The following is a 46,711-nucleotide window of genomic DNA, read 5'->3' as shown; positions in this document are numbered from 1 at the left end:
GGCAACTTCAGGCTGACGGTTTCAAGACCTCCATCGACTTCGCGGGTCACGTTTATCGTGTCGCCAGAGACCTCCACCTTGTTCGCAAAGGTTCCCTGGCCCCAGCCGAGCAGCGCAGCGAGCATCTGGCCGGTCTGGTTGCTGTCGTCGTCGATTGCCTGCTTGCCGAGAATGATCAGTCCCGGCTGCTCTTCGCCGGCGACGCCCTTGAGAATCTTGGCGACCGCGAGCGGCTCGACGACGCCGTCGACCTTGACCAGGATGCCGCGATCGGCGCCCATCGCCAGACCGGTACGCAGCGTTTCGGACGCCTGCGCAGGCCCGATCGAGACGACGACGACTTCGGTCGCCTTGCCGGCTTCCTTCAGCCGCAGCGCTTCCTCGACCGCGATCTCGTCGAACGGATTCATCGACATTTTGACGTTGGCGAGTTCAACGCCCGATCCGTCACTTTTGACCCTGATCTTGACGTTGTAGTCGACCACCCGCTTGACCGGCACCAGAACCTTCATCGATCCTCTTTCGTTTTCGCTGGGTTTATCTTGTCGTGGCGGCGGAACCTAAAGCCCCGGATATCGGCGGTCAACGCAGCAGAGCCAAAAACGACCCAAAGCTAGCGGTTCTGACCGGGAACCCAAAGCACGTCCCCGGCGCCGTCGTTATTGACCGCTCGGCTGGCGACGAACAGGAAGTCCGACAGCCGGTTGACGTAGTGGACGCCGGCCGGATTGACCCGTTCCTCCGGCCGCGCGGCAAGTTCCACCATCACGCGTTCTGCGCGGCGGCATATTGTCCGCGCCAGATGCAGGTACGCGGCGCCGGGCTTGCCGCCGGGAAGCACGAATGACGTCAACGGCGCGAGACGCTCGTTGAGCTGATCGATTTCGCGCTCGAGCCGTTCCACCTGCGTCTCCAGGACGCGCAGCCGCTCGGCCTTGCCGTCGCGGTCCGGGACCGCCAGATCGGCGCCGAGGTCGAACAGGTCGTTCTGGATCCGGCCCAGCATCGCGTCGATCTCGGGCTCATCCGCCATGTGAACCCGCGCGACGCCCACCGCCGCGTTGGTCTCGTCGACCGTGCCGTAGGCGGCGATGCGCAGATCGTGCTTGGGCCGGCGCTCGCCGGTGCCGAGCGCGGTCGAGCCGTCGTCGCCGGTCCTGGTGTAAATTCGATTGAGAACGACCATGGCGCAGGACCTCGGCGGCAGAACGGCTTGTTTGTCGGAAGATTGACGAGTGGCGCCCGTGGCTAGCGGCCCAGCGCCCAGATCGCAAGCATGGTCACCACGATGGCGGCGAATTGCAGCAAAACCCGCAATCGCATCAGCTTCTGGGACCTGTTGGGAGACCCGCCCCGCATCATATTGATCAGGCCGAGCAGCAGAACAAGCGCAACCGCGCAAAGCGCAATCGGCAGGAGAAGCGTGCTGAGGAAGGTGGCCATTCTGGTCTCATAGCACCGGTATTCTAGCCGCGCCACCCGCCGCCGCCGCAACGAAGTTGGTTTGAGCGGGTTAGTAGCCGATGCTAGTGTCCCGCGCCGCAACCTTCCGTCAGGTGACCTGTGAGGCAGATCCGCTACGTCTACGCGGTCGTAATGGACGCTTTTTATACGTTTCTGGCGGATGACGGGTGGGCGATCGCCAGCCACATCGCGCTGTCGTCGCTGATGGCGCTGTTTCCGTTTCTGATCGTGCTGACCTCGCTGGCCGGCTTCGTCGGGTCCAAGGACCTGGCCGATCAGGCCGCCGAACTCATGCTGGACATCTGGCCGGCCCAGGTCGCCAGCACGCTGTCGGGCGAGATCCACGACGTGCTGACCACCACGAGAGGCGGCGCACTGACAATCGGCCTGCTACTGGCGCTGTACTTCGCCTCCAACGGCGTCGAGAGCCTGCGGGTGGCGCTGAACCGCGCCTATGCGGTGATCGAGGTGCGGCCGTGGTACATGCTGCGCCTGGAGTCGATCGGCTACACGCTGGTAGCGGCATTCACCGCGCTGGCGATGGCGTTCCTGATCGTGCTCGGCCCTCTGATCCTGGCAACCGCCCGGCACTACGTGCCGCTGCTGGTCGAGGACAACCAGACGCTGCTGACCGTGGTGCGCTATGGCATCGCGATCGGGGCGCTGACCGTCGCGCTGTTCATCCTGCACGCGCGGCTCCCCGCCGGGCGCCGGACCATCAAGCAGATCGTCCCTGGCATCGTCTTCACCATGGTGGCGTCGCTGATGTCAGGGATGGGTTTCGGCCTGTATCTGGCGCGCTTCGCCAACAACTACGTGACGATGTATGCGGGTCTCGCCTCCGCCATCATCGCCTTGGTGTTTTTGTATTTTATCGCGGCGATCTTTGTTTATGGCGGCGAACTCAACGCCGCCATCATCAAGTCGCGGCTGCCGGACGGCGTGACGCTTCAAGCAGCGCAGTTGCGAGCGCACGAGGAGACACCGGCTTGAGCAGGAAGGCGTCTGCCCCGGCTTCGCGGGCCGCAGCCTCGTCCTGATCGCGACCGGACACACCGATAATCGGAATGGCGCGAAGCGGCGCGGCGAGCCCACGAATCCGGCGGATCGCCTCGGGTCCGCTGATGCCGGGCAGCACCATGTCCATCAGCACCGCGTCGAAACCGCCCTGCGCCAGCCGCTCCGGCGCCGCCTCGCCGCTGCCGATGAACTCGGTGTGATGGCCGAGTTCGGTCAGGATCGCGTTGAGCACGACACGGCCGAACGGATTGTCCTCGACGCTGAGCAGGCGTAGCGGGCGGCTCAGCTCCATGACCGAACTATGCGGTCCCGGGGTGGTCGGCTGTGGCGGCTTCGCCCGCGTCAGCTTCACGGTGAGGGTGAACACCGCGCCGCCCTTCGGCCGCGACGTCACGGCGACGTCGCCGTGCATCGCCCGTGCAATCTGCCGCACCGACGACAGCCCAAGGCCCGCGCCACCGAAGCGCGACGCGATGCTGACATTGGCCTGCGAGAACGGCCGGAACAGCCGCTTGATTTCCGCGAGCGTCAGGCCGATGCCGCTGTCGGAGACAGCGAAGCTGACCTGCGCGGCGTTCTTGCCGGCGCTGGTCGAGCTGACCTTCAGCGCGACGTCGCCCTGCTCGGTGAACTTGACGGCGTTGTCGATCAGATTTTCCAGCGCCGCCCGCAGCCGCACCGCGTCGCCGACCACGAAGGCCGGCAGCCGCGGCGAGATCGTCACTACGGCACTCAATCCCTTGGCGGCGGCGCGGCCGGCCAGCGAGTCTCCGGCGTGGCGGGCGAGGGCGCGCAGATCGAAGAAGTCGTTGCGGGCGCCGAGACTCGCGCCGCCATCCACCGCGCCTAGCCGCGCGGCGTCGACGAAAAGCGTTGCGAGCCCAGCAAGATGTTCGGCGCCGGCCTTGATGGTCTCGACCCAGCGGCGCTCGCGCTCGCCAAGGTCGGAGGTGGCGAGCAGATCGCTGACCGCGAGGATGCCGGTGAGCGGCGTGCGGACTTCATGGGCGAAGGTCGCGAGCGCGGTCTCGACCATGCCGGACGCATTCGCCCTCTTGCGCACGCGCTTGACCGGCGCCCGCTTGAGCGCCGTTCGCCCGCTCCGCAGGGCGCGCGACTTCACTGTCATAACTCCCCCACCCCAACGCCCGGCACCATGCCATGACGCCGTTAACGGAGTCATTGGGAAAACGACATTCCGCGGCGCGGACCATGTGGCAAACCTGGGGCAAGCTCAGGCGGCCGGCGCAAGCCCGACCATGTTGCGAATCTGTTGCGGTGTGACGCCAGCCGCTCGCAACTCGCGCAGCCCGGTCGCCGCGGACGACTTCGACAGCTTGCGCCCTTCGGCATCGCGCAGCAGCAAGTGGTGCCGATATACCGGAGCCGGCAATCCGAGCAGAGCCTGCAGCAGGCGGTGCACGCTGGTCGACCAGAACAGGTCGGCGCCGCGGACCACCTCGGTGATGCCCTGCAGCGCATCGTCGATCACGACCGAGAGGTGATAGCTGGTCGGCGTCTCCTTGCGAGCGATGACGACGTCGCCCCAGGCCTCGGGCCGCGCCATGACCGATCCGCCGCCCGGGCCCTCGCCCAGTTCGGACCACGTCAGGTCGCCGACGAGCGCGCGCGCGGCATTCATGTCGAGGCGCAGCGCATAGGGGGCGCCGGATTCGATCAGTTGCGTCCGTTCGGTCGCGCCCAGCTCTTTGCCGATGCCGGGATACAGCGGCGCGCCGTCGGGGTCGCGCGGCCATGGCGCAACCGCATCCTTGGCGGCAACCAGGCGGGCGATCTCGGCGCGGCTTTCGAACGCCGGATAGATCAGCCCGCGCGCGGTGAGCTGCGCGACGGCGTCCCGATAAAGGTCGAGGTGATCGGACTGCCGCCGCACCTCGGGCTCCCAGACGAGTCCGAGCCAGGCCAGATCCTCGTAGATCGCCGCCTCGTACTCCGGCCGGCAGCGTGTCGCGTCGATGTCCTCGATGCGCAACAGCAAGCGTCCGCCGCCGGCCCGCGCCAGCTCGGCATTGAGCAGCGCCGAGTAAGCGTGGCCGAGATGCAGATAACCGTTCGGGCTCGGGGCAAATCGGAAAACGGGTGGCGGCATCGAAACCCCGGCGTCATTGCCGGACTTGATCAGGCAATCCATCGCGTAGACGATCCCTCTTACGATAGCGGATGGATGCCCGGGTCAAGCCCCGGCATGACGGTCTCGGCGCATGCAGCCGCCCCGAACGACAAGGCGACGATGAGCCAATGACCATCCACCTCGACACCCAGGCCGACCTCGAAGCCGCCATCACCACGTTGGTGAAGCAGGACCCGCGGCTACGCCCGGTGCTGAAGACGGCCGGCATGCCGGCGCTGCGGCGGCGCGATCCCGGCTTCAAGGGGCTGGCGGCGATCGTCTGCGGCCAGCAATTGTCGGTGGCGAGCGCGGCGGCGATCTGGGCGCGCGTGAGCGAGGCGTATGATCCGTTCGACCACGCGGCGATCAAGCGCGCCCGCACCGACCGGCTCGGCCGGCTCGGCCTGTCTGCCGCCAAGATCAAGACGCTGAAGGCCCTCGCCCAGGAACTGCACCACGAACGCCTCAACCTCGACGTCCTCGCCAACGAAGACGCCGACGTCGCCCACACCACGCTGACCGCGCTGCACGGCATCGGGCCGTGGACCGCCGACATCTATCTGTTGTTCTGCCTCGGCCATGGCGACGCCTGGCCGGCCGGCGATCTCGCCGTGCAGGAGGCGATGCGGATCGGGCTCGGCCTGAAGGCACGGCCGACCGTCAAGCAGATGGCGCCGCTCGCCGAACCCTGGCGCCCGCTCCGCGGCGCCGCGGCGCATCTGTGGTGGGCCTATTATCACGCAGTGAAGAAGCGCGAAGGCGTGATCGGGGAGAAGACGCAATCGTCGCCGTAGCCCGCATGTAGCGCAGTGGAATGCGGGAAGTCAGCGCGTGCTGCGCTCCTGAGCCTTGCCAGAATTCGAACGACAAATCGCCACACAAACCCATAGCTTCAAACGGCGATCACAGCGTGTAGAACGCGAAACACGCCATAACCGAAGAAGAATACAGATCCGACGGCAAACGCAATGGCTATGCGGCGCGCGGCTTCTGTTTTATTTCCCGGCGACTGTCGTGGCTCTGGCCATGCCTTTGAAGATGGATCAGCAAAATTATGAAGCGACTCCGGCGAAGGCAATCGCACTTCGCCATAAGAGAAATTGAAAAAACCAGCAGCACCAGCCGACACCACCATCATGCAGCCGACAACAAAGGGCCAAAGCGCCTTCAACGTTGGGATGAATCCCACAATTTGCGACGATCCAACACCAGATGATTTTCCAACGGATGCACTCACATAGGCGAGTATTACAGCGATGGCACCAGCGTTGAGTAAAAATAGCCACTTAAGCGTTTGAAGCCCATATTCTCGGATGCCCGTTAGAGCAACTATCCTTAATTCTGCGACTTGCTTTACGTACTCTTGTTGGGATTCGAAATGGTTACGCGCCTCCTGCCGTTGCAAAGCGTTTAGGTCTGCAAGCGACTGCTTGATGAGGTCCGGCGCATCACCGCATTCGGCCTTCAATTTCTCGATAGCTGCGGAAAGCAACCCGGGTTGACTATCGCGAGACCCCGTGTCTGCGCGGTCGCTCTGACCATTCATGACACACCTAACCTACCGAAATTTCGAATCGAACAATAATACCAGTAAAGGTTGCCCGCCAAACTCTCTATCTTTCGGAGAGAAGCGTATGGCCCGAGTTGCAGCGACAGGGCCGAGGGCGATGTCGAGATAGTACGCCTACTCCTTCTCCCTTTGCTCCAATTCTTCACCACGAAGCTATAGTGGCTACAGAGCGCGACGTTCCCAAGCCTCCTCCGTGCCTGAACGCAAGCTCAAGCTGCCTTCACGATTCACAAACAACAAGGCGCACCGACGGTGTCCGCCGGTGCGCCCCTCGTTACTCGCTGGTTCCCAGGCGCCGGGGCGCCCAGGCTGAAGCGGCTCAATCAGGAGCCTACCTCAGCGGGCGTCCCCAGCGAGGTGACAGCGTTTCGAGTGAGACACTGGATCACCTCCTTTCGTTGTTTCAGGAAGCTTCAAGATAGGAATGATTCTGCGGTTTGCAAAGCCCCGACCGCGACCGATCGCACGGGTGCGGAACGGGCCTGTCGTCTCGTGGTTGTTCCCGCTCACAGGGAGACCCCAAGATGACAGTAGAAGACGAGACCGTCAGCCTCATCGGCAGCGACAAGGTGCAGGGCACTGCGGTGTACGGCCCGGATGGCGAGAAGATCGGCAGCATCGAACGGGTGATGATCGAGAAGGTCAGCGGCAAGGTGTCGTACGCCGTGCTCAGCTTCGGCGGCTTTCTCGGCATCGGCGACGATCACTATCCGCTGCCCTGGCCGTCGCTGAAGTACAATGTCGAACTCGGCGGCTACCAGACCATGATCACCAACGATCAGCTGCAGAACGCGCCGCACTATGCCCGCGACGACGAGTACGACTGGAAGGGCGCCCGCAAGGTCGACGATTATTACGGCGTTGCACTGACCTGAGACGAGCTCCGCAGGGTGGGCATAGGCGCACGGCGCCTTGCCCTCTCTGCGGCGCGGCCTTCCCGTGGGCACGCTTCGCTGTGCCCGCCCTTCCGATTTCCTCTCACCTTGCGCGCCTCCATGATCGACGATCTCTGGTACAAGAACGGCGTGATCTACTGCCTGTCGGTCGCGACCTATATGGACGCCAATGGCGATGGGGTCGGCGATTTCCGCGGTCTGCTGCGGCGGCTGGATTATCTGTCCGGCCTTGGCGTCACGGCGATCTGGCTGATGCCGTTTCAGCCCTCGCCGGGCCGGGATGACGGCTACGACATCTCGGATTACTACAGCGTCGACCCGCGCTACGGCACCCTCGGTGACTTCGTCGAATTCACCCATGGCTGCAAGCAGCGCGGCATCCGGGTGATCATCGACCTCGTGGTCAATCACACCTCCGATCAGCACCCGTGGTTCAAAGAAGCGCGTTCCGACAAGAACTCGCGATATCGCGACTGGTACGTGTGGTCCGACAAGAAGCCCCCGCACGCCGACCAAGGCATGGTGTTTCCCGGCGTGCAGAAGACCACCTGGACGCACGACAAGCAGGCCAAGGCCTGGTACTTCCACCGCTTCTACGACTTCCAGCCCGACCTCAACACCGCCAATCCGCATGTGCGGGCGGAGATCCTGAAGATCATGGGGTTCTGGATCCAGCTCGGCGTCTCCGGCTTCCGGATGGACGCGGTGCCGTTCGTCATCGCCACCAAGGGACCGAAGGTGCGCAAGCCAGTCGAGCAGTTCGACATGCTGCGGATGTTTCGGGAATTTCTGCAATGGCGCAAGGGCGACTCGATCATCCTGGCCGAGGCCAACGTCCTACCGGAGGACGACTTCGAGTATTTCGGCGACGACGGCGACCGGATGCAGATGATGTTCAACTTCCACGTCAATCAGCATCTATTCTATGCGCTCGCCTCCGCCGACACCCGGCCGCTCGCCAAGGCCATGGCCGAGACCAAGCCACGGCCGGCGACCGCGCAATGGGGCCTGTTCCTGCGCAACCACGACGAACTCGATCTCGGCCGCCTGACCAAGGCGCAGCGCAAGACGGTGTTCGACAAGTTCGGCCCCGACAAATCGATGCAGCTTTACGACCGCGGCATCCGGCGGCGGCTGGCGCCGATGCTCGGCGGCGATGCCCGGCGGCTGCGGCTCGCCTACAGCCTGATGTTCACGCTGCCCGGCACGCCCGTGCTGCGCTATGGCGACGAGATCGCGATGGGGGACGACCTGGCGTTGCCGGAGCGCGGCTGTGCCCGCACGCCGATGCAATGGTCGACCGAGCCGCATGGCGGCTTCACCAAAAGCGACCGGCCTGACGTGCCGGTGATCGACCACGGCCCCTATGGTTATCAGCACGTCAACGTCGCGCAGCAGCGCCGCGATCCGGAATCGATGCTGAACTGGACCGAGCGGATCATCCGGATGCGCAAGGAAGTCCCGGAAATCGGCTGGGGCGACTTCAAGGTGATCTCGGCGCGCAATCCCGCGGTGCTGATCGTCCGCTACGACTGGCGCGGCAATTCGGTGCTGTTCATCCACAATCTCGACGAGAAGCCGCACGAGGTGACGTTCGCGACCGGCCTGCCGGGCGAAGCCGGCACCCGGCTGATCGACCTCCTGGGGGACGACCACAGCACCGCGAACGAATCCGGGCGCCATACGGTGATGCTGGACGCCTATGGTTATCGCTGGTACCGCGCCGGCGGACTGGATTACTTGCTGAGGCGCAGCGATATCGACCAGGTCCAGGACGGCCACCCGGGCTGAGCGGCGTTGACGGACTGTTAGGACAGCGCGGCGGGCCGCTGGAATTGATTCACCTCGGTGCTGATTGCCCGGTAGTTTCTTCACCGACCTTTACAGTGCTTTAGTTCCATCCTGCCAAAACTCGGCTTCGACGCGCGCGGGGCGCGAGATCGGGGCTGCACATGCAGAGGTTGTTCGCTGATTTTCGCGCAACTGACTTGCTTCGTCGCTTTGCGGGCGACCGGTCCGGCAATATCGGGGTGATCTTCGCGATCTCGCTGCTCCCGCTGCTGGGATTTGTCGGCGCCGCGATCGACTACTCGACCGCCAACCGGATCCGCACCAAGCTCGAATCCGCCCAGGACGCGGCCGTGCTGCTGGCAGTGAGCAACGCCGAGATCAACAAATCGGCGACCGACGCGCAGTCGGATGCGATCAAGTTTTTCAACGCCACCGTCGGCGCCTACGGGCTCAGCGCGACGATCAATCTCAACGTCACCGACGGCAACGGCAAGCGAAGCGCCAGCTCGAACTTCTCGACCACGGTCACGACCAGCTTTCTCAACCTGATCGGCTTTCCGACCCTGACGGTCGGCGACAAATCGACCTCCACGGTGTCGATGCCCGTGTACCAGGACTTCTATCTGCTGCTCGACAACTCGCCCTCGATGGGCGTCGCCGCCACTACCGCCGACATCTCCACCATGGTGGCCAACACTTCGGACAAGTGCGCCTTCGCGTGCCACGACCTGTCGAATTCGAACAACTACTACAACCTCGCCAAGAAGCTCGGTGTCACCATGCGGATCGACGTGGTCCGCCAGGCGGTTCAGCAGCTGACCAGCACGGCGACCGCGATCTCGGCGGTGAGCAACCAGTTCCGCATGGCGGTGTACACCTTCGGCAGCTCCTGTTCGTCGCTGGGCCTGACGACGATTTCGAGCCTCACCTCGAGCATGTCGAGCGTGCAGTCCGCCGCCAGCGCGATCGACCTGATGACGATCCCGAAGCAGAACTACAACAACGACCAGTGCACCGACTTCGACGCCACGATGGCGGCGATGAACGGCACGATTCCGACGCCCGGCTCGGGCACTTCCGACAATCCGCAGAAATGGCTGTTCTTCGTCTCCGACGGCGTCGCCGACGCGAACTATCCGTCGACCTGCAGCCGCACGCCGCTGGGCAACGGCCGCTGCCAGGAGCCGCTGACCGTCACGCAATGCACCGCGATGAAGAACCGCGGCGTCCAGATCGCGGTGCTGTACACCACCTATTTGGCGCTGCCGACCAACCAGTGGTACATGGACTACATCGCGCCGTTCAATCCGGGCCCCTACGGCCCGTCGACCAACAGCCAGATCGCCGCCAACATGCAGAGCTGCGCGTCACCGGGCTTCTATTTCGAAGTGAGCCCGACCCAGGGCATCTCGCAGGCCATGGACGCGCTGTTCAAGAAGGCCGTGGCGAAGGCGCGGCTGAGCAGCTGATCGGCAAGCGTCAGCGCAACGCTGCGTCTCGTCACTCTTCAGCCCCACCCACCGGCATTCCGGGGCGCGCGCGCTCGCGCGCCCCGGAATGACGGAGTTGGGGCGGGCGAAATAACTTGCGACAACGGCCGCACCTCTGAGCGTCGGCACGTTTCGCTTTGGCCAACTATCGGCGGCCAATCCTCGCTACACCACCGGCTCGGGCGCCGGGCCGATAACGACGCCTTCATTGCCGCGCAGGTCGAGGGTGGCGCCGATGCGTTCGCCGGCGCGGTCCATCAGGGTCGACAGCAGCACCTCGCCGTCGAGTCCGAACGCATCCGAGGCGGCCGACACCGGTTCGTCGCCAAGATTGAGCGCGACCAGTAGCGACCGGCCGTCATGGTGCCGGCGATACAGCAGCAGTTCGCCTTCCGCCGCGAGCGGCTGATAGTCGCCCTGGGTGAGTTGCGGATGCGCGCGGCGCAGCCGCAGCAGCGCGCGATAGAGGTTGAGGATCGACTGGCCGTCGGCGCGCAGATTGGCGACGTTGTCCTGCGCGGCGTCCGCGGCCAGCGGCAGCCAGGGTTTGCCGTCGGTGAAACCGGCGTTCGGCGATGCGTCCCACTGCATCGGCGTGCGGCAGCCGTCGCGACCGACGCCGATGCCGGGCACGTTCTTCTCGAACGGGTCCTGCACGTCCTGGGGCGCGATCGGCACCTGCGGCATGCCGATCTCGTCGCCGTAATACATCGTCGGCGTGCCGCGCAGCGTCAGCAGCAGCATCGCGGCGACGCGCGCCTGCGCCTCGCCGACCCGGCTCGCCACCCGCGGCCGGTCGTGATTGCCCAGCACCCAGTTCGGCCACGCCCCGACCGGCAGCGCCCGCTCGTAGCGGTCGATCAGCACGGCGATCTCGCGGGCATTCCACGGCGTCGACAGCAGCGCGAAATTGAACGGCAGCTGCGCGCCTTTCAGCTCCTTGCCGTAATAGGCGACCAGCCGCTCGATCGGCAGATAGATCTCGCCGATCAGCAGGCGGTTCTCGAACTCCTCCAGCACCGCACGCATCTCGGCGACGACGTCGAGCGTCTCGAGCTGGTCGGTCGAATACATCGGCTGCAGCGCCGCATGCGGCGGCATGCCGGGCACGAAATCCGGATTGGGCGGATTGTCGCGAAACTGGTCGTCCTTGATCAGGTGCCAGATCACGTCGACCCGGAAGCCGTCGACGCCCTTGCGCAGCCAGAACCGCATCGCCTCGTAGATCGCGGCGCGCACCTCCGGGTTGCGCCAGTTGAGGTCGGGCTGCTGCTTCAGGAAGGCGTGATAATAATATTGGCCGGTCGTCTCATCGAACTCCCAGGCGCTGCCGCCGAATTCCGACAGCCAGTTGTTGGGCCGGCCGCCGTCCGGCGCCGGATCGCGCCACAGATACCAGTCGCGCTTCGGATTGTGGCGCGACGACCGGCTCTCGACGAACCACGGATGCTGCTCGGAGGAATGGTTCGGCACCAGGTCGAGGATCACCTTGAGGCCGCGGGCATGGGCGGTCAGCACCAGCGCGTCGAAATCCGCCATGCTCCCGAAGATCGGATCGATCCCGACGTAATCGGCCACGTCGTAGCCGAAATCGGCCATCGGCGACGGGAAGACCGGCGACAGCCACAACGCGTCGACGCCGAGGTCGGACAAATGGTCGAGCCGGTCGATGATGCCGCCGAGGTCGCCGATGCCGTCGCCGTTGCTATCCTGAAACGAGCGCGGATAGATCTGGTAAAGCACCCCGCTGGCCCACCAGGACGGACTCGACACGCTCTCCATCGGCTTTCCTTTTCTTGTTGTGCGTCACACAAAGCCCGGCTGGCCACCTTGTTCCGGCGGCGGCCGATTTCGCCTCATGGCATAGCGATGCGTCGGAGGGATGAACCCGTGTCCGGGTGACGCCGGACAGAATTGCGCGCCGCGATCGGCTAGGCGTCTTCGCGAACGACTTTCATCAGCAGAAGGACGAAGACGGTGGCGCGGATCGACTCATCCAGCATCGCGATACCGGCAAGCGAGGGCCTCGGTAATTAAATCCGGCAGGCGATTGATCCTGAGCAAGCGCATTCACACGGCGCTTACTTAGTCTTGTGCGACGCGTTGTCACCGGTACGCCAATGCCTAAATTAGCTTGCCGCAACGCGAAAATGTGCGAGATTGGGAACTGGGTCGCGGGCCGTCGAATTGTCGGTGAATACTGAGATTCCTTTGCCCACCCACCACGATCGAGGAAGGTAAGCATGACGCAGATTGTAAAAGCATATGACGACGCGAAGAAGGCTCAGGCGGCCGTCGCCGAGCTCAAGGCAGCCTCGTTCGACAATGCCGAACTGATCACCAATGGTGCGAGCGGCACGCTAGTAAGCGTCGATCCGCCGTTCGGTAAGGGCGCGCAGGCCGAAGCCATCCTCAAGCGCCACGGCCCCTCGCAGGCGACGCCGAGCTACGCCAGCGGCTCGCTGAGCTCCTCCGCCAACCTCACCGGCGCACCGCGCCTGACCGACTCGCGCACTACGCTGGGCGGCATCTTCCCCGAGCTGACCAGCTCGAACTTCTTCCTGTCGTCGATGTTCGGCCCGCTGCTCTCGGCCTCGCAGAAGCCGTTCTCGTCGCTGGCGTCGAGCCAGAAGCCGTGGTCGTCGCTGTCCTCGAATCAGAAGCCGTTCTCGCAGCTCGCTGCTAATCAGAATGGTTCGGCCAAGCTGATCAACGATCCGGCGCCGTTCTCGTCGATGCTTGGCCTGCCTGTGCTACTCGGCCGCTGAACGCGCCGCTGAAATTCCGAACTGATACCGAGCGCCGGGCCCCTGCCCGGCGCTTTCGTTTGTGCGCCACTTAACCGTGCGCCAGAAACAGCTTGCACGCCGTGCCCGGTTCCGGAATCAATTAGTTCCCGAGGGGCGAGGATGCGACTTAGTTGTAGTCAAAGCAGCGAGCGGAAGAGCCGGCGGCCAGATTTGGCAGCCGGGCGACGGGCGTCGCATCGGCGAACCCGGCCGGCCGAGGCGACCGCCGATGTTTGAGATCGTCATTCTCGGCATCATTGCGCTGGCAGCGGCGTACTGGGCGGCGATGTGGCTGATCGGGCGGCACGATGATGTGCTGTATGGCTCGTTCGTAACGCCCGCTCCGGGGATGCCTGGCAGCGATGCGCCCTTCCCGGACTTCCCCGACACCCATTCGCCGCAGCAGGCCGCGCGACCGCTACCGCCCGAACTGCCGCGGCGCCCGCGCGCAGCGCCGTCCGCCGTTCTGCGAGAAGAAGCCCTGGCAATGCCGGAATGGGACGCGCAGGGGACATCGGAGCCGCCGCCGGGAGCCGCAGCGCCGCAACGCAGTGCACCGCCCGCGCGCGCTTCAGCTCCGCAGCAGGCGGACCTGCTGGCCTCGCTCCTGGAGACGATCAAGCGCGATCTCGGCGAGGGCGCCCGGCGCTAGCGGTCTATGGTCTGCGTCTGGGATCGCTTCGGGCTGTCCGCCCGGTCGATCCAGAGACTTCGATTAGTCGAGATGCCGCGGCGGCAGCATCGCCTTGGCGTGCTGATGTTCGGCCTCGTGGTCGCTCATGATCACCACACCGAACAGGATCACAACGGTCGACAGCGCCCCGGCTGCGATCAGCAGCATGTCGAAGTTCATCATGGTTACATCCCCCTGCATGAGCTGCAGTGGCGAAAGCATCGCGCCGCTCCGCGGGGCCGGCGTTGACGCCGATCAACTCCCGGCTTGGTCTTTGGCGTGCGGCAGCGTCAGCGCGCGCGGACGTGGAGGCGCAACAGCGCGGCCACTGCGTGCAGCGTCGGCATCGGATGGCCGACCAGATCGGCCAGCTCCAGCGGCGCCTGTGCGATCGCGCCGAGTTCGGGCTCGCGGCCTTGCCGCACGTCCTGCAGCATCGAGGTCGCGAACGGGCCGGCGCCGCGCAGCACGGTGATCAGTTCGTCGATCTCCGGATCGACCGCGCGGCCGACATGGGCCGCCAGCCCGGCCACCTCGCGGGCGATATCGCTGACGATCCGGATTGCCTCGGCGTCATGACCGAGTTGCTCGAGCGTCGCGCCGGTCAGCGCGGTGACCACATTGGTGGCGGCGTTGCGGATCAGCTTGCGCCACACCGCGCGGCGAATGTCCGGCTCGACCCGGACCGCGATGCCGGCTTCGGCAAACTGCGCGGCGATCGCCGCGAGCGGCGGCGCCCCGCCGACGGCGCCCAGTTGCAGATCCTGCCGGCCGCTGACGATGACATGGCCGCTGCCCAGCATGGTAACGCGGCTATAGACCACGCAGCCGATCAGCCGCTCCGGCGCAAACAGCGGCAGCAGGCTGCCGTCGGGATCGACCGCCGCCAGCGGCCGGCCGGCGCGCGGCGCCGGCTCGCCGAGGCCGTACCACCACGGCAGGCCGTTGATGGCCGGCATCAGCAGCGCGTCGGGCCGCATCGCCGGCGCGAGCCGCGGCAGCAAGGCCGGCAATGCACCAGCCTTGACGGCAACGATCACCAGGTCGTGGGCGGACAGATCGGAGAGGTCGGCCAACGCCGGCCGGAACGCCAGGTCGCGGTCGCCATCGCGCAGCGTCAAGCCGTGAGTGGCGATGAAGGTCTGCCGCGCGCCGCGCGCCAGTACGGACACCTCATGGCCTCCGGCCGCGAGCCGCACCGCCAGCGCGGTGCCGATCGCACCGGCGCCGACCACGCAAAGCTTCAGGCGAGCGGGCGCCACCGATGCCCCGGTGACGCCCGCGCCTGGCGTGCTGTCGCTCATGGCGTTCAAAACGCTCGCGTTCGGAACGCCGGGGTCAGAACGCCGGCCCCTGCGCCTTGGTCATGCGACGCACCGCGGCGTCGAAGAACAGCCGCGCGAAGGCGCTCTCGGCGATCAGATCGCGCGAGCTGTCGACGCATTGCTGTTTGACCTGATCCGGCAGCGGCGTGTCCGGACCCGGGATGCCACCCGCGGCGCACTGGATCTCGCAGGCGCGTTGCACCGTCCACAGCAGCATGAAGGCGCGCGGAATGTCCGGCGCGCCGACCGCGACGCCGTGGTTGCGCAGGATCAGCACGTCGCCCTGGCCGAGGCTGGCAAGCATGCGCTCGCGCTCGTCGTCATACAGCGTGATGCCCTCGAAGGTGTGATAGCCGACGCGGCCGGTGAGCTGCGCGCCGTAGAAGCTGTCGTGGCTGAGACCGCCGGCCTTCTGCGCCACCGCCGACATCGGCGTGGTGTGGGCGTGCAGCACGCAGTGCAGATCCTCGCGCGCCGAATGAATCGCGCCGTGCAGCGCGAAGCCGGCCGGGTTCGGCCTGTAGTTGGAGGTGCCGATCAGCTCGCCGGAGACGTCGACGGTGAGCAGATTGTCGGGCGTCACCTCGTTGTAGTTGAGGCCGAACGGATTGACGAGGTAGCGCTTCTCGGCGCCGGGCAGCCGCACCGAGACGTGGTTGAAGATCATCTCGGTCCAGCCGAAGAAATCGATCAGCCGGTAGCACAGCGCCAGCTCGGTGCGGAGCTGGGCTTCGGTCATGTGGTCCATCTTGGCATGCGCGTTCATGAGCGATCGCTCCTGGTTGCTGCGAAACTCTGTCCCCGCCGGAGCGAACGCTTCGGCGGGCCGCGTGTCAGTGAGCGTCGGCCGCCGCGGCGGTGCGCACGCCCAGATAGGAGGCGATGACGTCCGGATTGGCCGAGATCTCGGCGGCCCGGCCATCCACCAAGACGGCGCCGGATTCCATCACCTAGGCGTAGTCGGCGATGCGCAGCGCCGCCTTGGCGTTCTGCTCGACGAGCAGACACGACATGCCGAGGTCGCGCAGGCTCGCCACCGTCCTGAGAATGTCGCGGGTGATCAGCGGCGCGAGGCCGAGACTCGGTTCGTCGAGCAGCAGCAGTTGCGGCTTCGACATCAGCGCCCGGCCCATCGCCAGCATCTGCCGTTCGCCGCCCGACAGCGTCTTGGCGGCCTGCGCCTTGCGCTCGCGCAGCCGCGGCATCAGCGCGTAGACCTCTTCGAGCCCGGCCTCGAGATCGCGGTGGCCCTGCTGATAGCGGGCGAAGCCACCGAGCCGCAGATTGTCCTCGACGCTCATCGGCCCGAACAATTCGCGCGTCTCGGGGATCAGCGTCACGCCGCGCCCGACCAGCGCCTCGACCGAGGGCTGTTCGGCGGCCGTCTCGCCGAAGAAGCTCAGCGCGCCCTTGACCGGCAGCAGGCCCATCAGGCCGCTGAGCAGTGTGGTCTTGCCGGCGCCGTTGGGGCCGATGATGGCGATGATCTGGCCGCGGCGCACGGTCAGGCTGATGCCGTGCACCACATCGACGCGGCCGTAGCCGATATTGATCTTGTCGGCCTGCAGCAGAACATCGCCGGTCGTCGCGGTCATTCGGCGCCTCCGAGATAGGCCTCGATCACGGCCGGATTGCGCTGGATCTCGCAGGGCGTGCCTTCGGCAAGCTTCTGGCCGAACTGCATGACGACGATGCGATCGGCGAGGTTCATGACGAAATCCATGTCGTGCTCGACCACGATCACCGCGATGCCTTCCGCCTTGAGCTGCTTCAGCAGCCGCGCCAGTGCCTGCTTCTCGAGATGGCGCAGGCCGGCGGCGGGTTCATCCAGCAGCAACAGACAGGGATCGGAGGCGAGCGCGCGGGCGATCTCCAGCACGCGCTGCTGGCCGAGCGACAGGCTGCCCGCGGTCTGTGTGGCGCTCCCCTCCAGCCCGACGCGGCCGAGCTGGCGCAGCGCCTCGCCGATCAGCCGCGCCTCGGTCGGCCGGTCGAGCCGCAGCGCCGCGGCGGCGAACGAGGTGTCGACGCGGGCATGGGTGCCGAGCGCGGTGTTCTCCAGCACGGTCATTTCGGGAATGATGCGGACGTGCTGGAAGGTGCGGCCCATGCCGTCCCGCGACAGCGTGCGCGGGAAGTAGCTGCTCTCGCGGCCGAGGAAGTGCACGGTGCCGCTCGACGGCCGCTGCACGCCGGAGATCAGGTCGAACAGCGTGCTCTTGCCGGCGCCGTTCGGGCCGATCAGCGCCAGGATCTCGCCGGCCCTGGCGTCGAGGCTGATGTCGCGGTTGGCGGCGATCGCGCCGAAATTCTTGGAGACGCCGCGCACCGCCAGCACGGTCTCGCCGGGCTGCGGCTTGGCGCGCGCCGGCAGCGGCGCGGTGTCGGTCGACATCGACCACGCCTTCGGCAGCCGCATCCCGGTGAGATCGAGCAGCGCCGGCCAGATGCCGCGCGGCAGCAGCTGCAACATCGCCATCGCGACGACGCCGAAGATGATCACCTGGAAATCGCCCTGCATGCCGAGCAGCAGCGGCAGATTAATCTGCAGCCACTGATTGGCCAGCACCACGATGCCCGAGCCGACCAGCGCGCCGCCGATCGAGCCGGCGCCGCCGATCACCGCCATGAACAGATATTCGATGCCCTGATTGAACGAGAACGGCGACGGATTGAGGAAGCGCTGATAGTGCGCGTAGATCCAGCCGGCCAGCGCCGCCAGCAGACAGGCGATGACGAAGGCGGCGATCTTGGCTTTCCAGGTATCGACGCCGAGGCTCTCGGCCATGATGGTGCCGGACTTCAGCGCCCGGATGGCGCGACCGGGGCGGGAGTCGAGCAGATTGGTCATCGCCAGTTGCAGCAGCAGCAGCGCGCCCCAGATGCCGATGTACCAGGCCTTCGGGCTGTGAACGGCATAGCCCGCGATGGTCAGCGGCGGGATGTTGGTCATGCCGGCCTGGCCGCCGGTCTGCGGCAGCGCGGCAAATAGGTAGTAGGCGACGACCGCGAGCGACAGCGTCGCCAGCGGCAGATAGTGGCCCGACAACCGCGCGGTGATCAGCGAGCCGAACAGCGCCAGCACGAAGGCGACGGCGAGCGCTAGCGGCAGCGTCAGCCAAGGCGACAGGCCGTAAGTCGAGGAGACGTAGCCGGTGATGTAGGCGCCGATGCCCACATAGGCGGCCTGCGCGAACGAGGTGAGCCCCGCGACGCCGGTGAGCAGCACCAAGCCCAGCACCACAATGGCGGCGAGGCCGACATAGTTCAGCAGGGCGATCTCGTAGTCCGAGATCAAGACGGGCGCGGCCGCGACGGCAAGCACGAAGGCGATGCCGAGGCCGGTCTTGATGCGACGGCGGAGCTGCAGCGCCCGCGGCGATAGGTTCGCCTGCGCCGGCAGCGCCTCGGCGCCGTGATCGTCATCCTCCTTGATGCGGTGCTGACGCAGCGTCTGCACCAAGAGGATCGGGATGATCAGGCTGAAGACGATGACTTCCTTGTAGGTCGAGGCGAAGAACGACGAGTAGCTCTCGAGCAGGCCAATCAGCAGCGCGCCGAGCGCCGAGATCGGGTAGCTCGCGAGGCCGCCGAGGATGGCGCCGACAAAGCCCTTGAGGCCGAGCAGGAAGCCGGTGTCGTACAGGATGGTGGTGGTCGGGGAGATCAGCACGCCGGCCAGCGCGCCGATGAAGGCGGCGACCAGGAACGAAGCGCGGCCGGCCAGCGAGGTCGAGATGCCCATCAGCCGCGCGCCGGTGCGGTTCAGCGCCACCGCCTGCATGGCCTTGCCGTACAAGGTGTGCTGCGAGGCGAAATACAGCGCGGCGATCACCACCACGGTGACGCCAAGGATCAGCAGCGTCTGGCCGGCAATCGGCACGCCCATCACCGGGAACGTGATGTCGAGCAGCGGCGCCGAGCGCTGGCCGCTCGGGCCGAAGATATACAGCGCCAGCCCGGTCATGACGAAGTGGAGCGCCACCGAGACGATCAGCAGCACCAGCACGGAAGCGTCGGCAAGCGGCTGATAGACGATGCGATACAGCAGCGGCCCAGCCGCGGTGACCACCGCGATCGCGATGACCGCCTTCAGCAGCAGCGGCAGGTCGAAGCTGGTGGCCGCATAGGCCAGCGCCAATACGATCAGCGCCGCGGCGACACTGCGCAGGCTCGCCAGCAGCAGAGTCATCGGCCGCTGTTTGCGCCAGCCGCCGACGAGATCGAGCACGACATGCAGCGCGATCAGCAGCCCGAGCAGCGGGATCGTGCCGGGCCGCTGGCCGTCCTGCATGGTGACGAAGGTCAGCGCCCCGTAGGAGACGAACTCGCCCTGCGGCACAAAGGTGATGCGGGTGACCGAGAACAGCACCACGATCGCCACCGCCAGCAGCGCGTACACCACGCCATTGGCGATGCCGTCCTGAGCCAGAAACAGAGCGACGACGAGATTCACGAAGATCCTTTCGGCGACGCGAGCGGCGCGTCGTCTGCCGTGCGATGGTCGAGCGAGGTGTCGGTCGGAACTAACTCGCCGCGGATCGCGCCAGGCGATCCGCGGCGGGCGTGGCTGTTACTTCAGCAACTGCCAGGCACCGTCCTTCACCGTGATGGTGACGATGCTGCGGGCGTCGAAGCCGGAGTGATCGGCGGGGGTCATGTTGTAGACACCCTGCGCGCCGGTCAGGTCCTTGACGTTCTCCAGCGCGTCGCGCAGCGCGGCGCGGAATTCCGGTGTGCCCGGCTTGGCCTTGGCGGCGGCGATCGGCACGGTGCGCTCCAGCAGCAGGCCGGCATCCCAGACGTTGGCGCCAAAGGTGCCGGGCGCAACGTTGTACACCTTGGTGTAGGCGTCGATATAGGCCTGCCCCGATGCCTTGGACGGGACGTCGTCGCCGACCTGCGACTGCACCAGCATCGGGCTCGCGGCCAGGATGGTGCCCTCGACCTTCTTGCCGCCGAGCTTGAGGAATTCCGGCGTCGCGGCGCCGTGGGTCTGGTAGATCTTGCCCTTGTAGCCCTGATCGACCAGCGTCACTTCCGGCAGCACCGTCGTGGCGCCGGCGGCGCCGACCAGCACGGCGTCGGGCGAGGCCGACAGGATCTTCAGCGCCTGCCCGGCCACCGACGTATCGGAGCGGCCGAAGGTTTCCTCGGCGACAAGCTTGATGCCTTCCTTGTCGATCACCGACTTGAACGCCTTGGCGAAGTTGGCGCCGAGCGGATCGTTGGTGCCGATGAAGGCGACCGTCTTGACGCCGTTCTTCTTCATGTGCGCGACCAGCGCGTCCATGACCAGGTTGTCGTTCTGGGTGGTCTTGAACACCCACTTCTTCTTGGCGCCCATCGCCAGCACCCCCGGGGTGGTGCCGACCGGGGCCAGCATCACGGTCTGCGCATCGGCGATGAACGGCAGCACCGCGACCGCGTTGGGCGAGCCGGACGGGCCGATGATGGCGTCGACCTTGTCCTCGATCAGGAACTTCTGGACGTTCTTGGTCGCCTGGGTCGGATCGCTGTTGTCGTCCATGTAGATGTAGTCGACCGTGACGTCGCCGATCTTCTTCGGCAGCAGCGCCACCGTATTCTTCTGCTGCAGGCCGACCACCGAGATCGGCCCGGTCGACGACGCGATGACGCCGACCTTGACCTGGGCCATCGCCGGGCCGGCAAGCGCCGTCAGGATCGCCGCGGCCGCGAACGCCTTGAATGTCTGCATGAGTCCCTCTTCCGATCCGTCGTTGCGGGCCGCTGCCGGCTTCGCGGCTGCGGCCGCTCGGGTCAGGCGCGGGGGTGGTGCAGAGGGCTTTGAACGCGACTAATTCCCGTCTGCATGGCGGGTCCAATTAGTGAAATATTCCAGCGAACAATCAAGCAACTTATAACGGCGGCCTGCACAATATCTCGCGAAGGTTTGCTGCTTTCGCAGTCAAATCGCCCGCGATCGGCGCAGCAACGGAGCACCGTCCAGCGCCGCCTGATCCGCTGAAATGATCGCGATTCCCGTAGCTTGCAGGCTACGGCGACAGGTTGTCGTAGATCTTGACCGACAGTGTATTGAGAAGTTGCACCTCGGCCTTGGTCAGCCCGCGCAGCGCTTCCTTGAACAGATAAGCGACCTTGTCCCGCACCACGTCGAGCACCTGCTCGCCCGCCTCGGTGATGAACACTTCGGTCGAACGGGCGTCGGTGCTGGAGGTCCGAACCGTCACCAGGCCGTCGTCGGTCATGCGGTTGATGATCTTGGCCATCGTGGAGATATTGACCACCGCCTCGTCGGCAATCTGCGACACGGTGATCGGCCGGCCTTCGACCAGCAGCATCAATACCCGCCATTTCGGCACGTCGAGACCGGCGGGTTTCAGGATCGCGTTCATGCGCGCCGAATAGCGCGCCAGCATCCGCACATTATGGAAGAACGGCGAGCGGTTGGAGAGAAACCGGCTGTCGTCGGCTCGGATTCTCCGCTTCATGCCGTCGTTCTTGCTCTGCATCTGTCGGTCCTGGCTGGTCGCGCGGTGTCGTCACGGCGGCGCATCGTCGTTCGCTGCACCGCCGTGACACTTCCCGAGATTGTGGAAAATGACAATATCTCACCGAGCCGATCGACAATTATTCCAGACGGATCGGCATGTCATCGCACGAAAAAACGCGATCAGTTCCCGCGACTCTCGAGCTACGCGCACGGACGAGTGCGGACCGCGAACCCTGCATCGCACGACGCGTAGCGTGCGTCGCAACATCGTCCGATTGCCTGTCCGGTTCGCACGATGAGCAGATCGCGTGCAGGCAAACGCCCGAAATTGATGCGCGGACGCTCGATAATTCACTGGAATGTTCGAGTAGTTCATGATTGTCTTTTGCAGGTAGCGAGGTCGTCGATGCGAGGTTCGCAGCATCGAAGGTCCTCACAGCGCGGACGCCAGCGCCAACCGCAAAGAGGACACCATGACCGACGTCGCCAGCGTGATCCACCTGAAGCCGGCCGCGCCGATCGAGGATTTCGATGCGCTGGTCGCCGACATCCGCGCCCGCCGCGCCGAATTCAGCGCGCAGCAGCACGTCTCGCAGGACATCATCGAACGGCTGCGCAAAGCCGGCATTTACCGGGCAATGGTCGCGCGGATTTTCGGCGGCGACGAGAAGAGCCCGGCGGAATTCTGCCGGATGATCGAAAAAATTGCCCAGGCCGACGGCTCAACCGGCTGGGTCGCGAGCTTCGGCGCTGCCGCCACCTATCTCGCGGCGCTGCCCGAGCCGACGCTGCGCAGGCTCTATGCGAACGGTCCCGACGTGGTGTTCGCCGGCGGCCTGTTTCCGCTGCAGCCGGCCAAGCGCACGGCCGATGGTTTCCTGGTCAACGGCACCTGGAAGTTCGGCAGCGGCTCGACCGGCGCCTCGCTGATCGGCGTCGGCATCCAGGTGGAAGGTGATAGTTCCGGCGGCCTGCCGCGGGTGGCGGTGATGCCGGCCGACAAGGTCGAGATCCGCCCGAACTGGAACGTGATCGGCCTCGAAGGCACCGGCAGCCACGACCTCGTCGTCAAGGACGTGGTCGTCCCCGAGGAATGGACGCTGATCCGCGGCGGCGCCGCCTCGGTCAATGCCGACATCTATCGCTATCCGTCGCTCGGCCTTGCCGCGCAGGTGCTGGCGGTGGTCGGCCTCGGCGTCGCCCGCGCCGCGCTCGACGACGTCATCGAGATGGCCGGCGGCCGGGTGTCGATCACAGGCGCGCCGAAGCTCGCCGATCGCGGCTATGTGCAGGTCGCCGTCGCCAAGGCCGAAGCCGAGCTGCGCTCCGCCCGCGCCTTCTTCTACGAAGCGACCGACGAGGTCTGGGACATCGTCCGCGCCGGCGACAAGCCGTCGGTCGAGACCACCACGGTGCTGCGGCTCGCCGCCAGCCACGCGGCCAAGACCGGCGCCACCGTCGCCCGGATGGCGACCGAACTCACCGGCACCACCTCGATCTATCAGGGCCACCCGCTGGCCCGGGCGGTGACCGACAGCTTCGTGGTGGCGCAGCACGCCTTCCTCAACGAAGGCACAATGCAGAGCGCCGGCCGCGTGCTGCTCGGCCTGCCGAGCGTCCCCGGCTTCCCATGATCCCGCGCCTCCATCCGCTTCCGCCGATTTCCCAGCGACAAGGACCTGACCGATGACCAGCCTCGCGGAGCTCACCAGCAAGCCGGACGACCTGATCCGCAAGGATCGGGTCCGCACGCCGCTCTACACCGACCCGGCGATCTTCGAAGCCGAGATGACCAAGATCTTCCACAACACCTGGGTCTGGGTTGCGCATGTCAGCGAGATCCCGAACAACGGCGATTTCAAGATGGCGCAGGTCGGCCTCGAGCCGGTGATCGTGGTGCGGGACCGCAAGGGTCAGGTCCACGTCCACCTCAACCGCTGCCGGCACCGCGGCGCGACGCTGTGCGAAGTGCGCAAGGGCAAGACCTCCAGCCTGGTCTGCCCGTATCACGGCTGGGGCTACTCGCTCGACGGCAAGCTGCGCGGCGTGCCTTATGAAAACGGCTACGACGAAACCTCGCTCGACCGCAGTCAACTGTCTTTGAAGTCGCTGCGCGTCGAGGAATACAACGGCCTGATCTTCGCGACCTTCCGCGACGACATCGAGCCGCTCGCCGACTTCCTCGGCCCGGCGAAGAAGTGGATCGACCTGTTCATGAAACAGGGCGGCGGCTATCCGGTGAAGACGCTCGGCGAGCACAAATTCCGCTTCCCCGGCAACTGGAAGATCCAGCTCGAAAACACTACCGACGCCTATCACTTCCCGCTGGTGCACAAATCCTTCCTCACCGCGGTCGACAAGGAAACCGAGCAGCAGCTCGACATGCTGAACAATGGCGGCTTCGTCGAGGATCTCGGCAACGGCCACAGCGTCATGGTGATGATCCCCGAACTGATCGACCTCGACGACAATCTCGAAGCGCCGATCCCGGAGAAATTCGCCGAACTCGCCAAGGAGCTGGCGGCCGAAGGCTACTCCGACACGGAAGTCCGCCGCATCGTCCGCGCCGTCGGCGGCTCCGGCTTCAACATCAACCTGTTCCCCAACCTCGCATGCTCGATGGCGTTCTTCCGCGTCCTGCAGCCGGTGTCGGTGAACGAGACCGAGATCCGCCACATCGCGATCGGCATGGACGGCGGCCCGGCGGCGGCGAACCGCGCCCGCATCCGACTGCACGAATTCTTCCAGGGCCCGATGGGCTTCGGCAGCCCCGACGACGCCGAAGTGTGGGACCGCGTCCAGCACGGCACCCAGGGCGGTGAGGACATGTGGATCATGCTGAACCGCGGCTTTCCGAAAGAAGAGAGCCTGCCGGACGGACGGCATCGCAGCGACGTCAGCGCCGAAACCGGCATGCGCGCCGCTTATGATCAATGGAAGCGGATGATGACGGTCTGACCATGAATATCGCCATGACAATTCCCACCACCACCGCCGCTGCGACCATCACGCTCGCCGAGGCGATGGAATTCGCCTGGACTGAAGCTGATCTGCTCGACCACGCCGTCTACGAGGAATGGCTGTCGCTGTGGACCGACGACGCCCGCTACATCGTGCCGATCGAACCCGGCGTCACCGACTTCGAGAACGCCGTGAACTACGCCTATGACGATCACGAGATGCGCAAGAAGCGCGTCGACCGGCTGCTCAGCGGCCAGTCGGTCTCGGCATCGCCGGTCGCCCGCACCGTGCGTTCGCTGTCGCGCTTCCGGATGCTGAAGACCAGCGAGACCGCGTGCGAACTGCGCTGCGCGCAGATCATCACCGAATTCCGCCGCGGCCGCGAGCGGACCTACACCGGCGACGTGGTGTTCGAGCTGGTGCGCAGCGAGGCCGGCCTGAAGATCCGCCGCAAGGTGATCTGGCTGATCAACTCGACCGAAGCGCTCGGCGGCATCGGCTACATCCTATGAGCGCTGCGCCGACCAACAGCGGGCGCGTCGCGCTGGTCACCGGCGGTGGCTGCGGCCTTGGCGCCATAATCGCCGCGGCGCTGCACGGCGCCGGCTATCGCGTAGCGATCGGCGACATCGACGAGGCGGCCGCCAGGGCCGTCGCAGCGCGGCTGGATGCCGGCGGCGCAACGGCGTTCGGGCTCAAGCTCGACGTCCGCCGCAAGAGCGATTTCGACGCCGCGCTGGCGGCGGTGCTGGCGCGCTTGAACGCGGCGCATGTGCTGGTCAACAACGCCGCCGTCACGGTGGCGCGGCCGGTGATGGAGATCTCGCCCGAAGAGTTCGACGAGGTGATCGCCGTCAATCTCCGTGGCACCTTTCTCGGCTGCCAGGTGTTCGGCGCTTACTTCCGCGACGCCGGTCATGGCCGCATCGTCAACATGGCGTCGCTGGCCGGCCAGAACGGCGGCACCGCCACCGGCGCGCACTACGCCGCCTCCAAGGGCGGCATCGTCACGCTGACCAAAGTCTTCGCGCGCGACCTAGGCAAGTCCGGCGTCACCGTCAACGCGATCGCCCCCGGCCCGCTCGATCTGCCGATCGTGCACAAGACAGTGCCGGCCGAGCGCTTCGCCGAGTTCAAGGCGAACATCCCGGTCGGCGACATCGGCGAGCCGGCTTTCGTGGCGCAGATCGTGCTGCAGCTCGCCTCTGCCGAATCCGGTTTCGTCTCCGGCGCGACCTGGGACGTCAACGGCGGCCTGTTCATGCGATGAGGGCGGCGATGATGACCACGGTCGAACGCAGCGAATTTCGCGAGGCGATGAGCCGGCTGGGCGCAGCCGTGAACATCATCACCACCGACGGGCCGGTCGGACTGCATGGCCTCACCGCCTCGGCGGTGTGCAGCGTCACAGACGAACCGCCGACCCTGCTGGTCTGCGTCAACCGCGCCTCCAACGTCCACGCCGCGCTGTCCGCCAATGGCGTGCTGTGCGTCAACGTGCTGGCGAGCCGGCACCAAGAACTATCCAATCTGTTCGGCCGCGGCGGCATCCCGGTCCACGAACGGTTTGCCGGCGCCGAATGGCGCGTGCTGCATACCGGCGCGCTGGCGCTCGCCGATGCCGTCGTCAGCCTCGACTGCAGCATCGCGCAGGTGACGGACGTCGGCACCCATAGCGTGTTCTTCTGCCGCGTCCAGGCGATCGCGCTCGGCGCACATCCTGAAGGGCTGATCTATTTCAACCGCGCTTATCACGACATCGCGCCGCCGCGCGAAGTCTGCCACTCGTAACGAGGCCCGCATCATGACCATCGACCAACTCGCCGCCACCGTGCAGGCGCTCCAGGACCAGGTGGCGACGCTGACCGCCGAGGCGGAGATCCGCCGCATCCAGGCGCGCTACATGTTCCTGTGCGATACGCCCTGCCCGGAATTCGGCGTCGAGGACGACGCCGAACGGATCGAGCGCATCGTCGATCTGTACGCCGAGGACGCGATCTGGGAGGGCGTCGGCGCTTACTACGACAATCAGTTCGGCCGTAGCGTCGGCAAGGACGCGATCCGCAAGCACTTCCAGGGCTTCTGGGGCCAGAAGCGCGATCCGGCGCTGGTGCTCAACGTGCACTATCTCACCTCGGAGCAGATCCATGTTCGCGGCGACGAGGCCGACGGCCAGTGGGTGCATTGCCAGCCCTGGATCTTCAGCGATGGCAGTTCACTGCTACGTTCGAGCCGGCTGAACAATCTGTTCCGCAAGGAGGCCGGCGTCTGGAAAATCGCCCGCACCCGCACCGAAAACCTGTTCGTGGCGCCGCTGACCGCGGGCTGGGCCGAAAGCGTGCCGGAGAAATCCGTGCTGATGCGGCCCTGAGCGACTACGCCTCATTCGACGATTGAAGGACTTCTGATGACCACCACGCCCGCTCTGTCATTCGCCGACGCCGTCCCGCTCGAAGCCGACGCGCTGCACCGCCTGCTGCAGGCCTGGTTTCGCGCCGAAGGCAGCGACGATCCGGCCGCGATCCGCGCCCGCTTCGACGACGGCTTCAACATGGTGACGCCGGCCGGCAAGGTGCTGCCGTTCGCGCAATTCTCCGCCGGCCTGCCGACGATGCGCGGCTCGCGCCCGACGTTGATCATGGAGATCAGCGAAGTCGTGGTGCGCTATCAGGACGAGAAGACGGCCGTCGTCACCTATTGCGAGCGGCAGATCCAGGACAGCGGCACCACCGACCGCCTCTCCACCGCGCTCCTGATCAAGCGCGACGACCGACCGACGCCGGTGTGGCGGCATCTGCAGGAGACCTGGATCACCCCGTGACCGCCGTCACGCATCAGACGACCAAGCTGCCGCAGGGATACAAGATGGCCGAGGCCGAGATGTGGAAGACCTATCGCTATAACGGCTTCCGGGTGATGGTCATCCAGCAATGGGACGACCCCTTCGGCCGCCGCATGGTCCGCATCGAAAGCCTCGACGACGGCGGCGAACACGCCACCGGGATGTTCGAGGCGGATTTCCTGAGGGATGCGGAGGCGGAATAGAGGCTGGTCGGGAGCAGTTGGAGCGGGCGAAGGGAATCGAACCCTCGTATGCAGCTTGGGAAGCTGCCGTTCTACCATTGAACTACGCCCGCGCACTGGTCGCGAAGCCAAACCGCGAAGCGGCCGGTCCCTCTGATTAGCCGAGACGGCGGCCTTCGCCAAGGGGCTGAGGCGCGATCCGCCGACCGCGGCTGCGCCACCTACCCGCCGATTTGCACAGCACAAACGGCGCCGGCAAATTCTGAAATTAACAATTCGGTAAGATTTCGGATGCGCGCCGGAAGGCCGTTGCTATAGTCGCGCCCATGGGTGGGGCTGCGTACACGATCTTCGATACACTGATGGGCCGATGCGGCATCGCCTGGGGCGACGACGGCGTTCTCGCCGTACAGCTTGCCGACAGCCGCGAAATCGAAACCCGGCGCCGCCTGCAGCGGCAATGTCCCGACGCGCGCGAAAGCCGTCCCTCGGTCCAGATCGCGGGCGTGATCGACGGCATCGCCGCCGCGTTGCGCGGCGCGCCGCACGAATTCTCCGATGTGACGCTCGACCTCGGCGGCCTGCCGGCGTTCGATTGCCGGGTCTATGAGGCGATCCGCGCCATCCCGCGCGGCGAGACGGCGACCCATGCCGAACTCGCCAAGCGGGTCGGCTCGGCCGGGGCGCTCTACGCCGTGGGCCACGCCATCCGGCGCAATCCGTTCGCGCTGATCGTGCCGTGCCATCGTGCGCTGGCGACCGTCGGCGACACCAGCGGGATTTGCGCCAATGGCGGCGTCATCACCCGGCGGCGGTTGCTGGCGATGGAAGGCGCAATTGCCGCCGGCGGACCGAGCCTGTTCGACGTGCTGCTCACCGCAGCGCCGCGGCTGCCGGAACGCTGACCGGCGCCTCTCCGCAATCGACTCAGTCGACCATCGGCGGCGTCAGCACCGCCACCTTCTTGGGCTCCCAGCGCGTCACCAGCACGGCCAACGCGCAGCCCAGCCCGAGCAGTACCATCGAGGCGGCGGCCAGCGCGAAGAAATTGCCGGCGGTGCCGCGGTTCGCCATCAGCAGCCAGCCGCCGATCACCACGAAGACCAGCCGCGCGGTCTGCGCCAGCACCGGGCCCAGCACCTTCGCGGCGCCCTGCGCCGAGAAGTACATCGAGATCGACAGCCCGATGAACGCGTAGAACGGCGCCGCCACCTGCAGATAGTGCTCGCCGGCGAGCTTCACCCCCGGATCGTTGCTGAACAGATCGACCCACAGATGCGGGAAGAACGCGATCGCGGTGCCGAACACGCCCACCGACAGGAACGACACCAGCGCGGCCGTCCAGGCGATCCGGCGTGCGCGCGCGATCCGGCCGGCGCCGATCGCCATGCCGATCATCGGCACCGAGGCGATGCCAACCGCAAAGGCGATCGAGGTCAGCATGAATTCGAGCCGCGCGCCGATGCCGTAACCGGCCAGCACCGCAGTGCCGAAATGCGCCAGCATGTGGGTGAAGATGGTGATGGTCAGCACCGACTGCAGCGGCGTGAAGCACGCCACCGCGCCGACCTTGAGGATGTCGAAGAACATGGCGCGCTGAATCCGCAGCCCGCTGAAGCTCGGCTGCACCCGGGCGCGGCCGGAGAATATGTACCAGGCCATCACCGCGACGCTGGTCGAAAACGCCGTCAGCGTGCCGGCGGCGACGCCCGGCATGCCGAAGCTCGGGATCGGGCCGAGGCCGAGACCGAGCGTGCCGCCGAGCACGATCTGCAGCATCGCCGAGATCAGGATCATCAGCGACGGCAGCTTCATGTTGCCGGTGCCGCGCAGGATCGCCGCCAGCGTGTTCATCAGCCACGGCACCACCGCGCCGGCGAAGAAGATGTGGACGTAGCCGATCGCCTGCGCCAGCACGTTGCCGCGGCCGCCGAGCAGCTCCAGCGCCTTGGCGCCGAAGATCAGCATGCCGAGCGTGAACACGACGCCGAAGCCGAGCCCGATCAGCAGCGCGTGCATCGCCAGCAGCGCGGCGCGATCCTGATCGCCGGAGCCGAGCGCGCGGGCGATCGCCGAGGCGACGCCGCCGCCCATCGCGCCGCCCGACATCGTCATGGTCAGGATCACGAACGGGAACACCAGTGCCATCGCGGCCAGTGCCTCGGTGCCGAGCCGGCCGATATAGGACGTCTCCGCCACCACCACGCAGGTGCCGGCGGTGAGCGCCAGCATGTTGGGCCAGGACAGCCGCAGCAGCGTCGGCAGGATGGCGTCGTCGAGCAGCGGATTGTGGGGCGGAGGCGGAGGCTCGGCGCCGGGCCGCAGCAGCGGCTCGGCCGCGACGGGCGGCATTTCGGCGACGGCAACGTCGGACATCGTTTCCTCCGGGGCCCGATCTCTGTGCCGTGCCTCGATCCGTTCCTAGCATCGATCCGCCGCAAAGCGAGCGCGCCGGACGCATAGGTGAAAGCCGCGAAGCTCAGGGCGGCTCAACGCACCGACCAGACCAGCGACGATGAGCCTTCCGGCTGCGCCAGCCCGACCGTGATCCGCCGCCCGCAGGCCGCCGCCAGCCCCTCGATCAGCCCCTCCAGCATCCGCACGCAGACCGGATGGGCGTCGGCGACGCCGTCCATCAGCTTCCAGCCGCTTTGCCGCAGCTCGAAACCGTCGCCCGCGCCTTGCAAGTCGACGGCATCGTCCTGCGCGGCGAGCAGCGCCTGCAGCAGCCGGGCGAAGCCGGCGGCATCCCGGCCGGTCTCGCCGAGGCCGGGCGCGAGCTCGTCGTACGACTGCATGCCGATCAGCTTGCCGGTGAGGTGCAGCAGATAGGAGGCATCGACCGGGCCGAACAATTGCACGGCGACCGGCGCGGCGGTGCGGACATATTCCATCGCGTAGTTGCGATAGGCCTTCTCCAGCCGCGGTCGCGGCCAGCTCTCGACCGGCAGCGCCGGCGCCTGCGCCGGATCGAACAGCGGCGCTTCGAGATGCCGCGCGAACACCACGCGCTGGTCGAGTTCGAGCGGGTGATCGTAGTCGTAATAATAACCCTCGAGTCCGTCCTGACCGTCGACGCTCTGCTTGGTGCAGACGAAGCCGAGGCTGGGATGGCCGAGCGCGACGCCGTTGTTGCCGTGCCAGCCGCGCAGCATCGCCTTGGAGACCTCGCCCGGCACGCCGCAGATCGCGGTGCCGCGCCAGATCCAGCGCGGCGGCGGATAGCGGATCCACGCCTTGCGGTCGCTCTCGTACATATACTCGACATGCACGCCGCCGATCCAGTTCGACAGATAGTGATACTGCGCGGCCGCAACTGCCGGCGGCTGATGCGCGAGGCCGAGCTTGGCGAGGCCGGCGGCGAACCGCTCCTGCTGCTGGCGGCGAAACACCCTGAAGACGAATTCCGCCGCGTCAGGCGTGCCGCGCCGGCTGACCAGCGTCAGCACCAGTCCGGTGAAGCACGCGTGATACAGATCGGCCACGCTGCGCCAGCGGCGCCACTGCGCCTCGCGTTCGGCATCGGACATTTCATCTCCCGTTCCCCGCGGCCGAGGTTGTCATTTTGTCGCTGCGTCATCGCAGAAGGCCGCCTCACAGATTTTTCATGGCCTTTAGGCGAACGCAACCCGGCCTGCGCTATTGGCGTGGCGTGTTCCTGAGTGGAGAGACGTGATGCGCCGACCCTTGACGATCCGCCGACTCGCCCTGTGCTGCGCCGTGACGCTGCCGCTTGCCGCCTGTCGCGACCAGACCCAGATCGCGCAGGGCGAGGATTACGGCCCGTCGCCGAAGCTGCCGGAGCCCAAAAGCCAGCTGCTGCCGACCGTCAACATCGCCCCGGCGGTCCGCTTTGCCGAGGGCGCCAAGCCGAAGCCCGCCGAAGGCCTGGCGGTGACGGCGTTCGCGCACGGCCTCGACCATCCGCGCACGCTGCATGTGCTGCCGAACGGCGACGTGCTGGTCGCCGAGACCAATGCGCCCGAGCGGCCCGAGCAGGGCAAGACGATCAAGCGCATCGTCGCCGAATATGTGATGGGCCGCGCCGGAGCGCGCACGCCGAGCGCCAACCGCATCACGCTGCTGCGCGATGCCGACGGCGACGGCGTCGCTGAGGTCCGCACCACCTTCCTCGACGGCCTCAACTCGCCGTTCGGCATGGCGCTGGTCGGCAACGATTTCTACGTCGCCAACACCGACGGCATCATGCGCTTCACCTATAATCCGGGCGATACGCGCATCACCACGCCCGGCACCAAGCTGGCCGATCTTCCGGCCGGGCCGCTCAATCACCACTGGACCAAGGATCTGATCGCCAGCCCCGACGGCAGCAAGCTGTATGCGACCTCCGGCTCCAACAGCAATGTCGGCGAGCACGGCATGGATCAAGAGGTCAATCGCGCCGCGGTGATCGAAGTCGACCGCCAGAGCGGCGCGACGCGGCTGTTCGCCACCGGCCTGCGCAATCCCAACGGCCCGGCCTGGGAGCCGCAGACCGGCAAGCTGTGGGTGGTGGTCAACGAACGCGACGAAATCGGCAGCGACCTCGTGCCGGACTACATGACCTCGGTGCAGGACGGCGCGTTCTATGGCTGGCCCTACAGTTACTTCGGCCAGAACGTCGACGAGCGGATAAAGCCGCCGCGGCCGGACCTCGTCGCCAAGGCGATCAAGCCGGACTACGCGCTCGGCAACCACACCGCCTCGCTCGGCCTCGCCTTCAACACCGGCGACCTGTTTCCAGCCGAGATGAAAGGCGGCGCCTTCGTCGGCCAGCACGGCTCGTGGAATCGCAAGCCGCATTCCGGCTACAAGGTGATCTACGTGCCGTTCAAGGACGGCCAGCCCTCGGGCCCGCCGCGCGACATCCTCACCGGCTTCCTCAACGACAAGGGCGAAGCGCTCGGCCGTCCGGTCGGCGTCGCAATCGACCGCCGCGGCGGCCTGCTGGTCGCCGACGACGTCAGCAACTCGGTGTGGCGCGTGACGCCGAGCGGGCGGGAGCAGGCGGCGCGGTAGGACCGAGTTTGCAGGGTCGGCAAAGCGGAGCGTGCCCCACCATCACGACGCAGGATCGAATTTTAAGCGATCCGCGTGGGCACGGCGCTACGGCCTTTGCCACCCTACGAATGCCTTCGCCGCGAACTAACTAAACCTTGAAATGCTTGCTCAGCTTCAGGCTCTGGCCCTGATAGTTCGAGCCGATGCGCTGGCCGTAGAGTGAGGCGGGGCGGGACAGCATTTTTTCGTAGATCAGGCGCCCGACGATCTGGCCGTGCTCGAGGATGAACGGCACCTCGCGCGAGCGGACTTCCAGCACCGCGCGCGAGCCGAGGCCGCCGGCGCCCTCGTAGCCGAAGCCGGGGTCAAAGAATCCGGCGTAGTGCACGCGGAATTCGCCGACCAGCGGATCGAACGGCACCATCTCGGCCGCGTAGTCCGGCGGCACTTGCACCGCTTCCTTCGAGGCCAGGATGTAGAACTCGCCGGGATCGAGGATCAGCGTGCCGTCAGGCCGCGCCGCGATCGGCTCCCAGAATTCGCCGACCGGATAGCCGCCGCGGCGGTCGATATCGACGACGCCGGTATGGCGCTTGGCACGGTAGCCGACGAAGCCGTTCGAGTTGACGCCCGACAGATCGACGCTGACGGCGACGCCGCCATTGAGATCGGCATCGTCCGCATCGACCAGCCGCTCCGCATCGTGCAGCGCGTCGAGTTCGTCGGCGTCGAGCGTGGCGCGGCCGACGCTGAACCGTACCTGCGACAGCCGCGAGCCCTCGCGCAGCAGCACCGGGAAGGTCTTCGGGCTGATCTCGGCGTAAAGCGGGCCGTGATAGCCGGCGCCGATCATGTCGAACCGCCGGGTACCATCGGCGATCACGCGCGTGAACACGTCGAGCCGGCCGGTGGAGCTTTTCGGATTGGCGGCCGCGACGATGCTCTTCGGCAGCGCCAGGCTTTCCAGCAGCGGCACGATGTAGACGCAGTTGGTCTCCAGCACGGCGCCGTCCGACAGGTCAATCTCGTGCAGCTTCAGTTCGTCGATCCGCTCGGCCACGGTGCAGTCAGGCCCCGGCAGGAAGCTGGCGCGCACCCGGTAGGCGATTGGCCCGAGTCGCAGATCGAGGCTGGCCGGCTGGATCTGGCTCTCGACGAATGGATATTCCGGCAGGATCAGCCCGGCCTCCGCCATTGCCGCGATCATGCGGTCGGGCAGGATTCCTGCGGCATCGGGCGGCAACGCAAACGGCACGGCGATCCTCACGGCGGGACAGACCGCCAGACGCGGAAAATACTGGATTTCATCGGTTATCCGAAGGCCGGCTTGACGGGAAGGGCATGCGGGATTAAGAGCCCGACTTATCCCGTGGTGATTTGAGCCGGCCGGCTTGCAGCCACGTTAAACAAGTCGCTAAACAGGCCGGGGACAGTGCGCTCCCGGCCCGAGGGTTGATCCCCAAGCCGGTTTTTTTGTGCCCGCGCCGCCCGGCGTGGTCGCGAAGGGAGACCACATGTCCGAGACCACCACCCCGGCTGCGAAGCCTTCGATTGCCATTCCCGATACCGCGCATTTCCGCCGCGAGACTCGCCTGGTGCATTCCGGCAGCCTGCGCTCGCAATATGGCGAGACGTCCGAGGCGATCTTCCTCACGCAGGGCTTCGTCTACGACAGCGCCGAGCAATGCGAAGCGCGTTTCACCGGCGACGACGCCGGCTTCCAGTATTCGCGCTTTTCCAACCCGACCGTGTTCAGCTTCGAGCAACGCATGGCCGAGTTCGAAGGCGCCGAGGCGGCGCGCTCGACCGCCACCGGCATGGCGGCGGTGACGGCCGCGATGCTGGCGCCGCTGCGCGCCGGCGATCACGTCGTCGCCTCCAAGGCGATGTTCGGCTCCTGCCGCTACGTGGTCGAGGATCTGCTGCCCCGCTACGGCATCGAGTCGACGCTGGTCGACGGCCTGGATCTCGATCAGTGGCAGAAGGCGGTGCGGCCCAACACCAAGACGTTCTTCCTCGAGAGCCCGACCAACCCGACGCTCGACGTGCTCGATATCGGCGCGATCGCCGAGATCGCGCATGCGGCCGGCGCGCGCCTCGTCGTCGACAACGTGTTCGCGACGCCGATCTGGCAGAGCCCGCTCGAACTCGGCGCCGACGTCGTCGTGTACTCCGCGACGAAACACATCGACGGCCAGGGCCGCTGTCTCGGCGGCGTGGTGCTGTCGTCGCAGGCGTTCATCGAAGAACACATCCAGATGTATCTGCGCCAGACCGGCCCGTCGCTGTCGCCGTTCAATGCCTGGGTGTTGTTGAAGGGCCTGGAGACGCTGGGCGTCCGCGTTCGTCAGCAGACCGAGAACGCCGCCGCGATCGCCGACGCGCTGGCCGGGCACCCGAAGGTGCCGCGGCTGGTCTATCCGGGCCGCGCCGATCATCCGCAGGCCGCGACGGTGAAGAAGCAGATGGGCGCCGGCTCGACGCTGGTCGGCTTCGAAGTCAAGGGCGGCAAGGCCGAGGCGTTCCGCTTCCTCAACGCCCTGAAGCTGGTGAAGATCAGCAACAATCTCGGCGACGCCAAGAGCCTCGTCACGCATCCGGCGACGACCACGCATCAGCGACTCAAGCCGGAAGCGCGCGCCGAACTCGGCATCAGCGAAGGCTTCATCCGGCTGTCGGCCGGGCTGGAGCACAAGGACGATCTGGTCGAGGACCTGATCGCTGCGCTGGAGAAGGTGTGAGGCAGAGGCGCTGAACGGCTTTCGAGCGAAGCCAGGTAGTTCGCACTCTCGTCATGGCCGGGCTTGTCCCGGCCATTCACGTCTTGCCTTGTATCATCTGCCCAAGGCGTGGATGCCCGCGACGAGCGGGGCATGACGTGGGGGCGAGATCATCGCTCAATGCGATGGCTGACTACGCGGCGCTCACGTAATTAGTTGCGTCATCACCACACCCGGAACTCGCGGGCGTCGACATGCCGCAGTTGCGAAGCGTCGCGCGGACGGCCGGTGATGCTATCACCTGTCTGCTGCCTCGGTGACGACGCAGCGATGCGTCCAACGAGGTTGCGGCCGCGCCAACGCCGGGCCAGTGATAAGGGTCGAGGCCGAAGCGCAGCCGTCAAAGCGAAATCAGCGAATTCGATTGTCCCAATGAAATTGCCCGCCCTGCTTGTCCTTGCCGCCGCCGCGCTCGCCCTCGGCGGCTGCGTCACCGATTCCCAGTCGCCGATCGGCGTCTCGCCGTCGCTGGTGAACCCTGCCCTGGCGGCGCGCTATGCGGCGATCGACACCGAGAAGTTCCCGATCGACGGCATCGACGCCAGCGATCTCAACCCGGCCTATGTCCGGCAAGTGGTTGACTACACCGGCGGCGAACCGCCCGGCACGGTGGTGGTCGAGCCGCGCAAGCGCTTCCTCTATCTGGTGCTCGACGGCGGCAAGGCGCTGCGCTACGGCGTCGGCGTCGGCAAGGCCGGGCTCGCCTTCACCGGCACCGCGCAGGTCGGCCGCAAGGCCGAATGGCCGAACTGGACTCCAACCTCGAACATGATCGCGCGCGAGCCGGAGCGCTACGGCAAATGGGCGAGCGGCATGGCGGGCGGCGCCAACAATCCCCTAGGACCGCGGGCGCTGTATCTGTATCGCAACGGCAAGGACACGATGTTCCGCATCCACGGCACCACCGAGCCGTGGACGATCGGCGAAGCGGTGTCGTCCGGCTGCATCCGGATGCTGAACCAGGACGTCGTCGATCTCTACGAGCGGGTGCCGACCGGCGCAAAGGTCGTGGTGCGCTGAGCAATATGCTCCGCGCGGTCCGGACTTAACACGTCGACGCTGCGTCACCGCAGCCAGGACGGCTCGCTGTTTGAATTGCCTGGGAGTTGCTGTCCGGACCGCAGGAGAGCTTCACTTTCGTCCGAAACGCTTTATTGGTGACGGTCAAGCCCGCGGGCGCTCACGACACGTCCGGACATGCAGCGTCCTTCAGGGCCGTCCTGGCCGATCTATTACTTCGATATCGTCCACGACTATCCCGGGATGGGAGGCGTGGTCGAGTTCTCGCGGCTCCTGTTTCGCCAGCTCGCGGCGCATTATCAGCAGCGGCTGGTTTCCGTCCGCGCGTTCACGGCCGCTCTCGGCTGCGCGCATGACGACATGCTGTATCTGGACCGCGAGCGCAAAGTCGCCGAGATCCTGGCCGGGATCGAGCCGAACGCGGTGTTCTTCTTCCCGAACTTTCAGTCGCCGGTCGCCAGACAGCCGAACGCTGCTGGCCCCGCGATCATCAATGTGATCCACGATCTGCAGTTCGCCTTTCTGCCGGACCTGTTTCCACCGGAACGACGCAGCTGGCTGCACCAGACCTTCGCGGAGACCAGAAGCAACGCGGACCGCATCGTCTTCATCAGCCGAAGTACGAAGAACGATTTCATCGGCCTGTTCGGCAAGCCGCGGCGTTGCAGCGTGATCTATAATCCGATCGAGGCGCATCCGGTCGCCGATCTTTCCGACGCTGCGGACAACGAAGCCCCGTTCCTGCTGGCGTCCTTCCATCACCATCCGCACAAGAATTTTCCCGCGCTGCTGGAATTGTTCGCAGCGCTGCTCGCGCTCAGGCCAGGCTTGAGGCTGGTGGTGACCGGGCATGGACAGGAGCGACTGGCAGAGAATCTGGCGACGCAGCCTGACGCGGTCAGATCCGCCATCCGGCATCTCGGCTACGTCTCACGCGGCGAGCTCGACGCGCTGTATCGCCGCGCGGTCGCGTTCATCACGGTGTCGCGCTTCGAGGGCTTCAACATGTCTGCGGCCGAGGCCGCATGCCATGGCACGCCGCTGATCCTCTCGGACCTGCCGGTGCATCGCGAACTGTTCGGCGTGGGCGCCTGCTTGGTCGATCTGACGGATTCGTCCATCAGATCCGCCGAGAGAGTCGCGGGTTATCTTGAAAGCCGCCCGCGCCGGACCAACTGGCGGTTTCGCAACCAGTGCCAGCCGTCCAGCGTCCGGGAGTCATATGTTCGCATCATCGACTCCTGCAGGCCGGCAGCGCGCTGACCGCTCCCCGCAAAAGTAAATCGGCTTCGCGCGAGTCCGCGTAAGCGGGCTCACATCATTGCGAGGGCAGCGCTCACCATTGATAACGGACGACGCCCTTGCCGGCATAGGATCGGGTGACGTCCGAGAATTCCCCCTCGAAGATCGCCGCCACCGAGAAGCCGCTGCGCCACTTGATTTCGGCGGACGCTGAGGTCAACGCCGCATCACGGGCCTGCTGCGCGCCGTTGACGATGAAGGACGCGCCCGGCACCGACTGGAACGTCGCGGCCAGATTGCGATCGGTGTTGAACTCATGCGCCCAGGCGAGCCGGCTGCGCAACGTCAGGACCGAATCGGCCAGCAGGTAGGCTTTGTCGGTGCGAACACCGAGTTCGCTGCGCGTGGACGTGACTTCCTTGCCGGCGTAGTTCAGCGCGAACACGCCCGGACCGGAGATCACCTGCTCGCTATACGCCGGCAGATCGAATACCGTGACCTGCACGCCCGCGTAGGGCGTCGCGCCCACGCCCATCCAGGGCGTGACGTAGCGCGTCCCGGCTTCGAGCCGGCCGGTGAAGGCATTGACGTTGAACCGGGCCTGCAACTGATCGATCCCGGCGACGTTGCGGTTCGTCGTCACGTCCTGCCACGCGTAGCTCATCGCCGCGGCCAGATAGCTCGCGCCGAAGCTGTGCCGCATGAAGCCGCCGACCTGGAACATGTCGGACCGGCCGCTGCCGCTGTTGGCGACCGAGAAGTTGGTGCCGCCGCCCGACATCGCAAAGCCGGCGACCGTGCTCGGCGAAATCCGATAGTCGAGTCCGACCGCTGCGCCATAGATCCGGCTGGTGGAGGTGTTGGTGCCCGCCGACGCATTGCCGTCGGTGGTCTGCGAGCCGCCGAATCCGGTCGCCCACACCGACCATTGCGGCAAGGGCGGAGCGGCCTTCATCGGTGCGGCCTTGGCGAACATCGCATAGGCATCGCGCGGATCAGGCTGGCCGGCATACGACATCAAGCCGCTGCCGCCAGATGCGCCCGCCTCGCTACGCCCCGCCGCGAACGGATCGATCATCGCTCCCATGAACAGGTTCATCGCATCGAACGTCGTCTGCTGCGATCCCGTCGCTGTCTCGCCGGCAGCCTGGGTCAGCCCCGCCGGCGTGAGACTACCCAGCACCACCGGAATCGGACGGCCGGCATTGAAGGCGCCGGTCACCGCGTTGGCGACGTTGAGCTGGTTCTGGTTCAGCGGGTTGAACACCGGCCCCGACGGAGTGGGCGTGTAGTTCAGCGCGAGGTCGAGATAGACGTTGTTCGCCCCGTAGCTCAGGCTGGACGTGAAGTTGGCGGGCAGGTTGGTGTTGACCAGCGACGAAAACGTGCCGCTTACCGCTCCGGTCGAATTCAGGATGGTGTACTGCTTGGTCACGTAGCTGCCGGGCGCGAACACGGCATTGACGGTCGCGCCGCCCAAGGTCGTCGTGCCGTTGACGTTCACGCGCCCCGATGAGGCGGGCGAGACTTCGACCATGTAGGTCGATGCGGCCGTGAAGGTCAGGTTTCCACTGAAGGCGAGCGAGTTCGTGCCGTTGACGGCGGTGAGCGTGCCGCCATTGATCAGCGTCTCACCGACCCGGCCCGCGCCCGTGAGAACGCCGCCGGCATTCACCGTCGTCAGCGATGCGGACGAAAGATCGCCGTCGACGCGCGCGGTGCCGCCGATCGTCCATGGATTCGTCGACGTCGCGGTCCCGGTCAGCGTCCAGTTGCCGCCGGCAGCGACGCCGTATTTGCCGAAGCCGATATAAGGCGCAGTCGTCCCGAGCGTCGATACGTCGAACGAACCGGCCGTCGCGCCGCCGAGGCGGAACGTATCAGCCGCCGAAAATGCAACGACGTTGCCGAGCACCGTGCCGCCGGACTGCAGTTCGAAGACGTTGGTGCCGCCGGTGAACGTGACGGCATTGGCCCGCGTCACGCCGTCTCCGCTCAATCCGCCGGCGATGCTGCCGGTGGAGCCGAGGATCACCGTCAGATTGCTGGCGCCGGTGAGGCCGACGCCGCCCGCTCCGTCCACGGCCGGAAAGAAGCCGGTGCCTGCGGCACCGCCGTTGCCGCCCGTCACGGCTCCCAGAATCGTCGCCGTGTAGGAGGGCGACGCGAGATAGAGACCCGTGCCGCCCGATCCGCCGTTACCCGGGTTGCCGATGGCGTTGCCGCCCGCACCGCCGGCACCGGCGCTCACATTCGCCGAGAACGTCCCGCTTCCGCCGCCGGTGATCACCGCGCCATAACCGCCGCCGCCACCGCCGCCGCCATAATAATCGCCGTCACCGCCCGCGCCGCCATTGCCGCCGGTGACTGCCGATGACGGCGCGAGGCTGCCGACATAGCCATGCGCGCCGCCGCCGCCACCACCACCGCCGCTCGTGGCACCGGCTCCCGACGCGCTTGTTCCTGCCGAGCCATCGGCGCCGGCCGTTGCGCCGCCAGCACCGCCCGGGAAGACGCTGCCTCCCATCGACGTTCCCTGACCGCCGCTGCCGCCGACGATGCCGGCGCCACCACCGCCACCGCCGCCACCACCGCTGCTATCGGTGCCCGCAGTGCCCACGCCGCTGACGGAGTCGCCGCCACCGGAAATGCCAGAACCGCTGGCGCCGCCGTCGGCGAAGGCCGGCTCCAGCGCGAACGATGTCGCGATTGCGAAGGCAAGAACGCCCGCAAGTCCGCTCAGCGCCGTGCTGCGCTTCAGGCGGGACGTCGAGGAGCGCAACCGTCCAGCGGCCCCGAGATGTCGCGTGCCTGCCCCGGCGCGTTCGTAAACCTGCATTCCCTGCCCCTGCGATTCGCCGAATCCGGCTGTGTGTGACCTTTCCGGGAAAGGTGCACGTGCCTGACAGCACGAAAACCGCGCGCACGAAATGCGTGTTCGGATTGCGAACGAAGGCTTCAACAAAACAAGTGTGTGTTAGATTTGTATCACGCAACCATTGCGGGTTTACAACCAGCGAGGGAGTTCGCTTACTTGGTTCGCCTGCGTTCCATCGTGACGGACGGCAGTTCGCCGAACCGCCGGCGATATTTCTGCGCGAAATCACCGAGGTTGCTGAAATAGGCCGAGGCGATCGTCGCGACGCGGGCTCCGGGGGGCGCGACCTGGATGAGCGCGCGCACCTGCTCCAGCCGCTGATCGTTCACCCATTGCATCGGCGAGCAACCGAAGCGCTCGCGGAAAGCGTATTGCAGCACGCGCGACGAGAGCCCGCTGACTGGTTCCAGGTCGCTCAGCGCGAGTTTCCGGTCGAGATTGGCCAAGATGTAGTCGCAGACGTCGTCGATCTGATAACGGCGTGGCGGCTTCGGCCGGACCGGATCGCCCAGGAACATCTCCGGCTGCAGCAGCATCACCAGCATGCGGTGGATCGCGTCATCGAGCCCGCTTCGATCGAGCATCTGCTGCACAGGGCTGCACTGGTCGATCGCGAACAGAAGATGCGTGAACGCGGAGTTGAACCGCACGCTGCCCCAGACCAGTTGCAGCTCGCGCGGTGTGGACAGATCGAGCAGCGCCGGACCGCCCGGATCGCGGCCGAGCATCCGAGCGGCCAGATCTTCCAGCAGATCGGGCATCACCGGAATGCCGACCGCGGAGCGGCTGCTGAAAACGCCCGACGTATCGGCGGCGGGAAGGAAGGCCGCGCAGGCATCCGCCCGCCACGTCAGCTGCCGCTTGTCCTGAGTGATGATCGCGTCGCCCTTCAGCGGCAGCATCACGATCGCATGGGAGGGCTCGATCGATGTGAATTCCACTGCGGTGCAGGCGTTCGCCACGATCGTCGATGTGCCGACCTGCTTGATCAGCGAGACACTGCGAAAATCCGCATCCCTGGCCGGCAGTCGGTAGCTGGTCTTCGACCGGCCGTTCGACAGACGCTCCGACATCACTTCGATATCAAGATCCTCGACCGCGTTGGCGATTCGAAACGGCAGATGCGGCAACGGGATCTTGGAACGTGACATCGGCCTCTTGCTTCATGCAAGTTGAGCGCGGCCCCGATATCGAGGCCTTCGCGGAAGTCCCTGCGTCGTCGGCGAACGCGTACGCAGCAACTATCTCGCCGAGGTCGTCTGTTTCGACTTTCTGATTAGATCAGCTTGGCGAACGATCGCAATAGCGGCGTCATGTCGCGACGCGCAACTGAGTCATGATGCATGATAGCAGTCGGCAGACCGCAGCCGGGGATTGCACCGCGCGTCCGGCGCAACACGGTGCAGCGCGATTACATCGGCCGATAGGCGCGCACGTCCGCCGGGACGGTGACGCCGAGCTTGATCTGACCGACCGAGCGAATGATGTCGTCGCCGAGCAACTGCGCGAAGCAGGCATAGCCCCAGTCGTTCATGTGCAGGCCGTCGGCGGTGACGAAGCTGTCGAACGGCAGCGCCTGCCGCTCGTGCCAGTCCTTCATCACCTCGAAGCGCGGGAAAATCCCGACGCGGCGCAGCTCGGCGAGGCGGCCGAGCGCAGCGATCATCTTGCCGGCACTCTCGCCGCGCTCGTTGACGCGCGGCACGTATTGCGGATCGACCAGCACAATGTCCGAGCCGGCGGCCTGGATCGCGGCGATGCCCTCGTCGACCAGCTTGCCGGTCTCGACCGGATCGAGATTGCGCAGGATCGCATTGGTGCCGACCTGCCAAATCACCAAATCGGGCTTGGCGTCGAGCACCGTGCTCTTCAGCCGCGCCATCATCTCGGGCGCGTCCTCGCCGCCCTTGCCGCTGTTGATCACGGTGATGTCGGCCGTCGGATATTGCCGGCGCAGGCGCTGCGCGAGACGGTTGGGATAGTTGTAGGCTGGAGAGGTCGAGCCGTAGCCTTGGGTCGAGGACGAGCCGAACGCGACGATCACCACCGGCTCGCCGTCGACCAGCTTGCGCGCGACATGCGGCAGCGAGCCCATCGACTTGCTGCCGCCCTTGGGAGGCAGACACGGAACCCGCGTAAGAATGTCGCCGGCCTGTTTGGCGGCCTGCTTGACCTTGTCGATCGCCTTGCCGGCGATGCCCTTCTGGCCGGACGGGGCCGGAGCTTGCGTCGTCTCGGTGCTGGAAGTTGGATCAGGCGAGGTCGGAGCGGCCTGCGCGAACGCGGCGGACACGAGAACACCGAACACCAGCGCCGCCGCCCCGCTCCGGGCGACGAATTTCGCGCAACGTCTCCTCATTAACGCAGCGTCCTCAGCTCCGACGGATTGATATGCGTCGCGTCGAGCACGAAGGTCGACAGCGCACGCGCCAGGCACCCGTGAACCCGCATCGCGAGATCGATGCCCGGCGCGGGGCTGAACAGGTCGAATTCGACGGTCTCGTTCCAGTGCCGCATCAACGCGAAGCGGTCGAACAGCGGAACGTCGTGCTCCTGCGCCACCACCCGCATGTTGTCGAGATACGGCGTGGGGTTGATCATGGTCTCGGTTCGGGGACTGTATTGCAGATTCATCAGAATGACGTCCGCCCCGGCCTTCTGGGCGGCCTCGATGCCCTCGCTGAGCGCGCTGCGGAAATCGTCCGGGTCAATCGAGCGGATCGCGTCATAGGTGCCGGTCTGCCAGATCACCAGCGACGGCTTGCGCTCGGTGACCAGCGCGCCGATCCCGGAGGCGACCTCCGCGGCGGTCCGCTTCATTCGCATTTCCAGCGTGACGTTGACGTTGACGCCCGGGAGCTTGTCGCGCAGCAGGGTCTGCAGCCGCGCTGGGTAGCCGGTGTTTTCCGCCGAGCTGATGGTGGAGGAACGGCTGCCGATCACCAGGATGTCGAGCTTGCGGTCGTTCTTCAGCGAGGCCACGACGCGGTTGAGGGTCAGGTCGGTCGCCAGCATATAGGCCGGCGCTTCGCAACCGACCGATGCGACTTCCGGCGCCGCGTTGGCGGCGCGCCCGGACAGCAGCGCCAGCCCCAGGGCGCCGATCAGGGCCCCCGTCAGCACACGCATCTCTCTCCAGCTGGCCATCCTGCCGGCCATCATGCATCGCCTCCCGCGAGGTCGGCGTTGGGGTTCCCCTTGGGGGTCCCACCCTTGGCCACCTCATTCTTGTACCACGAAAAAAGCCACGCCGCGGCGGACATGATAACGATACCCGTCAGGCTGACGAAGAAATGCATAACGGCGCCGCCCGAGACTTCCGCCAGCACGAAGTAGCCTGCGAAAGCAAGGAAGATGCCGATGCAGAAGATCTCCAGCGAGTGCTGACCGCACAGGATCAGCGGACGCAACCAGGGCGAGTTCAGGCCGCGCCAGTCGCGGTGCAGGAAGCGCACTGTGATGGCCGCCAGCGCCAGGAAATGGGCGAAGCGCAGCACGTCCAGATTGGGCTTGTCGATCGGATACATCCACTGTTCGAGCCACTTCGGCAGGATGTGGAACAGCTGCGGCATGTGCCAGGTGAGCGTCACGAAGAAGGCCGCCAGCAGGTAGGCGACCGACACCCACAGGGTGATGGGTGACGCCAGCACCCGCGCCAGGCGCTGCGCCCCGCCCATCGCGCACCAGACGCCGAACACGAACAGCAGCTGCCATGCGTAAGGATTGAACGCCCATACGCCGCTTGGATAGGCAGTGAGATGCAGGTCGAACTGCCAGGTCGCGGCATACAGCGCGGTCGCCAGCGCCAACGCCACGTCGGGCGAGCGCCGCGTGATCCAGAGGATCGCCGGCAGGAAGAACATCAGCACGATATAGAGCGGCAGCACGTCCATATTGACCGGACGGAACCGCAGCAGCAGCGCCTGCACGATGGTGACGTCGGGCTGCTTCAGGAAGTCCAGAATGCCCATTTCCTCGGTGTAGAGCGGGTTCTGGAAACTGGTGGCGACGTAGGAAATCTCGGCCAGAAAGATCGTGAACAGGAAGACGTGGGCGACGTAGATCTGCCAGACCCGCTTCATGATCCGCGCCGACGCCACCACGAAACCCTGGTCGCGCATCGCCCGGCCATAGACGAAGGCCGCGGTGTAGCCGGAGATGAAGATGAAGATCTCGGTGGCGTCGGAGAACCCGTAGTTACGGATCGTCAGCCAGGTGAGCACATTCGCCGGCAAATGGTCGATAAAGATCAGCCACAGCGCGAGGCCGCGAAACAGGTCCAGCCGCAATTCACGCTTCGGCACCGGCTTGCGGATCGCCGGCTTTGGCGGAGGGGCCGGCGGCGGCGCGGCTTCCGTCGGCGGCGGAATTTCCGCGGGCGGCGTGACAGCAACCGGTTCGGCAACGGATGAGGCGACGGGAGTCATGGGGCTCCGGGCGGGCGCAGCATCGCGCCGTGACGCTGATATACCAGCCCGCATCGGGACAGGCGAGATTTCGCAACGGAGCGTCGAGCGGCCTCGCGACCTTCCGGGGATCCGCGGCGGCCGCGGACGGACGCGGCGGCACAATGCCCGGTTTCGTGCAGACCGTCGGTGCGACCCGGCGTCGCCGCGGAACTACGCCGCAACTATGTTGAAACCACGGCCCGTGTCGCAGCGTAGACTGAAAATCGTTCCGAGCGGCTGGTTTCAAAACGGGATTCTGCGATATGATCGCACTGCAAGCTGGAACAACGTCAATGTACCGCGCCGTAACCCGTCAGATCGAGGTGACCGTCGAGCCGAACTACCTGCCCGAACGGTCCTCAGCCGAGAACCGGCAGTTCTTCTGGTCCTACACCGTCGTGATCACGAATTCGGGCGACGAGACCGTTCAGCTACGCACCCGGCATTGGGTGATCACCGACGCCTCCGGCCGCACCCAGGAAGTCCGCGGCGAAGGCGTTGTCGGCGAACAGCCGGTGCTCGCGCCCGGCGAGCGCTTCGAATACACCAGCGGCGTCCCCCTCCCCACCGCCTCCGGCTTCATGGCCGGCCGCTACCAGATGGAAAGCGAAACCGGCGAACGGTTCGAGATCGACGTTCCGGCCTTCTCGCTGGACAGCCCGGAGGGGAAGCGGACGTTGAACTGAGGGGCCACACGCGGATATCTGCGTGCCCCGGACGCTGCGCAACACGCCGCGCTTGCGGCGTGGTGCGCAGCAGATCCGGGGCCCCGGTTCGTGATTCACCGAAAGCTGCTTCGTGAGATGCGCGCCCCGGAACCGGGGTCCCGGATCTGCGAAGCAGCACTGCGTGCTGCATCGCGTCCGGGACACGGAGAGGCTGATTACGCGGAGCGCACTAATCGTTCGGCGCTGCGCCGTTCGTCGCCGCTGAGTTTGTCGCTTCCGCACCCGGCTCCACGCCCGCTTCGTCCGGCGTGAATTCGTACACCGAAGAGCAGAACTCGCAGGTCACCACGACCTTGCCGTCCTTGACCATGTCGGCGCGGTCTTGCGCCGAGACGCGGGACCGCATGCCGGAGACGGCGTCGCGCGAGCAGGAGCATTGCGCGCGCAGCGGCAGCGACGAGAACACGCGGACGCCGCGTTCGTGGAACAGCCGATACAGCAGCCGCTCGCCGGACAGCGCCGGATCGATCAGCTCGATGTCCTCGACCGTCCCGATCAGCGACTGGCCTTCGACCCAGGCGTCGTCCTCCGGCACGGCGTGCACCGCCGCGCCGTCGGGCGCATCGCCGGGATCGAGATCGGCCTGGCGCGCGCGCTCCGGCGCCTTCGGCAGAAACTGCAACAGCATGCCGCCGGCGCGCCAATGATGCCGGCCACCTTCGCCGCCGCGCCATTCCTCGCCGACCGCGAGTCGCACCTTGGTGGGGATCTGCTCGGAGCGCAGGAAGTACTCGTGCGCGGCCTCCTCCAGCCCGCCGCCGTCGAGCGCGACGAGGCCCTGGTAGCGGCTCATGTCGGGGCCCTGATCGATGGTCATCGCCAGATGGCCCTTGCCGAGCAGCGCACCGGAACTCAGACCCGGCTCCAGCCGGCTCTCGTCGAACCGCGCATAGGCACGCAGCCGGTCGGGCGCCTGGAAATCGACGATCAGCAGCGACACCGGACCGTCGGTCTGGGTCTGCAGGATGAAGCGGCCGTCGAATTTCAGCGCCGAGCCGAGCAGCG

At 66.2% G+C, this 46,711-nt stretch carries 45 protein-coding genes, 1 tRNA gene and 1 riboswitch; of the genes, 21 read left to right on the top strand and 25 right to left on the bottom strand.

Annotation, left to right across the window (positions count from 1 at the left end):
- The 3 genes from ACOJTD_RS17250 to ACOJTD_RS17240 all read right to left on the bottom strand — a co-directional run.
- Positions 1 to 512, bottom strand: a 512-nt coding sequence (locus ACOJTD_RS17250; protein ID WP_420134108.1) for an electron transfer flavoprotein subunit beta/FixA family protein, incomplete at its 3' end; no start/stop codon positions are given.
- Positions 513 to 613: 101 nt separating this feature from the next.
- On the bottom strand, positions 614 to 1,186 hold the full coding sequence (locus ACOJTD_RS17245) for a cob(I)yrinic acid a,c-diamide adenosyltransferase (RefSeq protein ID WP_420134107.1): 573 nt from the start codon (positions 1,184 to 1,186) through the stop codon (positions 614 to 616).
- A gap of 62 nt (positions 1,187 to 1,248) precedes the next feature.
- A complete protein-coding gene (locus ACOJTD_RS17240; RefSeq protein WP_420134106.1) occupies positions 1,249 to 1,443 on the bottom strand; it encodes a twin transmembrane helix small protein in 195 nt (64 codons plus the stop codon).
- A 120-nt stretch (positions 1,444 to 1,563) separates the two neighbouring features.
- Between ACOJTD_RS17240 and ACOJTD_RS17235 the strand changes: the two genes are divergently transcribed.
- Positions 1,564 to 2,457: a YihY/virulence factor BrkB family protein gene (locus ACOJTD_RS17235; RefSeq protein WP_420134105.1), complete on the top strand. Its 894-nt coding sequence runs from the start codon at positions 1,564 to 1,566 to the stop codon at positions 2,455 to 2,457.
- On the opposite strand, the gene ACOJTD_RS17230 is transcribed toward ACOJTD_RS17235, so the two are convergent.
- Positions 2,384 to 3,613 (bottom strand): ATP-binding protein, encoded by a 1,230-nt coding sequence (locus ACOJTD_RS17230; RefSeq protein ID WP_420134104.1) that lies wholly within the window; start codon positions 3,611 to 3,613, stop codon positions 2,384 to 2,386. The genes ACOJTD_RS17235 and ACOJTD_RS17230 overlap by 74 nt on opposite strands.
- A gap of 105 nt (positions 3,614 to 3,718) precedes the next feature.
- The gene (gene gluQRS, locus ACOJTD_RS17225; RefSeq protein ID WP_420134109.1) at positions 3,719 to 4,594 is read right to left on the bottom strand and encodes a tRNA glutamyl-Q(34) synthetase GluQRS; all 876 of its coding nucleotides are present in this window, start codon (positions 4,592 to 4,594) and stop codon (positions 3,719 to 3,721) included.
- Positions 4,595 to 4,743: 149 nt separating this feature from the next.
- On the opposite strand from gluQRS, the gene ACOJTD_RS17220 reads away from it, so the two are divergent.
- Complete coding sequence (locus ACOJTD_RS17220) at positions 4,744 to 5,409, top strand: DNA-3-methyladenine glycosylase family protein (RefSeq protein WP_420134103.1); 666 nt, start codon at positions 4,744 to 4,746, stop codon at positions 5,407 to 5,409.
- 98 nt (positions 5,410 to 5,507) lie between these two features.
- Here ACOJTD_RS17220 and ACOJTD_RS17215 read toward each other — a convergent pair whose 3' ends face one another.
- Positions 5,508 to 6,161, bottom strand: coding sequence for a hypothetical protein (locus tag ACOJTD_RS17215; RefSeq protein WP_420134102.1), 654 nt, complete (start codon positions 6,159 to 6,161; stop codon positions 5,508 to 5,510).
- Positions 6,162 to 6,709: 548 nt separating this feature from the next.
- Between ACOJTD_RS17215 and ACOJTD_RS17210 the strand changes: the two genes are divergently transcribed.
- The 3 genes from ACOJTD_RS17210 (at position 6,710) to ACOJTD_RS17200 (ending at position 10,341) form a co-directional block, all read left to right on the top strand.
- A complete protein-coding gene (locus tag ACOJTD_RS17210; protein ID WP_420134101.1) occupies positions 6,710 to 7,060 on the top strand; it encodes a PRC-barrel domain-containing protein in 351 nt (116 codons plus the stop codon).
- A 120-nt stretch (positions 7,061 to 7,180) separates the two neighbouring features.
- On the top strand, positions 7,181 to 8,872 hold the full coding sequence (locus ACOJTD_RS17205) for an alpha-amylase family protein (protein WP_420134100.1): 1,692 nt from the start codon (positions 7,181 to 7,183) through the stop codon (positions 8,870 to 8,872).
- A 161-nt stretch (positions 8,873 to 9,033) separates the two neighbouring features.
- Positions 9,034 to 10,341, top strand: coding sequence for a TadE/TadG family type IV pilus assembly protein (locus ACOJTD_RS17200; protein ID WP_420134099.1), 1,308 nt, complete (start codon positions 9,034 to 9,036; stop codon positions 10,339 to 10,341).
- A 186-nt stretch (positions 10,342 to 10,527) separates the two neighbouring features.
- Here the strand turns inward: ACOJTD_RS17200 and ACOJTD_RS17195 are convergent, their stop codons facing one another.
- On the bottom strand, positions 10,528 to 12,144 hold the full coding sequence (locus ACOJTD_RS17195; protein WP_420134098.1) for an alpha-amylase family glycosyl hydrolase: 1,617 nt from the start codon (positions 12,142 to 12,144) through the stop codon (positions 10,528 to 10,530).
- Positions 12,145 to 12,605: 461 nt separating this feature from the next.
- On the opposite strand from ACOJTD_RS17195, the gene ACOJTD_RS17190 reads away from it, so the two are divergent.
- Together ACOJTD_RS17190 and ACOJTD_RS17185 are read left to right on the top strand one after the other, a co-directional pair.
- Positions 12,606 to 13,130: a hypothetical protein gene (locus ACOJTD_RS17190; RefSeq protein ID WP_420134097.1), complete on the top strand. Its 525-nt coding sequence runs from the start codon at positions 12,606 to 12,608 to the stop codon at positions 13,128 to 13,130.
- A 250-nt stretch (positions 13,131 to 13,380) separates the two neighbouring features.
- Positions 13,381 to 13,803: a hypothetical protein gene (locus ACOJTD_RS17185; RefSeq protein WP_420134096.1), complete on the top strand. Its 423-nt coding sequence runs from the start codon at positions 13,381 to 13,383 to the stop codon at positions 13,801 to 13,803.
- 63 nt (positions 13,804 to 13,866) lie between these two features.
- On the opposite strand, the gene ACOJTD_RS17180 is transcribed toward ACOJTD_RS17185, so the two are convergent.
- From ACOJTD_RS17180 to ACOJTD_RS17145, 8 genes are all read right to left on the bottom strand, one after another.
- Entirely contained in the window at positions 13,867 to 14,007 is a 141-nt protein-coding gene (locus ACOJTD_RS17180) for a hypothetical protein (RefSeq protein WP_420134095.1), read from the bottom strand.
- 107 nt (positions 14,008 to 14,114) lie between these two features.
- Positions 14,115 to 15,128 (bottom strand): ketopantoate reductase family protein, encoded by a 1,014-nt coding sequence (locus ACOJTD_RS17175; RefSeq protein WP_420134094.1) that lies wholly within the window; start codon positions 15,126 to 15,128, stop codon positions 14,115 to 14,117.
- A 34-nt stretch (positions 15,129 to 15,162) separates the two neighbouring features.
- Positions 15,163 to 15,915: a class II aldolase/adducin family protein gene (locus tag ACOJTD_RS17170; RefSeq protein WP_420134093.1), complete on the bottom strand. Its 753-nt coding sequence runs from the start codon at positions 15,913 to 15,915 to the stop codon at positions 15,163 to 15,165.
- 67 nt (positions 15,916 to 15,982) lie between these two features.
- Positions 15,983 to 16,075, bottom strand: a complete 93-nt coding sequence (locus ACOJTD_RS17165) for a hypothetical protein (RefSeq protein ID WP_420134092.1) — start codon at positions 16,073 to 16,075, stop codon at positions 15,983 to 15,985.
- A 24-nt stretch (positions 16,076 to 16,099) separates the two neighbouring features.
- The gene (locus ACOJTD_RS17160; RefSeq protein ID WP_420134091.1) at positions 16,100 to 16,744 is read right to left on the bottom strand and encodes an ABC transporter ATP-binding protein; all 645 of its coding nucleotides are present in this window, start codon (positions 16,742 to 16,744) and stop codon (positions 16,100 to 16,102) included.
- Positions 16,741 to 19,605: an ABC transporter permease subunit gene (locus ACOJTD_RS17155; protein ID WP_420134090.1), complete on the bottom strand. Its 2,865-nt coding sequence runs from the start codon at positions 19,603 to 19,605 to the stop codon at positions 16,741 to 16,743. Before ACOJTD_RS17155 ends, ACOJTD_RS17160 begins: the two co-directional genes overlap by 4 nt.
- A 117-nt stretch (positions 19,606 to 19,722) precedes the next feature.
- A complete protein-coding gene (locus tag ACOJTD_RS17150) occupies positions 19,723 to 20,868 on the bottom strand; it encodes an ABC transporter substrate-binding protein (protein WP_420134089.1) in 1,146 nt (381 codons plus the stop codon).
- A gap of 298 nt (positions 20,869 to 21,166) precedes the next feature.
- Positions 21,167 to 21,643: a MarR family winged helix-turn-helix transcriptional regulator gene (locus ACOJTD_RS17145; RefSeq protein ID WP_420134088.1), complete on the bottom strand. Its 477-nt coding sequence runs from the start codon at positions 21,641 to 21,643 to the stop codon at positions 21,167 to 21,169.
- A 454-nt stretch (positions 21,644 to 22,097) separates the two neighbouring features.
- Between ACOJTD_RS17145 and ACOJTD_RS17140 the strand changes: the two genes are divergently transcribed.
- From ACOJTD_RS17140 to ACOJTD_RS17105, 8 genes are read left to right on the top strand one after another with little or no spacing between them, the layout of a single operon-like run.
- Positions 22,098 to 23,258 carry an acyl-CoA dehydrogenase family protein gene (locus ACOJTD_RS17140; RefSeq protein WP_420134087.1) on the top strand — a complete coding sequence of 387 codons (1,161 nt, stop codon included), beginning with the start codon at positions 22,098 to 22,100 and terminating at the stop codon, positions 23,256 to 23,258.
- 52 nt (positions 23,259 to 23,310) lie between these two features.
- Positions 23,311 to 24,582 (top strand): aromatic ring-hydroxylating oxygenase subunit alpha, encoded by a 1,272-nt coding sequence (locus ACOJTD_RS17135; RefSeq protein WP_420134086.1) that lies wholly within the window; start codon positions 23,311 to 23,313, stop codon positions 24,580 to 24,582.
- Positions 24,583 to 24,596: 14 nt separating this feature from the next.
- Positions 24,597 to 25,097 carry an aromatic-ring-hydroxylating dioxygenase subunit beta gene (locus ACOJTD_RS17130; protein WP_420134085.1) on the top strand — a complete coding sequence of 167 codons (501 nt, stop codon included), beginning with the start codon at positions 24,597 to 24,599 and terminating at the stop codon, positions 25,095 to 25,097.
- Positions 25,094 to 25,855: an SDR family NAD(P)-dependent oxidoreductase gene (locus ACOJTD_RS17125; RefSeq protein WP_420134084.1), complete on the top strand. Its 762-nt coding sequence runs from the start codon at positions 25,094 to 25,096 to the stop codon at positions 25,853 to 25,855. The genes ACOJTD_RS17130 and ACOJTD_RS17125 overlap by 4 nt, the downstream gene beginning before the upstream one ends.
- An 8-nt stretch (positions 25,856 to 25,863) precedes the next feature.
- Positions 25,864 to 26,376 (top strand): flavin reductase, encoded by a 513-nt coding sequence (locus ACOJTD_RS17120; protein WP_420134083.1) that lies wholly within the window; start codon positions 25,864 to 25,866, stop codon positions 26,374 to 26,376.
- A 13-nt stretch (positions 26,377 to 26,389) separates the two neighbouring features.
- On the top strand, positions 26,390 to 26,956 hold the full coding sequence (locus ACOJTD_RS17115; protein WP_420134082.1) for a nuclear transport factor 2 family protein: 567 nt from the start codon (positions 26,390 to 26,392) through the stop codon (positions 26,954 to 26,956).
- Positions 26,957 to 26,992: 36 nt separating this feature from the next.
- Complete coding sequence (locus tag ACOJTD_RS17110; protein ID WP_420134081.1) at positions 26,993 to 27,406, top strand: DUF4440 domain-containing protein; 414 nt, start codon at positions 26,993 to 26,995, stop codon at positions 27,404 to 27,406.
- Complete coding sequence (locus tag ACOJTD_RS17105; protein ID WP_420134080.1) at positions 27,403 to 27,630, top strand: hypothetical protein; 228 nt, start codon at positions 27,403 to 27,405, stop codon at positions 27,628 to 27,630. Before ACOJTD_RS17110 ends, ACOJTD_RS17105 begins: the two co-directional genes overlap by 4 nt.
- An 18-nt stretch (positions 27,631 to 27,648) precedes the next feature.
- Here the strand turns inward: ACOJTD_RS17105 and ACOJTD_RS17100 are convergent.
- Positions 27,649 to 27,722 (bottom strand) — tRNA-Gly (locus ACOJTD_RS17100).
- A 213-nt stretch (positions 27,723 to 27,935) separates the two neighbouring features.
- On the opposite strand from ACOJTD_RS17100, the gene ACOJTD_RS17095 reads away from it, so the two are divergent.
- Complete coding sequence (locus ACOJTD_RS17095; RefSeq protein WP_420134079.1) at positions 27,936 to 28,514, top strand: methylated-DNA--[protein]-cysteine S-methyltransferase; 579 nt, start codon at positions 27,936 to 27,938, stop codon at positions 28,512 to 28,514.
- Between the two features lie 22 nt (positions 28,515 to 28,536).
- Here ACOJTD_RS17095 and ACOJTD_RS17090 read toward each other — a convergent pair whose 3' ends face one another.
- Both ACOJTD_RS17090 and ACOJTD_RS17085 read right to left on the bottom strand, forming a co-directional pair.
- Positions 28,537 to 29,985, bottom strand: coding sequence for an MATE family efflux transporter (locus ACOJTD_RS17090; RefSeq protein WP_420134078.1), 1,449 nt, complete (start codon positions 29,983 to 29,985; stop codon positions 28,537 to 28,539).
- 113 nt (positions 29,986 to 30,098) lie between these two features.
- Positions 30,099 to 31,139 (bottom strand): hypothetical protein, encoded by a 1,041-nt coding sequence (locus ACOJTD_RS17085; RefSeq protein ID WP_420134077.1) that lies wholly within the window; start codon positions 31,137 to 31,139, stop codon positions 30,099 to 30,101.
- A gap of 145 nt (positions 31,140 to 31,284) precedes the next feature.
- Here ACOJTD_RS17085 and ACOJTD_RS17080 point away from each other — a divergent pair, with 145 nt between their 5' ends.
- Positions 31,285 to 32,628, top strand: coding sequence for a PQQ-dependent sugar dehydrogenase (locus tag ACOJTD_RS17080; RefSeq protein ID WP_420134076.1), 1,344 nt, complete (start codon positions 31,285 to 31,287; stop codon positions 32,626 to 32,628).
- A gap of 130 nt (positions 32,629 to 32,758) precedes the next feature.
- Here ACOJTD_RS17080 and ACOJTD_RS17075 read toward each other — a convergent pair whose 3' ends face one another.
- The gene (locus tag ACOJTD_RS17075) at positions 32,759 to 33,865 is read right to left on the bottom strand and encodes a 2'-deoxycytidine 5'-triphosphate deaminase (protein ID WP_254984478.1); all 1,107 of its coding nucleotides are present in this window, start codon (positions 33,863 to 33,865) and stop codon (positions 32,759 to 32,761) included.
- A gap of 104 nt (positions 33,866 to 33,969) precedes the next feature.
- Positions 33,970 to 34,049: riboswitch (SAM riboswitch) on the top strand.
- Between the two features lie 75 nt (positions 34,050 to 34,124).
- On the opposite strand from ACOJTD_RS17075, the gene ACOJTD_RS17070 reads away from it, so the two are divergent.
- The 3 genes from ACOJTD_RS17070 (at position 34,125) to ACOJTD_RS17060 (ending at position 37,673) form a co-directional block, all read left to right on the top strand.
- Positions 34,125 to 35,351, top strand: a complete 1,227-nt coding sequence (locus tag ACOJTD_RS17070) for an O-succinylhomoserine sulfhydrylase (RefSeq protein ID WP_420134075.1) — start codon at positions 34,125 to 34,127, stop codon at positions 35,349 to 35,351.
- Between the two features lie 411 nt (positions 35,352 to 35,762).
- Positions 35,763 to 36,410, top strand: a complete 648-nt coding sequence (locus ACOJTD_RS17065) for a L,D-transpeptidase (RefSeq protein WP_420134074.1) — start codon at positions 35,763 to 35,765, stop codon at positions 36,408 to 36,410.
- 177 nt (positions 36,411 to 36,587) lie between these two features.
- Positions 36,588 to 37,673: a glycosyltransferase gene (locus ACOJTD_RS17060; protein WP_420134073.1), complete on the top strand. Its 1,086-nt coding sequence runs from the start codon at positions 36,588 to 36,590 to the stop codon at positions 37,671 to 37,673.
- A gap of 73 nt (positions 37,674 to 37,746) precedes the next feature.
- Here ACOJTD_RS17060 and ACOJTD_RS17055 read toward each other — a convergent pair whose 3' ends face one another.
- The 5 genes from ACOJTD_RS17055 to ACOJTD_RS17035 form a co-directional block, all read right to left on the bottom strand.
- Positions 37,747 to 40,491 carry an autotransporter domain-containing protein gene (locus ACOJTD_RS17055; protein ID WP_420134072.1) on the bottom strand — a complete coding sequence of 915 codons (2,745 nt, stop codon included), beginning with the start codon at positions 40,489 to 40,491 and terminating at the stop codon, positions 37,747 to 37,749.
- Positions 40,492 to 40,682: 191 nt separating this feature from the next.
- Complete coding sequence (locus ACOJTD_RS17050; protein ID WP_420134071.1) at positions 40,683 to 41,681, bottom strand: helix-turn-helix domain-containing protein; 999 nt, start codon at positions 41,679 to 41,681, stop codon at positions 40,683 to 40,685.
- Between the two features lie 260 nt (positions 41,682 to 41,941).
- Positions 41,942 to 42,889, bottom strand: coding sequence for an SGNH/GDSL hydrolase family protein (locus tag ACOJTD_RS17045; protein ID WP_420134070.1), 948 nt, complete (start codon positions 42,887 to 42,889; stop codon positions 41,942 to 41,944).
- A complete protein-coding gene (locus ACOJTD_RS17040) occupies positions 42,889 to 43,692 on the bottom strand; it encodes a GDSL-type esterase/lipase family protein (RefSeq protein WP_420134069.1) in 804 nt (267 codons plus the stop codon). Before ACOJTD_RS17040 ends, ACOJTD_RS17045 begins: the two co-directional genes overlap by 1 nt.
- Positions 43,689 to 44,957, bottom strand: a complete 1,269-nt coding sequence (locus tag ACOJTD_RS17035) for an OpgC domain-containing protein (RefSeq protein WP_420134068.1) — start codon at positions 44,955 to 44,957, stop codon at positions 43,689 to 43,691. Before ACOJTD_RS17035 ends, ACOJTD_RS17040 begins: the two co-directional genes overlap by 4 nt.
- Positions 44,958 to 45,271: 314 nt before the next feature.
- On the opposite strand from ACOJTD_RS17035, the gene apaG reads away from it, so the two are divergent.
- On the top strand, positions 45,272 to 45,664 hold the full coding sequence (gene apaG, locus ACOJTD_RS17030) for a Co2+/Mg2+ efflux protein ApaG (RefSeq protein ID WP_238733171.1): 393 nt from the start codon (positions 45,272 to 45,274) through the stop codon (positions 45,662 to 45,664).
- A gap of 211 nt (positions 45,665 to 45,875) precedes the next feature.
- Here the strand turns inward: apaG and ACOJTD_RS17025 are convergent.
- The coding region (locus tag ACOJTD_RS17025) for an Hsp33 family molecular chaperone (RefSeq protein WP_420134067.1) at positions 45,876 to 46,711 on the bottom strand (836 nt) is incomplete at its 5' end.

It is taken from the genome of Rhodopseudomonas sp., assembly GCF_048594845.1.
Lineage (GTDB): Bacteria > Pseudomonadota > Alphaproteobacteria > Rhizobiales > Xanthobacteraceae > Rhodopseudomonas.
The sequence above is the reverse complement of the archived record's forward strand: the minus strand, read 5'-3'. Positions and strand labels throughout refer to the sequence as shown.

What these genes read in the sequence shown, in the direction of transcription:
- ACOJTD_RS17245 (WP_420134107.1), bottom strand. Translation starts at nt 1,186, where the DNA reads ATGGTCGTTCTCAATCGAATTTACACCAGGACCGGCGACGACGGCTCG.
- ACOJTD_RS17240 (WP_420134106.1), bottom strand. Translation starts at nt 1,443, where the DNA reads ATGGCCACCTTCCTCAGCACGCTTCTCCTGCCGATTGCGCTTTGCGCG.
- ACOJTD_RS17230 (WP_420134104.1), bottom strand. Translation starts at nt 3,613, where the DNA reads ATGACAGTGAAGTCGCGCGCCCTGCGGAGCGGGCGAACGGCGCTCAAG.
- gluQRS (WP_420134109.1), bottom strand. Translation starts at nt 4,594, where the DNA reads ATGCCGCCACCCGTTTTCCGATTTGCCCCGAGCCCGAACGGTTATCTG.
- ACOJTD_RS17220 (WP_420134103.1), top strand. Translation starts at nt 4,744, where the DNA reads ATGACCATCCACCTCGACACCCAGGCCGACCTCGAAGCCGCCATCACC.
- ACOJTD_RS17215 (WP_420134102.1), bottom strand. Translation starts at nt 6,161, where the DNA reads ATGAATGGTCAGAGCGACCGCGCAGACACGGGGTCTCGCGATAGTCAA.
- ACOJTD_RS17210 (WP_420134101.1), top strand. Translation starts at nt 6,710, where the DNA reads ATGACAGTAGAAGACGAGACCGTCAGCCTCATCGGCAGCGACAAGGTG.
- ACOJTD_RS17205 (WP_420134100.1), top strand. Translation starts at nt 7,181, where the DNA reads ATGATCGACGATCTCTGGTACAAGAACGGCGTGATCTACTGCCTGTCG.
- ACOJTD_RS17200 (WP_420134099.1), top strand. Translation starts at nt 9,034, where the DNA reads ATGCAGAGGTTGTTCGCTGATTTTCGCGCAACTGACTTGCTTCGTCGC.
- ACOJTD_RS17195 (WP_420134098.1), bottom strand. Translation starts at nt 12,144, where the DNA reads ATGGAGAGCGTGTCGAGTCCGTCCTGGTGGGCCAGCGGGGTGCTTTAC.
- ACOJTD_RS17190 (WP_420134097.1), top strand. Translation starts at nt 12,606, where the DNA reads ATGACGCAGATTGTAAAAGCATATGACGACGCGAAGAAGGCTCAGGCG.
- ACOJTD_RS17185 (WP_420134096.1), top strand. Translation starts at nt 13,381, where the DNA reads ATGTTTGAGATCGTCATTCTCGGCATCATTGCGCTGGCAGCGGCGTAC.
- ACOJTD_RS17180 (WP_420134095.1), bottom strand. Translation starts at nt 14,007, where the DNA reads ATGATGAACTTCGACATGCTGCTGATCGCAGCCGGGGCGCTGTCGACC.
- ACOJTD_RS17175 (WP_420134094.1), bottom strand. Translation starts at nt 15,128, where the DNA reads ATGAGCGACAGCACGCCAGGCGCGGGCGTCACCGGGGCATCGGTGGCG.
- ACOJTD_RS17170 (WP_420134093.1), bottom strand. Translation starts at nt 15,915, where the DNA reads ATGAACGCGCATGCCAAGATGGACCACATGACCGAAGCCCAGCTCCGC.
- ACOJTD_RS17160 (WP_420134091.1), bottom strand. Translation starts at nt 16,744, where the DNA reads ATGACCGCGACGACCGGCGATGTTCTGCTGCAGGCCGACAAGATCAAT.
- ACOJTD_RS17150 (WP_420134089.1), bottom strand. Translation starts at nt 20,868, where the DNA reads ATGCAGACATTCAAGGCGTTCGCGGCCGCGGCGATCCTGACGGCGCTT.
- ACOJTD_RS17145 (WP_420134088.1), bottom strand. Translation starts at nt 21,643, where the DNA reads ATGCAGAGCAAGAACGACGGCATGAAGCGGAGAATCCGAGCCGACGAC.
- ACOJTD_RS17140 (WP_420134087.1), top strand. Translation starts at nt 22,098, where the DNA reads ATGACCGACGTCGCCAGCGTGATCCACCTGAAGCCGGCCGCGCCGATC.
- ACOJTD_RS17135 (WP_420134086.1), top strand. Translation starts at nt 23,311, where the DNA reads ATGACCAGCCTCGCGGAGCTCACCAGCAAGCCGGACGACCTGATCCGC.
- ACOJTD_RS17130 (WP_420134085.1), top strand. Translation starts at nt 24,597, where the DNA reads ATGACAATTCCCACCACCACCGCCGCTGCGACCATCACGCTCGCCGAG.
- ACOJTD_RS17125 (WP_420134084.1), top strand. Translation starts at nt 25,094, where the DNA reads ATGAGCGCTGCGCCGACCAACAGCGGGCGCGTCGCGCTGGTCACCGGC.
- ACOJTD_RS17120 (WP_420134083.1), top strand. Translation starts at nt 25,864, where the DNA reads ATGATGACCACGGTCGAACGCAGCGAATTTCGCGAGGCGATGAGCCGG.
- ACOJTD_RS17115 (WP_420134082.1), top strand. Translation starts at nt 26,390, where the DNA reads ATGACCATCGACCAACTCGCCGCCACCGTGCAGGCGCTCCAGGACCAG.
- ACOJTD_RS17110 (WP_420134081.1), top strand. Translation starts at nt 26,993, where the DNA reads ATGACCACCACGCCCGCTCTGTCATTCGCCGACGCCGTCCCGCTCGAA.
- ACOJTD_RS17095 (WP_420134079.1), top strand. Translation starts at nt 27,936, where the DNA reads ATGGGTGGGGCTGCGTACACGATCTTCGATACACTGATGGGCCGATGC.
- ACOJTD_RS17090 (WP_420134078.1), bottom strand. Translation starts at nt 29,985, where the DNA reads ATGTCCGACGTTGCCGTCGCCGAAATGCCGCCCGTCGCGGCCGAGCCG.
- ACOJTD_RS17085 (WP_420134077.1), bottom strand. Translation starts at nt 31,139, where the DNA reads ATGTCCGATGCCGAACGCGAGGCGCAGTGGCGCCGCTGGCGCAGCGTG.
- ACOJTD_RS17080 (WP_420134076.1), top strand. Translation starts at nt 31,285, where the DNA reads ATGCGCCGACCCTTGACGATCCGCCGACTCGCCCTGTGCTGCGCCGTG.
- ACOJTD_RS17070 (WP_420134075.1), top strand. Translation starts at nt 34,125, where the DNA reads ATGTCCGAGACCACCACCCCGGCTGCGAAGCCTTCGATTGCCATTCCC.
- ACOJTD_RS17065 (WP_420134074.1), top strand. Translation starts at nt 35,763, where the DNA reads ATGAAATTGCCCGCCCTGCTTGTCCTTGCCGCCGCCGCGCTCGCCCTC.
- ACOJTD_RS17060 (WP_420134073.1), top strand. Translation starts at nt 36,588, where the DNA reads ATGCAGCGTCCTTCAGGGCCGTCCTGGCCGATCTATTACTTCGATATC.
- ACOJTD_RS17055 (WP_420134072.1), bottom strand. Translation starts at nt 40,491, where the DNA reads ATGCAGGTTTACGAACGCGCCGGGGCAGGCACGCGACATCTCGGGGCC.
- ACOJTD_RS17050 (WP_420134071.1), bottom strand. Translation starts at nt 41,681, where the DNA reads ATGTCACGTTCCAAGATCCCGTTGCCGCATCTGCCGTTTCGAATCGCC.
- ACOJTD_RS17045 (WP_420134070.1), bottom strand. Translation starts at nt 42,889, where the DNA reads ATGAGGAGACGTTGCGCGAAATTCGTCGCCCGGAGCGGGGCGGCGGCG.
- ACOJTD_RS17040 (WP_420134069.1), bottom strand. Translation starts at nt 43,692, where the DNA reads ATGATGGCCGGCAGGATGGCCAGCTGGAGAGAGATGCGTGTGCTGACG.
- ACOJTD_RS17035 (WP_420134068.1), bottom strand. Translation starts at nt 44,957, where the DNA reads ATGACTCCCGTCGCCTCATCCGTTGCCGAACCGGTTGCTGTCACGCCG.
- apaG (WP_238733171.1), top strand. Translation starts at nt 45,272, where the DNA reads ATGTACCGCGCCGTAACCCGTCAGATCGAGGTGACCGTCGAGCCGAAC.